Source organism: Stenotrophomonas sp. Steno-C15, from assembly GCF_056393265.1.
Window position 1 is genome coordinate 1 of the sequence record NZ_JBWJPF010000020.1, and the last position, 57,671, is coordinate 57,671.

The window sequence follows — 57,671 nt, forward strand, 5'->3', positions numbered from 1 at the left end:
CCCGGCGAGCGCAGCGATGGGCAGAGGAATGCGGTAGCGCCGGGCCATGCCCGGCGGCGCAACGATGGGCAGAGGAATGCGGTAGCGCCGGGCCACGCCCGGCGAGCGCAACGATGGGCAGAGGAATACGGTAGCGCCGGGCCATGCCCGGCGGCGCAACGATGGACAGAGGAATATGGTAGCGCCGGGCCATGCCCGGCGAGCGCAGCGGCAGCATAGGCACATGTGCCATCAGTCCTGCCCGCATCCGCCGCAGAATGCAAAGCCGTCACACACTTCACAGGGCAGGGCAGGAGTAGGCTTGGAACTTTCCCGCCGGAAGGGGTTGTCCATGCGTGTGCGTGCCGTTGCAGTAGCCATCGCCCTTTGCCTGTCCAGCAGCGTGCTGGCGGCCGATACTCCGCCGATGACCCCGGACATCAGCGGCAAGCCTTTCGTTGCCCCGGATGTGGGGCGCGACTACGACAAGCGGGTGGTGATGGTGCCGATGCGTGATGGCACCAGGCTGTATACGGTGATCGTGGTGCCCAAGGGCGCCCGTAACGCGCCGATCCTGCTGACCCGCACGCCCTACGATGCTGCCGGCCGCGCCAACCGCAGTGACTCGCCGCGCATGCGCGACCTGCTGCCACAGGGCGACGAGGTGTTCGTCGACAGCGGTTACATCCGCGTGTTCCAGGACATCCGTGGCAAGTACGGCTCCGAAGGCGATTACGTGATGACCCGGCCGCTGCGCGGGCCGTTGAACAACACCAAGGTGGATCACTCCACCGACGCCTGGGACACCATTGACTGGCTGGTGAAGCACGTGCCCGAGAGCAACGGCAAGGTCGGCATGCTGGGCTCGTCCTATGAAGGTTTCACCGTGGTGATGGCGTTGACCGATCCGCATCCGGCGTTGAAGGTGGCGGCACCACAGAGCCCGATGGTCGATGGCTGGATGGGCGACGACTGGCTCAACTACGGTGCCTTCCGCCAGGTGAACTTCAACTACTTCGCGATGCAGACCGAGAAGCGCGGCAAGGGCACGCCGCTGCCGAGCCTGGGCTATGACGACTACAGCACGTTCCTGCGCATCGGCTCGGCTGGCGACTACGCCCGTTTCACCGGCGTGGACCAGCTGACCTGGTGGAAGAAGCTGGTCGAGCACCCAGCGTATGACGCCTTCTGGCAGGGCCAGGCGCTGGATGCGGTGATGGCCAAGACGCCGTTGAAGGTGCCGACCCTGTGGTTGCAGGGCCTGTGGGATCAGGAGGACATGTGGGGTGCCAACCACGCCTACCAGGCGATGGAAGGGCGCGACAGCGGCAACGACCGCAACTATCTGGTGATGGGGCCATGGCGGCACAGCCAGGTGAACTACAGCGCCAGCGAACTGGGCGCGCTGAAGTTCGACGGCGATACCGCGCTGCAGTTCCGCCGCGATGTGCTCAAGCCGTTCTTCGACCAGTACCTGGTGGACGGCGCGCCGAAGGCGGACACACCGCCGGTGCTGATCTACAACACCGGTGAAAACCACTGGGATCGCCTGAAGGGCTGGCCGCGCAGCTGCGACCAGGGGTGCGCCGCCAGCAGCAAACCGCTTTATCTGCGTGCCGGCGGCAAGCTGGCGTTCCAGGCGCCGGCGGCGGGCGAGGGCGACTTCGAGGAGTACGTGTCCGACCCCGCCAAGCCGGTGCCGTTCGTGCCGCGCCCGATCCGCTTCGGCGACCGCGACATGTGGACCACCTGGCTGGTCAAGGACCAGCGCTTTGTCGATGGTCGCCCGGACGTGTTGACCTTCATCACCGAACCGCTGACGGCGCCGCTGCGCATCGGCGGCGCGCCGGTGGTTCACCTGCAGGCCTCGACCAGCGGCACCGACAGCGACTGGGTGGTGAAGCTGATTGATGTGTACCCGGACCAGGAAGCATCGACGCCGGAGATGGGGGGCTACGAGCTGCCCGTGTCGCTGGCGATCTTCCGTGGCCGCTACCGCGAGAGCTTCAGCGAACCCAAGCCGCTGGCGGCGAACCAGGTGCTGCCGTACCGCTTCGATCTGCCCAACGCCAACCACACCTTCCAGAAGGGGCACCGGGTGATGGTGCAGGTGCAGTCCAGCCTGTTCCCGCTGTATGACCGCAATCCGCAGACCTACGTGCCCAACATCTACCTGGCCAAGCCAGGCGATTACCAGAAGGCCACGCAGCGGGTGTGGCACAGCGCGGCGCAGGCCAGCTACATCGATCTGCCGGTGTACTGAAACGGGGCGGGCAACGCCGGGCCTGGCCCGGCGCCACCTTCCATGGGCAACGTCGGGCCATGCCTGGTCGCGGTGGACCGGGCATGCACCCGTCGTCAGGCATCCAGTGCCGGGTAGTCGATGTAGCCGTGTTCGCCACCGCCATACAACGTGGCCGGGTCGAGCTCGGCCAACGGCGCACCGCTGCGCAGTCGCGCGACCAGATCCGGGTTGGCAATGAAGGGCCGACCAAACGCGATCATGTCGGCATAGCCGCTGGCAAGGGCCTGCCCGGCACGCTCAGCGTCGTATCCGTTGTTGGCGATCCAGGCGCCACGGAAGCGTGCGCGCAGCGCAGGGTAGTCGAATGGGATGTTGTCCCGATCGCCACCGGTTGCACCTTCGATGACATGGATGAAGGCCAGCCCGTCAATCGCATCCAGGCGTTCCACCGCACGATTGAACAGCGGTTGCGGGTTGCTGTCATGGGCATCATTGACCGGGGTGACCGGTGACAGGCGCACGCCGGTGCGGCCGGCGCCGATTGCTTCGGCGACCGCGCTGACCACCTCGAACAGCAGCCGCGTACGGTTCTCGATGCTTCCACCGTAGGCATCGTCCCGATGGTTGCTGCCATCGCGCAGGAACTGGTCGATCAGGTAGCCGTTGGCTGCATGTACCTCGACGCCATCGAAGCCTGCGGCAATGGCATTGCGCGCGGCGACGCGGTAATCCTCGATGAGTTGCGGGATCTCCTCCAGCGCCAATGCGCGCGGCGCGGAGACATCCTCGAATCCATTGGCGGTGAAGGTCTTGCCGTTGGCGCGGAGGGCGCTGGGTGCCACCGGCACTTCGCCCTCCGGCAGCAGGCTGGTGTGGGAGATGCGACCCACATGCCACAGCTGCAGCACGATGCGGCCACCTTCGGCGTGTACCGCGTCGGTGATGGATTTCCACGCAGCGACCTGCTCGGCGCTGTAGATACCCGGCGTATCAAGGTAGCCCTGGCCCAGAGGGCTGATCTGGGTGGCTTCTGCAATGATCAGGCCGGCACTGGCACGTTGGCGGTAATAGGTGATCGCCAGCGGAGAAGGGACGCGGTCGGGCAGGGCGCGGTTGCGCGTCAGCGGTGCCATGGCGATGCGGTTCGCGGCAGCGATGTCACCCAGGTGAGTGGGCGTGAACAGCAGGGCGTCAGCGGGATTCATTGGAGTTTCCACAGCAGGGGAGGGTGAGGTCGAGCATACGGTCGAACGCGTTGCAGCGATGGGAAGGTTCGTTGCAGCGCCGGGAAGTGGCGCGGCCGTAACACGGCGGGGCGTACCGTGGGCCGCGGGTGGACGCGTGTCCACATCGATTCCCGATAGATGGAGAACACAGATGATCGACTATCAGCTCGGCGGCAAGACGGCGATTGTGACCGGTGGCGTTTCCGGCATCGGCCTGGCCGTGGTCGAACTGCTGGCAGCGTCCGGTGCTGCGGTGTCAGTGTGGGACCTGAAGCAGGACGCGGTGGACGCTACCGTGGAAGCGCTGGCCCGGCGTGGCAGCCGCGCCATCGGCATCGCCCTGGATGTCACGGATGAGGCTGCCGTGGAGGCGGCGGTGCAGCGCACAGTGAAGGAGCTGGGCGGCGTGCACGTCGCGGTCAACAACGCCGGCATCAGCGGCCCGGCGGCGAGCAGCGGCGACTATCCCATCGATGGCTGGAAGCGGGTGGTCGATGTGAATCTGACCAGTGTATTCCTGTGCCAGCGCGCGCAGATCCAGGCCATGCGCGCGGCCGGGAAGGGCGGGAGCATCATCAACATGGCCTCGATCCTGGGCCAGGTGGGCTATGCCGGTTCGACCGCGTACGTGGCGGCCAAGCATGGTGTGGTCGGCCTGACGCAGACCGCGGCGTGGGAGCACGCCGCCGATGGCATCCGTGTCAACGCGGTGGGGCCGGGCTTCATCGCCACGCCGCTGCTGGAGAAGATGGATCCGAAGGTGCGCGCCACGCTGGAAGACCGCCACGCCTTGAAGCGCCTGGGCAAGGCCGAGGAAGTGGCGGCGCTGGTGGCCTGGCTGGCCAGCGACGATGCCTCGTTCGCGACCGGCACCTATTACGCGATCGATGGCGGTTATCTGGCGCAGTGATGCGGTGACCGCAGGGACGGTGGTGCCGGGCATGGCCCGGCGCTACCGGGTGAACGGGCCGTGGTGCGTCCTTCACCGCGATCCGACGGCTGACGCGCAACGCTCCGGGAAACTCCCGGAGACGTCGATGGAACTCAACCAGGATGTATCGATCCTGCTGCGCGTGGCCGCCGCGATGCTGTTCGGTGGCGTGCTCGGTATCGAGCGCGAGATGGGCAAGCATGCGGCGGGCCTGCGCACGCACATGATGATTGCCGGCGCCGCAGCCCTCATCGTCGGTCTCGGCGATTCCGTGGCCGAGCATTTCCAGCAGGAGCGCTACCGCGACCTGCTGCAGGTCGACCCGGTGCGCCTGATCGAAGCGGTGGTGGCCTGCGTCGGCTTCGTTGCCGCAGGTACCATCCTGCGTGGCAGCCGCGAGGACCAGGTCAGCGGGCTGACCACGGCCAGTTCGCTGGTGATGGCCGCCGCCATCGGGATTGCGGTGGGCATCGGCAAGTACGTCATTGCCCTTGGTGTGAGCGTGCTGTGCCTGCTGGTGCTGGCGGTGATGCGACGGTTGGCGGACAGGCTCTAGCGGGGCAGCACCTTCGAGCTTCTGTCATGCGGCGCTTTATTGGTAATACCAATATGCCCGGTAACTCTATGGTCTAATAGGCTCTTCGTCGAAATGGCGGTTCAATCGGCCTCAAGTGGTCCGATGAATCTGATTATTGGTAATACCAATAATCGTGACCACGGCGTCCCATCGCATGCGGTGGGGAAACATTCCGCCCCCCGTCGAGAGCCTCCATGCAGCCCTGGCAACACCTGTACGACCCCGCCGGCAACCTGTGGTTGTCCAGCCTGATCGCGTTGCTGCCGATCGCGTTCTTCTTCGTTGCCCTGGCCGTGCTGCGCATGAAAGGCTGGCTGGCCGGCACGATCACCGTGGCCATCGCACTGGCCGTGGCCCTGCTGTTCTACCGCATGCCGCTGACCCAGGCGTTGGGAGCGGCCGGCTTCGGTTTCGTCTACGGGCTGTGGCCGATCGCCTGGATCATCATCGGCGCGGTGTTCCTGTACAAGGTCTCGGTCAAGACCGGGCAGTTCGACATCATCCGCGCTTCGATCCTGTCGGTGACCGAAGACCAGCGCCTGCAGATGTTGATGGTCGGCTTCGCCTTCGGTGCCTTCCTGGAAGGCGCGGCGGGGTTTGGCGCGCCGGTGGCGATCACCGCAGCGCTGCTGGTCGGGCTGGGCTTCAAGCCGCTGTATGCAGCGGGCCTGTGCCTGATCGTCAATACCGCGCCGGTGGCATTCGGTGCGATGGGCATTCCGATCATCGTGGCGGGACAGGTCACCGGCCTGGATGCCTTCGAGATCGGCCAGATGGCCGGTCGCCAGCTGCCGTTCCTGACCATCATCGTGCTGTTCTGGATCATGGCGATCATGGATGGCTGGCGTGGCGTCAGGGAAACCTGGCCGGCGGTGCTGGTGGCCGGCGGGTCGTTCGCCATTGCCCAGTACCTGACCTCCAACTTCATCGGGCCGGAGCTGCCGGACATCACCGCGTCGCTGGCGTCGCTGGTGTGCCTGACCCTGTTCCTGCGCCGCTGGAAGCCGGTACGGATCTTCCGCTTCGATACCGAAACCAGCGCCGAGGCGGCCGCCCAGGCGCTGGAAGCGCCGCGCTACAGCGTTGGCCAGATCGCCAAGGCCTGGTCGCCGTTCCTGATCCTTACCGCGATGGTCACGCTGTGGAGCATCAAGCCGTTCAAGTCGCTGTTCGCGGCGGGTGGCCCGCTGGAAAGCTGGGTGCTGAAGATCCCGGTGCCGGGCCTGGACCAGATGGTGCAGAAGATGCCACCGATCGTGCCTGCGCCGTTGAGCTACGAGGCGGTCTATAAATTCGACGCGTTCTCGGCCACCGGCACGTCGATCATCCTCGCCGCAGTGATTGCCATCCTCGCCCTGCGCATGCCGGCCAAGGCGGCGCTGCAGACCTTCGGCGAGACCGTGCGCGAGCTGCGCACACCGATCTATTCGATCGGCATGGTGCTGGCCTTCGCCTTCATCGCCAACTATTCGGGCCTGTCGGCCACGCTGGCGCTGGCGCTGGCCCACACCGGCAAGGCATTCACCTTCTTCTCGCCGTTCCTGGGCTGGCTGGGCGTGTTCCTGACCGGCTCGGACACGTCCTCCAACGCGCTGTTTTCGGCCTTGCAGGCCACCACTGCGCAGCAGATCGGCGTGTCCGAGGTGCTGCTGGTGGCGGCCAACACCACCGGCGGCGTCACCGGCAAGATGATCTCGCCGCAGTCGATTGCCATCGCCTGCGCCGCGGTCGGCCTGGCCGGCAAGGAATCGGACCTGTTCCGCTTCACTGTCAAGCACAGTCTGATCTTCACCGTGATGGTCGGCCTGATCACCACCGCGCAGGCGTACTGGCTGACCTGGATGATTCCCTGAGCCATGCAGCCGACGACCTATCCGCGCAGCATGGGCCGCACCTGCCAGGCGCTTCGGGCCACAATGGCGCCATGAGCACGCAACGGATTTCAGACAAGGTGGCCGCGCAGCTGCGTGGTCTGGTGCAGGAGCGGCAGCTGCAGCCGGGTGACCGGCTTCCGGCCGAGCGCGCGCTGGCGGTGCAGCTGGGTGTCTCGCGCACGGCGCTGCGCGAGGCCATCGCGCAGTTGTCCAGCCAGGGCCTGCTGAGCGCACGCGTGGGCGGCGGCACCTACGTGGCGGAGCCGGCCACGCGCGCGCGGCAGGCGCTGGATGAACCCCTGGCTCCGTACCTGCCGTTGTTCCAGGGCGACCCGGAATACCGCTTCGACGTGCTGGAGATCCGTCACGCGCTGGAAGGAGCGACGGCCTGGCATGCAGCGCTGCGTGCCACCGATGAGGATCGGGCGCGCATCGCCCAGGCCTTCCAGACCATGATGGATGCGCATGGCAAGGATGATCCTTCAGGCGAGGCGGAGGCCGATGCGGCCTTCCACCTGTCCATCGCCGAAGCGTCGCACAACCTGGTGCTGCTGCAGGTGATGCGTGGCCTGTTCGATCTGCTGCAGACCAACATCTCGCAGAGCCGCGAGAAACTCTATACCTCGGCGAGGACCTTCTCGCCGTTGTCCGACCAGCACCGCGAGATGATGGATGCGGTGCTGGCCGGTGATCCGGAGCGCGCGCGCGCCGCCGCGCATGCCCACCTCGAGTTCGTGCACACCACGCTGCGCACGCTCGACGACAACGAAGCCCGGCGCGCGCGGGCCTCGCGCCTGCCTTCCCCACACGGTTGACCCCATGATCATCTCCGCCTCCACCGATTACCGCGCCGCAGCCAAACGCCGGCTGCCGCCGTTCCTGTTCCACTACATCGATGGCGGCGCCTATGCCGAGCACACGCTGAAGCGCAACGTTTCGGATCTGTCCGACATCGCACTGCGCCAGCGCATCCTGCGCAACATGTCCGACCTGAGCCTGGAGACCGAGCTGTTCGGCGAGACGCTTGCGATGCCGGTGGCACTGGCGCCGGTCGGCCTCACCGGGATGTATGCACGCCGCGGTGAAGTGCAGGCGGCGCGGGCAGCTGACAGCCGCGGCATTCCGTTCACCCTGTCCACCGTGTCGGTGTGCCCGATCGAGGAAGTGGCCCCGGCGATCCAGCGGTCGATGTGGTTCCAGCTGTACGTGCTGCGCGATCGCGGCTTCATGCGCAACGCCCTGGAGCGCGCCCAGGCGGCGGGCGTTACGACGCTGGTGTTCACCGTGGACATGCCGGTACCGGGTGCGCGCTATCGAGACGCGCACTCCGGCATGAGCGGTCCGAATGCTCCGCTGCGCCGCATCGGCCAGGCCATCACCCATCCGCGCTGGGCCTGGGACGTGGGTCTGCTCGGACGTCCGCACGATCTCGGCAACATCTCCACCTATCGCGGCAATCCCACCGGGCTGGAGGACTATATCGGCTGGCTGGGCAGCAACTTCGATCCATCCATTTCGTGGAAGGACCTGGAGTGGATCCGCGAGTTCTGGAAGGGACCGATGGTGATCAAGGGCATCCTCGACCCGGAAGACGCACGCGACGCGGTTGCATTCGGTGCCGACGGCATCGTGGTCTCCAATCACGGGGGGCGCCAGCTCGATGGTGTGCTGTCCACCGCACGCGCGCTGCCGGCCATCGCTGACGCGGTACAGGGCGACCTGAAGATCCTCGCCGATTCCGGCATCCGCACCGGACTGGACGTGGTGCGCATGCTGGCGCTGGGCGCTGACACCGTGCTGCTGGGGCGGGCCTTCGTCTATGCGCTCGCGGCGCAGGGTGAGGCCGGCGTGGCCAACCTGCTGGACCTGATCGCCAGGGAGATGCGCGTGGCAATGACGCTGACCGGCGCACACCGCATTACCGACATCGGCCGAGATTCACTGGTGCGGCTGCCATGATTGGCCACGGGGCCATGCTGTCGCAGCTGCGTGCTGCTGTCGGCAGCCGCCATGTGCTGACCCGCGACAAGGCGACCCGCCGCTTCCGCCGGGGCTATCGCTTCGGCGACGGCGCGGTGCTGGCCGTGGTGCGTCCGGGCACGTTGCTGGAATTGTGGCGTGTGCTGCAGGCGGCGGTGCAGGGTGGGGCAGCGATCATCCTGCAGGCCGCCAATACCGGCCTGACCGGCGGCTCGACCCCGGATGGCAATGATTATGGGCGCCCGGTCGTGCTGGTCAGCACCCTGCGCTTGACCGGCATCCAGTTGTTGAACGAGGGCCGCCAGGTGGTGTGTCTGCCGGGCGCCACCCTGGACCGGCTGGAGCAGACGCTGGCGCCGCTGGGGCGCGAGCCGCATTCGGTGATCGGCTCGTCCTGCATCGGCGCCTCGGTGCTGGGCGGCATCTGCAACAACTCCGGCGGTGCGCTGGTGCGGCGTGGCCCCGCCTATACCGAGCTGGCGCTATATGCGCAGGTTGATGCGCAGGGCCGGTTGCAGCTGGTCAACCACCTGGGCATCGCGCTGGGCGATACGCCCGAGCAGATCCTGCAGCGCTTGCAGGCCGGTGACTACGATGCCGCCGATGTCAGCGACGGCGACGGCCGTTCCGCGTCCGACCCGCGCTACGCCGACGAGGTGCGCAGGGTCGATGCCGATACACCGGCGCGCTTCAATGCCGATCCCAGTCGTCACTACGAAGCGGCGGGTTCAGCCGGCAAACTGGCGGTGTTCGCGGTGCGCCTGGATACGTTTGAGAAGGAGCCCGCCGAGGTCTTCTACATCGGCAGCAACCGTACCGGGAGTTTCACCGCCATCCGCCGCCAACTGCTGACCGGCTTCGATCGGCTGCCGATCGCCGGTGAGTACATCCACCGAGACGCCTACGATATCGGCGAGCGCTATGGAAAGGACACATTCCTGCTGATCGACCGGCTCGGGACCGCACGGGTGCCCGCGGCATTCGCACTGAAGAGCAGGGTTGACGGCTGGTTCGAGCGGCTGGGCCTGCGCGGCGTGACCGACCGGGTAATGCAGGTGCTGACCGGCCTGTTGCCCTCGCACCTGCCCCAGCGCATGGGCGAGTTCCGGCAGCGTTACGAGCATCATCTGCTGCTGAAGGTCTCCGCACAGGATGCAGCGGAGACCGAGGCCTGGTTGCAGCAATTCTTCGCCGAGCACGAAGGCGGCTATTTCCACTGCACGGCCGAAGAAGGGCGCAAGGCCTTCCTGCATCGTTTTGCCGTGGCCGGTGCTGCCGTGCGCTATCGCGAGGTGCATCGCCAACAGGTGCAGGACATCGTCGCGCTCGACATCGCATTGCGTCGCGACGACGCAGACTGGTTCGAGCAGCTGCCCGCCGCCATCGAAAGTCGCCTGCTGCACAAACTTTACTACGGCCACTTCCTGTGCCACGTGTTCCACCAGGACTACATCGCACGCAAGGGCGAAGATCCGATGGCGATCGAGCACGCGATGTGGGCACTGCTCGACCGGCGCGGGGCCGAGTATCCGGCCGAGCACAACGTTGGCCACCTGTACCCGGCCAAGCCGGCGCTGGCTGGGTTCTACCGACAGTTGGACCCGAGCAACACCTTCAACCCGGGCATCGGGCAGACTTCGAAGGCCAAGGGCTGGGGTGGCTGCGACTGCGATGGGCATCCGTGACGTACCCGCTGAGAATTCGGATTTCTTGCATTCCTCAGTGATCGGGCTGGTACTAGGCTGAAATCCTGGCTGAGACGGATACAGGATCAATGCAGAGCGCAGATCAGATATGGGCTTCCATCAAAGCGTCGCTTTTCGAGAAGGGCTGTCTGAATGAAGTACAGCTACGGTCGGGAGCCTCTGAAGGCGAACTGGTTGAATTGGAAGCTCAGCTTGGAGTCCCCCTGCCAGATCTGCTGAGGCAGCTTCTGAAGATTCACGACGGGCAGGATGGGGCCGGGTTTCTGTTTGGGAGTCAGATGCTCTCGGCGACGGAGATTTTGCGGAAATGGCAAGGTTGGCGTGAAATCGAGGCCGACGGCATGAACGAGCACTGTGCCGAATTCATGGCATCGAGCCCTGGTGGGGTGGTGAAGCCAATGTACACCAACGCACGCTGGATACCGTTGACCCACGATGGTGGTGGCAATCATATGGGATTGGATTTCGACCCCGACATCGGCGGTGCTGAAGGCCAAATGATTGCCTTTGGTGCGGATGAAGACACCAAGTACCTTCTTGCTTCCACGTTCGCTGAGTTCGCTGAAAAGGCCGTGGCGTGGATCAGGCACGCCCGCTGGGATGGTGAGAATCTCGAGTCGCCAACTGATGACGGCTTCGCTCCTCCGGCCATTCTCCGGACTGCTGGCGGGGCGTAGTCGGAAGCGCCGTTATGCCGGGCAGTGCGTCGGTTGGGTTCCGGTTGACTGGAGCGACTGGCGAACGTCCCGGTTTCCCTGCGCTACCATCGAGATTCCTCATGCCGGAGCCGCCCTCGATGCCCATTGCCGTTGCTCGCACCTTTCTGTGCGTCGTTTTGTTGGCGACGCCGCTACTGGCACTGGCACATAACGCCATCCTGCCACAGCAGCGCGATGCCGCCGGCAATGTGATGGAGCCGCTGGGGCACGTGCTGATCACCCCGGAGGCAGGCCCGGCAGGACTTTATGAGTGCACCCAGGACGGCAACTGGTGTGTACGCGTGCAACCGGTGGCCGAAGAGGGGAAGCGGCCCACCGTGCTGGAAGTGCTTGAGAAGGTGCCGGGCCAGGGCAAGCCAAATAGCTACCACGTCCGCATTGACGTGCCGCAGGAAAGCGAACTGAAGCTGTGGCCGTGGATCGTACGCCTGGCACCCGGTGTCGGCGCGGATGAGGACGTGATTGACCCGCAGCAGCGTGCCCGCCAGAACGTACTGGTAGGCGCCACGGTCACCTTCAGCATGATGTACTCCGGCGGTGGTGCAGACGCATCGACGCTGCAGCTGGCACGCGTGCGCCACCTGCAGGATGGCGTCCAGGTGGACGATGATGTGCTGACCGTGCCGTGGGTGGGCAACGCGATGATCCGTGCCTGCTTCAGCGAGCAGGACATCAGGCAGCGTGCCGGTGCCTGCCACGATGAGTATGGATTCTCGGCAAAGCTGGGGCTGGATCCGGCAGTGCAGGGCATGCCGGTGCTTCGTTACCAGACGGTGGCGACCCGCTTCCCCGCAGGTGCATCGCGTTTCGAGGATTCGCTGGCGAAGGGGCCGTTGAAGACGAAGGACCTGCGCACCGAGCAGGATCCCGCGTGCAGCTATTCGCGTCTTTTCCGTTTCAGTGAGGGCCGTTTTCACCCCGACCAGCCACTGCCGGATTGTGCGGGCTATACCGAACCCTGAGCCCTGTCACGCTGGCCCATGCCCGACACGCGTTCTGTGTAGAGCCGAGCCCATGCGCGGCTGCTGTTCAGTGGCAGCCGAGCGTGGGCTCGGCTCTACAGAAGCCCGCGCGGTGGTTACTCGCAGCGGGCTGCGGTGATGATGTTGTCCTTGTCCATGTAGACGCGCAGGCGATCCGGACGGATATCCTTGGTGGTGATCGTGGTCGGGCCGATCGGGTTGACCAGGCCGGCGCCGCTCTCACGCGAAAGACGACGCATGTTCTCCTCATTGCCCGGCTGGCCGATTGCCCAGCCAAGCTGGCTGGCGTCGCAGCGGCCGGTGCCCTTCACCTCCGGCCCGGGCGTACTCACACAGGCGGCGAGCAGCATCGGCGTGGCGACTGCGGCCAGTGCAAGGCCGACGGAACGGAAACGGGTCATGAGCGGCGCTCCTGCGAGATGGTGGCGCCACCATAGCACCCTGCCCGTGGCGACGGCATGCGTTGGATCAAAGGAGGGGGCTCGGGAGCACTGGCACTGACGAAGTTGGCGCGTTCTGGCGGTGACCCTTCACGCCTGCGGAGCGCATGGAGCGCGTCTGCACGTTGCAAGTCAACCCAGCATTATCCTGGCATTCGGCCTATCGGTTTCGCGTCGCATCTGTCGCTATTCACTGCAGACCTGGATCAGGTCAATGCCGGCTGGACCGCGATAGCGCATCGTCGCCGGGTCGAACTGCAGCTGGATCTTCCCGGTACGGATGGTGTCATTCTGCCCAGTCGGGCAGTCCCGTGTCGCGTCCAGTGCTGGCCAGGCAGCATGCGGCGCGACAGGGGCCTTCAATGTCGTGAACCTGCCCTCCAACAGACGGATATAGGTTCCATCCGCACATTGGGCAAGGATAAGTTTATCGGTGACATCGACATCGCCGTAGCTGCTGCCGAAGTAGGTGAGGATCGCGTCCTCGCGCCCGTCGTTGTTGAGATCGGGCGTGTCGTTCAAGAAGGTCTTTCCCCGCTGACCGCTGTATGGGCAGTCCTCGTCATTCCCCGGTGGACATGCACTGACGCGCTTCCCCTCCACCGGTACCAGTTCGATCCTGTCATCGATGGCGGTTGCACACGCGCGTTGCAGCGAGCCGGGCGGCGGAGTGCGCGCGATGGCGACGTCCGCGGCAGCGGAGAGCGCCAGCAGCAGGAGAGCCTGATGCAGGCGCTGCCATCGTGACGACGTCACGGTGAACTTCCGCGCTTGATCGCCTCCCACACCTTGTCTACGTGCGCGCGAAGCACGGGCGCAGCCGAAGCCAGCGCAGGATCGTCCTGCCGGTCGCCGCCGAAGGGTTCATCGCCTTCCACCTCCACCAGCGATTCACCACGTACTTCGTAATACTGCTCGCCCTGGCGAAGCCCAATGCGCAGCTGCTGCGGATCGACGCCGCCGCCGCAGAAGCTGTGGCTGGCCAGCGTCAACTCGGCGCGGCCATCCTTGTCCAGGTCCGTTGCAGTCACCTGGTCCAGGAAGTAGCCGGCCTCCAGATCCAGACCTTCGCACTGAACCGGATCTTCCACGCTCCACCGCGAGGCCCAAGGGGCCGCTTGTCCGGCACGCCGGAACAGCTCCGCACGCAGCGTGATCTGATCGATTGCCTCTTCATCGCCTTGCGCCGGCACTGTCTGCTCGCTGCGTGAGAGCAGCAGCAGGCCGGGCCCGTCGATGTCATTGAACACCACTTGCTTCAGCAGCGTGCCCGAGTAGAGGTCTTTCAGTTCCGCATCTGCCAGGGCGGGCAACAGCTCCAGTCGACCAGCGGGCACGGCCTCAACCTGCCCGGGAAGTGCGTGTGCATTCGTTGCGGCATCGTCTGCTGCATCTGCAACCGGTGAGGACGGCGCACCGCAGCCGACTGCACCGAGTGCAAGCACGGCCAGCACGGCAAGTCGCAGCTGATCAGCGCGTATTGTCGCCAGCCTTTTTGGCCACGACAATGCCGAGCGCCGCGTTGAGGTCCGTGGCTGCCAGTTCATCGAGTTTGGTTTCCTTGAGTTCCTTCTGCGCGAATGGCAGATAGCTTTTCGGCACGTAGTAACGCAGCGTTGCAGGGTTGAAGCGGACAAAATTGATCTGGTCGCTCTGGTTGCCACCCAGCAACACAGGTCGACCGCGGTCCATGGCGTAGACGAACCCTACGTGCGACGTACCGACCAGGGCGACCGCGCCGAACACCGGTTCGTCGATCTGGCTGAAGCGCGTCGTGTCGGCGGCGAACGAACGCGCACGGTACGGGTGTGGAGATGATATAGCGTATCCGGCCGTGCGAAGGCACCAGTTCACGAACGATGCGCACCAAGCGTTGGAGCTTCCGGCCAGCGTAGTGAACTGCTTCCCGTAGCCGAGTTCGGAATGGAAGTTGATGGTGCGGCTGATCTCAGCCTCTTTCTTGCCCGCCCATTTGCGCGCCTGTGCATAGGCGTGCTCCACCCAAGGTGCGCGCTTCTGCGAAAACGGAATGATTGCGATTGGGTGGCCTTCGCCCTCGCGACTTCGGGTATCCCGTGCCTGTACTGACGCCGGCGGCCGCACAGCAGCAGCAGGTGTTTCCGGCGGAGGCTTCACCAGCGAGGGCCGATCAGACGTTTGCGGATTCCCGCTGTTGCCCGCTCGCCGGGAAGACCCGGCCGCTGACGGGGGCACGGCTTCGACCCCAACAGGCAGCGTGATTTTCTGGCCAGGGTTGATTCGATTGGCATTGCTGATCGACGGATTGGCGGCCATCAGCGCATCGACGCTGGTGTGATGGCGGTCTGCAATTCGGCTCAGCGTGTCGCCGGAGCGAACGCTGTAGCTGGCTTGACGTGACCTTGTTGGAGTCGCCGGGGCGCCGTCGTTGGCTGCGTCAGCCGGCGCCTTTCCGTAGATCCAAACCACATGACCGGGATAGATGCGGTTGCGGTTGCGGATATGGTTGTTGCTCACCAGATCGTCAACTGAGGTCTTGAACCTGCTGGCGATCGAGGCGAGAGTGTCGCCTGGCTGCACCACGTAGCGCAGCGGTGTGCGCTTCTCCTTGCTGGGCTGCGTTGGAGTGTGTGGTTGCGAATTCCCGCCGACCTTCATCATGTTGCGCGCAAATACCAGGGACGCTGAGGCCTGCTGAAGCGAAAACTGGCCGATTCGGCTTCCAATCTTGCCTGATTCCTCAAGGAAGAGCTCTATCACTTCTCCTGGCTGGCGGGTGATGAATGTCGGCAGCGCCCCGTGCTCATTGGTGGTGACCTTCTTCTCGCCCGTATTGCTGCTACGCACGATCACGGGCGTTGCCGGCATCGGTCGGGCGCCGTCAGACAAGGTGACCTGCGTGGCGTGCACGATCCGTTCCTTGCGTGTCTCAGGCTTTGCATTGAAGCCCTCATATTGCTCCATCGCAGCGATCATGCCGTTGAACTGCTCATCGGTCATGTCCTTGATGACCGTCTGGTCGGTGGCACCAGATCGCTTGCGCACGTATGCCAGATAGGCCGCTGTGTCGTTTTCCGATTCCGGCGCATAGGTATGCATGGCGTTGTACAACGTCATGTCGTTGTACTTGCGGCGCAGCAGTGCGCGCTTCTCGGCGCGGCCATCCTCGGCCGTAGGAAAAATGGCGAACTTGCCGCTCTTCGTATCGGCCTGGCCGATCATCTTGGCGTACTTTCCGCCTGGACGCAGGTTGCCGGGGTTGTTGAGCAGCCAAGCCAGCGAGCCGCCACTGCGGATGAGCTTGTCACCGTTGTCGGCGGTGAACTCCACAGTGCGCGTATCCTTGTTGAAAACCGCGCTGATGTAGGTAGGCATTCCGTGTCGTCCTATCGGGGCGTCAGCGTGCTCAGGGCCTGTGCGACATCAACGCCCTGGGGCAGACGGCGGGTGGAATCGAGCACCAGTACCCAGCGCTCCTCGTCGGGCTGCTGCTTGAGAAGGTAGCGTTTCAGCTCGACGGCAGCGTCGTCGTCGTATGGCGTGTCCTTGAAGGACAACTCAGCGATGTAGAGGACCACCTTGCCCGCCTCGACCCGCACACGCGCATCGCGGAGCGGGAAGTCAGCCGTGGCCGTCGCCTTTACGAGGAAATCCACCGGCGGCGCATCGTTGCGTGGGAGCAGCGGAAGCTGGTTCCACACGGCTTCGTTGGCAATCGGACGGTACTGGAAGCTGTAAACATGGAAACTGTGGGCATTGGAATGACTGACATACCCGGAATTCACGCGCAACGTACCTTGAGCGGTCTTGATGTCAGTGCTGCCGGTCGAATACTGCTGCGCATTGGCGGAGGGGCCCATGCACAATGCGAGCAGCAGCAGGAAGTGTCGGATGATCATGTTGATGACGGGGGTTCGTTGAGCAGTTCCAGGATCTGTTCGGACGTCAGGGCGCCGGTCGCATCGGCCGCGTCCAGGTTCCCGAGGAAGGGGTCGCTGCCGTCGCTGTCGGGTGTGTCGCCGTCATTCTCGGGTGGGCGGCCCGGCGCCGACACCAACATTTCCCAGGTGTCATCGCCAACCTCCAAGGTCAGCGGCCGACCCAGGCCATCGGCCATCACGCGGGGCAACCGACCGTCCTCACCGATGGTTCCGCTGGCGACCTGTTCGCCTTCGTTGTTGAAGATGCGGTAGGCCTTGTCCTTCCACCCCATTTCCTTGGCCAGTACATCGGCGCCTTCCAGCGCGAAGCGCAGGCTTTCCTTGAACGAGTACAGCCCACTGGGAAGTACCGGCATGGACGGCGCATCACTTCCCCCCCCCATGAATGGATGCTCGCCCGCCTTCACCTTGAACTCGCCCGGGCAGCTGAACGTGATGTTGCCGCCCTCCAGGGTGATCGCGCTGCTGCCGGCCTGCAGCACCACTTTGCTCTGCGCCAGCACATCGATGCGGTCATCGGTGGCGGTGATGGTCAGTGCCTGGTCGCTCAGCAGCTCCAGTTCGCCATCGTTGGCCTGCAGGCTGACCGGGCCCTGGGCGGCGATCACCCGCAGCGGGCCGCTCTGCGCGAACAGTGAGACGTGCTCACCGGACACCGTGGCGATGGTCTCGCCTGCGCTGATGTGCAGATCCTGCTGCACCGTCATCTGCAGGTTCTGCCCGGCGTAGGCCACCGCGCTGGCTGGCGTGGTCCAGGCAATGTGGTGCGGTGCTTCGGCCAGCAGCAGCGGCTTGGCCAGACGCTCCACCGGCTGGTCACCCGGGCTGCGGCCATCGCCGCCCGGCTTCATCGCGCTTTGTCCGTTGACCTCGCCTTCGTAGCGTCCCTGTGCCTGCGGATCGATCTGCTCGCGCAGCTGCTTCGTGCGCTCGAACTCGGCCAGTCCGGGCACCTGCTGCTGGGCCAGGGTCTGCTGCATCTGCTCCAGGCTGCGCTCGGCGCCCTTGAGCTGCGCCACCACGCTGGCGTTGTCCATGACCGTGGAAGCGGCCCGCTCCTGCGCGCTGGCGGACAGCAGCAGGCCTTCGGCCGCATGCACGTTGCCCCAGCCCTGCGTGGCCAGCTCGAAGCCCTCGCCGCGCAGGGCGCCGCGGGCGGTGTTCTGGTGCGCGATCAGGTAGCCCAGCTCCAGCCGGCTGTCGGCCAGCGAGCTGTGCAGGCGCGTACGCAGCTGGCCCGGCGTGTCATCGATCACCCATTGCTGGGTGCCGCTGCCGTCATGGGCCTGGGTGTGCAGGCCGCTGAGTACGCCGGGATGGCGCGCGTTCTCATCGATGCCGCCGCCGAAGGGTGGGGCGACCTCACCGTTGTAGAGCTGGCCGGTGACGCGCGGCTGGTCGATGTCACCGTGCAGGAATTCCACCAGCACTTCGCTGCCGATGCGCGGCAGGAAGGCCGTGCCCCAGTTCGGGCCGGCCACCCATTCGGCCACCGACACCCAGCTGCCGCTGGTGTGGTCGCCCGGCGCATGGCCGGTCTGGGCGCTGCCGGTGTCGGTCAGACCGCCCGGATTGGGCTGGCTGCCGCGCTGCCAGCCGAACTGGATGCGCACCTGGTGTTCGCGGTTCGGGCTGACGGCCGCATTGGCCACACCCACCACGCGTGCGGTCTGCGGGCCATGCAGGGTGGGGCGGTCCTGCGGCAGGGCGCGCAGCGGCACCCCGGCGCCGGTGGCGAGGAAGGCGTTGCGGTAGGCGCCGCGCTCCAGATCGGTACTGCCGAGCAGCTCGGCGATCCCCTGGTCCAGATTGTTGACGGCGACGTGCTGCACGGCCAGCAGCTGGAAGCGCTGGCCCTCATGCTGCGGATGCTGGGCCAGACTGAATGTGCTGCCTGCGGCCAGCTGGCGCTCGCTGCCGCTGCCGCTGTACAGCACCTGGCCAACGCGCAGTGCGTCCAGCCGCGCCTGCGCTTCGGCGTCGGCCCAGGCGGGCTGGGCGAAGCGGCCGGCACGCGGCTGCACATAGACCTCCAGCGCGGGCAGGGTGCCGGCATCGGCACTGGACTGCGCCGCCACGGCATTGACCTGTTCGCTGTGCCAGCTGGCGACGGTACTGGCGTTGGGCACCAGCTGCTGGCGTTCGGCGAAGGCAGTGATGCCATCGCTGCTCTCGGCCATGTCGGCGCGATGGAAACGCACGCGGCCCACATCGGGCAGTTCGGCGCCGGGCTCGAACACCACCAGGGTGTGGGCGGCATCGCCCTCCTGCGCCTGCTCGATGCGCCAGGCCAGGCCGGCCTCGGACAGCAGGCGGGTGACGAAGGCCCAGTCGGTTTCGCGGTACTGGGTGGTGATCGCGCGGGCCGGCAACTGGGCCTGCACGTCGAAGCGGAAGGCGGCCTGCGGGTAGTCGGCGAAGATCTGCTCGCAGATCGCGCGGGTGTCCTGGTCCTGGAAAATCACTGCGTTGCGGCGAAGGCGCAGCAGGGCGGTCCAGGGTTCGAGGGTGAGCCGGTAGCGGGCCAGCCCGCCGTCGCTTCCCAGCTGCGCCGCCTCGGTGCACAGCCCGTGCCACTGCCGCAGCGCGCCATCGGCCTGGCGCAGCTGCAGGGTCAGCGGCTGCTCCAGCCACGGTTCCAGTTCCAGGAACGCATCGGTGGCCAGGCAGTCGATCTGCAGGCGGTTGTCACCGCACACCGATTCGGTGCCTTCAAACCGCTCGACCACAAGGCCCTCGTCGGGGCCCTTGAGCTGGATCAGGCGATCCCGATGCGACAGCGAGGCGAGGGAAGCAAGCAGCGTGGAGCGCGAGATGTCCATATCGTCAGGCTCATGGGAGGGTGATCGTAATGTGGGCGGTGCGCTCAGGCATCTGCACCACGTCGTTGTAGGCGGCCAGCTGCTGACGGGTTTCGTGTCCGAGGTAGGCGCGCATGCCGAAGAACGCGACGATGCCGAAGCAGCCGACAACCACGGCCGGCAGCCACAGCGGCACGACCCGGCGCAGGCCATGGCGCACGTTGTCGGGCGGCAGCGCGTGCGGGGCGAAGCCGTGGCGCTTGCCCTTCAGGTAGACGATCTCGTCACCCAGGCGCGCGGTCAGATAGCCCAGCTTCTCGGTGCCTTCGATACGGTACTTGCCCTCGAAGCCCATCAGCAGGCAGTAGTGATAGACCTCCAGCGACGGCAGGCGCGCCGCGCCCTGGCGGCGCAGTTCTTCCAGCCGGTCGAAGAAGTGCTCGCCGGCGAGGTGCTCGCCGAACAGGCGCAACTGCAGCGGATTGCGTTCCCAGGTTTCGTGCAGCGGCGACGGCTGCGACAGGATCGCCTCATCCACCGCGGCGCAGAACGCGTATTTGGCGGCGTAGACATCTTCGGACGCCACGCCAAGCCGCATCGCGTTGCGTTCGACGCCATCGAGGAACTTCTGCACCGTCTGCACGAAGCCCTCTGCGTCGTGCGGCAACTGGCCACGCTTGAGCAGAAGCAGCAGGTAGAAGCCGTCGGACATCAGATCCTGCAGGCTCTGCGGATTGGCCGCCTGCGGCGTCGGATTGACCATCGCGCCATTGGCGGTCAGCGACGGCATCGGGCCCGGGGTCGGGGGCAGGGGGGAATTCATCATGAGGTCACCGCCACAAGTTCCATCTTCAGCTCGGCAATGCCGGCCGGCACATAGATCATCACCGACTGCGCCTTGAGCATGCGCTCATACAGCGCACCGCGCGAATCAAATTCGAAGTAATGGCTGCCCGGGCGCACCGGGATCGCTGCCGGCACCTGCGCGGCGTGGGTAAGCTTCACGCCTGGCAGTGCGGACAGCACGCACTTCTCGACGTCGTCCGGCGCGCCGACCTTGAAGCGCACCGGGACGCTCTGGATCAGCTCCTGCGCCGGCAGCGAGGCGGAGACGGACAGGTAGAACGAGGCATTCCCGTCGATCCGCTGCGAGTCCAGCCGACCGAGGTGGTAGGACGGCTTGACCTCGTTCAGCGCGATCTTGAAGTAGCGCGTGGAGATCACCGTATCCAGCAGTGCCCGCACGATCTCCAGCAGCTTGCGGAACGAAGCTTCCGGCTGGTCGTGGCGGTACACCGGCAGGTCGCCCAGCTGGTAGGCGTTGGAGAAGGTCAGCAGTGCGCCCGCCATGCGCAGCAGTTCCTGGTGCAGGCGCTCGGGATGCAGCTGCGGATGATGCAGCAGATGGGCCAGCGCGCTGAAGGAACTGTTGATCGTATGCAGCAGCCAGAACGACGCGATGTCGCCCGAGCGGAATTCGATGATGTTCTGCGACGTCTGCCGATGCAGCCCGTACAGCGCATCGACCTTGGCCTGCAGCGCATCGAGCACCGCACGCAGTTCACGATGCAGGAACGGCGAGGCCTGCAGCTGCGCGCAGGGCGGGATGAACTCATCGTCCAGCTCGAAGCCGCCGCTGGAGGTGCGGCGCACACGCGCCACCGGCACGGTGGCATAGGCATCACGGGGCTGGTCGTCGGTAAGCAGCTTCACCGCCTTGCTCAGGTAGGCCAGTTCGGCCTCCACCGCATCGGTGAACAGGTCCTGCGTATCGCGGTTTGCCTGCCGATAGCGCGCAAGCACCGTGCCTTCCGCATCGGTGCAGTTGGCGCCGTCATCGCGCAGCAGCGGAAGTGCCAGGTAGATCACCGTGGACTGCACGCCAGGCGGCAGATCCTGCAGCGACACCGCGTCCGGCAGGCTGTCGTGGGCGGGGGCATCGTAGGTTTCGCCATCGGGAAACACCGCCGACAGATCGAGCGGCCTCAACGTGCCGCCGGACAAGGCATGGGGGTCGAAACGCACGCGGCGCGCGCCCCACGCGTACGGGTGCAGCGTCTGCGAAAGATCCTGCAGCCGTGCCTCGTGATACGCGTCCTGGCGCTGGAAATGCTGGGGCCGCAGGAACAGCCCTTCACCCCAGAGAACCTTCGACATCCTGCTTACATAAGCCACATTCAATCCTTGGAAATACCTTGAAAGGTTGCCCCTTGGGGGCCGGTTCCGCCGTCCTCGCGTTCCGCTGCGGCGAAGGCCCTGCCTTGCAATGTGAAAGTGTGAATCACATCGCACATTGATTGCGGCGGGGCAAACGTTGCGCGGAAGATACTATCGCATTGCGGCAATTTGAGTGCCAGAATTCCGACGCGGTCCTATTTCGCGCCTGCACAGCGGATCGAGGCAAGACTGCCCGGATCGCCGGAAAGTCGTGTGAGCAGGGCCTTGCTGTCGCTGGTCAGGGCACAGGCGTGGACACCGATGGTCACACCGTCCTGCGGCAGGGTCTTGCCCTTGGTGTCGAACGCGAGCCGCCAGCGGTTCTCGGCGGGGGCGCGGAACAGGGCGACCACGCCCAGCACTGCACTTCCTTCACTCAGCTGCTCGGACAATTCCTGCCGGGCCCCGGGGGTCAGCACCACCTCATTGACCGACAGCAGGTCGGCACCGAGGGCGGCCTGCTCTCCGGCCTGGTCCAGGAATGCGTTGAAGGGCGCCTGTTCGAACCGTTGCAGGCTGCGCAGGTGGTAGACCTTGACCACCGCCGCGCTCGCCCGCTTGTCGTTGCCGGCATTGAGGTTGGTGCCGGCATACAGGCGCAATGGGACGGTCGGTGGCGCTTTCGGCTTTTCCTCGCGGATGCCGACGGCCTGCAGCGTCTTGTCCATCGCTTTCCCGAGCTTGCTGTCGCTGGCGCAACCGGCAAGGGAACCCGAAACAATGAAGGAGAAAATCGTGACGGATATCACGCGGCGAAATGAGGAGAGTTGCGCATTCATCTGGAGTCGGCGGGCTCGAAGGGCGGGGTGAAAGTCACGTATGCAACGGATTTCGCTCGCGGATATCACATTGGAATGTGAAGAATGTGTCTATCAAAACCGCCACATTCTTGACGAAATTCACTATACCGATGCGTATTCGCGAATGTACACTGCCGCCGACAGGGGCAGGAATCCCGTGCGGTGTATCGGCGGCGATTCGGCTTCCTTTAGGAACTAATTTCGACGAGGGATCACTATGGAAGTGAAGGCAATGGGGAAGGCTGTCTACCGGCCGATGTTCGCGCTGATGTTGCTGTCGGGCCTGGCGGCCTGCTCATCGGCACCGAAGAAGGCCGAGGTCGTGCCGTTCGAAACGACGCTGAGCAATGCCGAAGCACAGGTCACCACCGGTGGCGCGGATGCCGCCATCAGCGCATTCGAGGAAGCGGCGAAGGCCGATCCGACGCGCAAGGAGCCGTGGGTGCGCATCGCTCAGCTGCAGTTCGACCAGGGCCAGTATGCCCGCGCCATTGTGGCTGCCGAGGAAGTGCTGCAGCGCGATCCCAGCGATCTGGTCGCCGATGGCGTGATCACGGTGGCCGGTTTCCGCATTGCCAACCAGTCGCTGACCCGCCTGCAGGGGCGCGGCGCGCTGGCTTCCGATACTGCCCGCAAGGAAGCGCAGACCCTGGCTACCACCCTGCGCAACACCATGGGTGATGCCATTCTCGATCCGGCGCCCAAGCCGAAGCCGCGCAGCCGCGCCCGTGCCGGCCGTGCCGCCGCGCCCGCCGCTGCCGCACAGCCCGCTGCACAGCCGGCCAAGCCCGCTGCCCGCTCGAACAACTCCGATCCGTTCCAGAACATCGGCAACTGATCCGGACCCGGCCCCAGTCAGGAGACACACATGGCCAAGAAGGAAAGCATCCAGAAGCGGCTGCAGAAGATCCGCCCGCCGCGCGTCCAGCTCACCTACGATGTCGAGAAGGGTGACGCGATCGAGCAGAAGGAACTGCCGTTCGTGGTCGGCGTGATGGGCGATTTCAGCGGCAACCCGGAGCAGCCGCTGCCCAAGGTCAAGGATCGCAAGTTCGTCAGCGTCGACATGGACAACTTCGACGAAGTGATGGAAGGCATCGCCCCGCGTGCGGTCTATCGCGTGCCGAACAAGATCAGCGACGAAGGTGGCGAATTCGGCGTCGAGCTGAAGTTCAATTCCATCGATGACTTCCGTCCCGAGGCGGTGGTCCAGCAGATCGAGCCGTTGCGGCGCCTGCTCGAGTCGCGCACCAAGCTCGCCGACCTGCGCAACAAGCTGGCCGGCAACGAGAAGCTGGAAGACCTGCTGACCGATGTGCTCAACAACACCGAGCAGCTGAAGAAGCTCGGCGTGACCAAGGAGGACTGACCGATGTCAGCCGAAGCCAGCCCGTTGGCCACGCAGGCCGCCGTTGCCGAAGACGTCGGCCTGCTCGACCAGATCGTCGAGAAGAGCAAGGTCGCCAAGTCGAAGACCGAGCATGACCGCGCCAAGGACATCATCGCCGCGCTGGCGAAGGAAGTCCTGGACGGCACCGTGGTCGTCTCCGACAACCTCAACCTCACCCTCGATGCGCGCATCGCCGAGATCGACCGGATCATCTCCGAGCAGCTCAGCGCCGTCATGCATGCCGAACCGTTCCAGAAGCTGGAAGGCAGCTGGCGAGGCCTGCATTACCTGTGCCAGCAGACCTCCACCGGCCCGAACATGAAGATCAAGGTCTTCAATTCGCCGCAGAAGGATCTGGTGAAGGATTTCAAGTCGGCCATCGACTTCGACCAGAGCGCGCTGTTCAAGAAGGTCTACGAAGAAGAGTTCGGCACCTTCGGTGGCGCGCCGTTCGGCGCACTGATCGGCGACTACTTCCTCGGCCGCCAGCCGGAGGACATCTACTTCATCGAGCAGATGTCGCACGTGGCTGCCGCCGCGCACGCGCCGTTCATTTCGGCAGCGAGTGAAGGCATGTTCGGCCTGGAAACCTTCACCGATCTGGGCAAGCCGCGCGACCTGGCCAAGGTGTTCGACACGGTCGAGTACGCGAAGTGGAAGTCGTTCCGCGAGAGTGAGGACAGCCGCTATGTCGGTCTGACCATGCCGCGCTTCCTCGGCCGTCTGCCCTACAACCCGAAGGATGGCACCACCGTCGAAGGCTTCAACTTCGTCGAGGAGATCGAAGCGGCCGACCACAGCAAGTTCCTGTGGTGCAACACCGCCTATGCGATGGGTGCGCGCCTGACCCAGGCCTTCGAGAACTTCGGCTGGTGCGCGGCAATCCGTGGCGTGGAAGGTGGCGGCCTGGTCGAGGACCTGCCGACCCATACCTTCCGCACCGATGATGGCGAAGTCGCGCTGAAGTGCCCGACGGAAGTGGCCATCACCGACCGTCGTGAAAAGGAACTCAGTGACCTCGGCTTCATGCCGCTGGTGCACTGCAAGAACACCGACTACGCCGCGTTCTTCGGCGCACAGTCGGCACAGAAGCCGAAGAAGTACAACACCGATTCGGCCAACGCCAACGCGATCCTGTCTGCCCAGCTGCAGTACATTTTCGCGGTGTCGCGCATCGCCCATTACCTCAAGGCGATGATGCGCGAGAAGATCGGCAGCTTCGCATCGGCGGGCAACGTCGAGGAATTCCTGAACCGGTGGATCGCCCAGTACGTGCTGCTGGACGACAACGCATCGCAGGAAGCCAAGGCCCAGTTCCCGTTGCGCGAGGCATCTGTGCAGGTTTCGGAGGTGCCGGGCAAGCCTGGTGTCTACCGCGCGGTGGCCTTCATCAGGCCGCATTTCCAGCTCGATGAGCTGTCTGTTTCGTTGCGTCTGGTCGCCGAACTGCCGGCGTCCGCGAAAAAGTCGTAACGGTTTGCTGTAACTGAAGCGTCCAGGGGAGTCCGCTCCCCGGATTGCAGTGACGCTTATTTCAAGAGGGCGCAGCCCCCCTTAACCGCCGGGCCCCCGCCTGGCACATCAAATCTCACGGAAGAACGGAATTTAGGAGACCAGATATGCAGCACGCTTTCCTCTCGATTGACACCATCAAGGGCGAGTCGCACGACGACAAGCACAAGGACTGGATTGAAATCCAGTCGTTCTCGCAGGACCTGTTGCAGCCGCGTTCGGCCACCGCGTCGACCTCCGGCGGCACCACCGCTGCCCGCGTGAACCTGTCCCCGATCGAAATCACCAAGTCGATCGACCTCGCCTCCACGGCCCTGAACCAGGCCGCCTCCAACGGCACCACCTTCCCGAAGGCGCAGATCCAGTTCATGCGCGCCGACAAGGACGGCAACGCGATCAATTACTACACGGTCGAGCTGCTGAACGTGCTGGTCCACCGCGTCACCACGACGGTGGACAAGGAAGGCATGCCGCAGGAAGTTGTTCAGCTGAGCTTCGGCGCCATCAAGTGGACTTACCAGCAGCAGAAGCCGGAAGGCGGCGTTGGTGGCAAGACCGTGGCGCAGTGGAGCGCAACCAAGAACATCCCGAACTACACCGTGTGATGTTGTGTCACTGCGATGGCGCCTCGTGCGCCATCGCAGTCTGATCGTCGGGCAGGGCCAGGAACGGCCCTGTCTCTGCCGCACCGCTGCCGCCCGCACGGATGCCGAACCTGAGTGGATCGACCAATGAAGGGACTCGAACCCAGCCTGCTGGAAAAACTGTTCGACGACGCCCCCAAGCAGCCGGGCGCCGGGCCGGTATTCAAGTCCGTCTCGCTGGAGCAGTACAAGGAATCCATTGCCCGTGACCTGGAAGGGCTGCTGAATTCGCGCGCCGCGTTCCAGGAAGGCGACATGAAGGAGTTCCCCAACTGCCGGCAGTCGCTGCTGACCTACGGGCTGGCCGATTTCTCCGCGATGAGCCTGGCCAACGCCTATGATCGCGCCGCCATCTGCCGCTCCCTGGAGCAGGCTGTGGCGCGCCACGAGCGCCGGCTCCGCAACGTCAACGTGCACCTGGACGCCGGCAATCAGTTTGCCGGCGGCCTGCACTTCACCATCCATGCGCTGCTGGATCTGGAACCGGCGCGCGAGCCGGTCAGCTTCGACGCGATGCTGCAGCCCTCGACCCTGCAGTACCAGGTCACCCGCGCACGTCGCACGCAGGCCGGCTGATGCAGGACCTGCTTCCTTATTACGAACGCGAACTGGCCTATCTCCGTCGTTACGGACGCGAGTTCGCCGAGCGTTACCCGAAGATTGCCGGCCGCCTGCAACTGTCCGCGGAGGGCAGCCAGGACCCGCATGTCGAGCGGCTGATCGAAGCGTTCGCGCTGCTCAGTGCCCGCGTTTCCAAGCGCATCGAGGACGACTATCCCGAGTTCACCGACGCGCTGCTGGATGTGCTCTATCCACATTACCTACGCCCATTCCCGTCGTGCTCGATCGCCCACTTCGACATGGAAGGGGTAGCCTCCAAACTGAGCGCGCCGGTGCGCGTACCCCGCGGTACCGCCCTGCAGAGCCGCCCCGTGCGTGGCGTTCCGTGTGATTTCCGCACCGCCTACGACGTGGTCCTGGCACCGGTCGGGGTACAGCAGGTGGTCTACCGCAGTGTCGCCGATGCACCGATGGCCACGACGCTGCCGGCGGGCACCGGCGGCCAGATCTCGCTGGGCTTCCAGCTGCTGTCCGATCAGCTCGGCTTCGGCCAGCTGGGCACCGATCAGCTTCGCCTGTTCCTGGATGGCGAGCCGTCGGTGCGGGCCGCTCTGCGCGATGCGCTGATGCTCGGGGTAAAGGCGGCCTATGTCGAATCCGATGGCGATGGCCGCTGGCGACGCCTGGAAAAGGTCCCGCTGAGCCCGGTGGGCTTTGCCGAGGATGAGGCGCTGATCGACTTCCCGGCGCGCTCGCATCCGGCGTACCGGCTGCTGACCGAGCTGTTCGCCTATCCGGAGAAGTTCGGATTCGTCGATCTGCACCTGCCCACAGTGACCGCCGGCGCCAGCCGTCGTTTCACGCTTCACCTGGTGCTGCATGCGCAGGGCCAGGACCGGGGCAACACGATGGTGCTGGAGGAACTGGGTACGCACAATGTGCGCCTGGGCTGCACCCCCATCGTCAACCTTTTCAGGACCAGTGGCGAGCCGATCCGCGTCACCCATCGCACGGTCAACTATCCGGTGCTGGCCGACGCGCGTCGCGCCTTCGCCTACGAGGTGCACTCGATCGACTCGGTGCACCGCATCCGGCAGACACCGCAGGGCGAACTGATCCAGGCCTTCCGTCCGTTCTACTCGCTGCATCACGGTGAAGATCCGGAGCGGACCGGTCAGTACTGGGTGGCACGTCGTGATGAGGATGTCGCACGGCAGAGCCCCGGTTTCGAGACGGAGATCAGCTTCGTTGACCTGTCATTCAATCCGGTACTTCCGCAGACCGACACGGTCAGCCTGGAGCTGACCTGCAGCAACCGCGATCTGCCCAACCAGCTTGCCTTCGGTGTGGCCGGTGGTGACCTGAACATCGAGGGCGGCAGCCCGGCCAGGGCGATCAGCCTGCTGCGCAAGCCGACCAAACCGCTGCGTTTCCGCCATGGCCGCAATGCGCAGTGGCGCCTGATCTCGCACCTGTCGTTGAACCAGCTGTCACTGACCGCCAGCGGCCTGCCAGCGCTGAAGGAGATGCTGCGCCTGTACGACCTGTCCGGCAGCAATGTTTCCGCTCGCCAGATCGACGGCATCCTTGAGCTGCAGCAGACCCCGACCACCACCTGGATGCATGGTCGCCAGTTCGCTTCGGTGGTGCGTGGCCTGGAGATCCGCCTGACGATCAATGAAGCCCACTTCGTGGGTACCGGTGTGGCCGCCTTTGCCCAGGTGATGGACCACTTCTTCGCACTTTACGTGCATGCCAACAGCTTTACCCGTCTGGTGCTGGTTTCCGGCGACAGCGGGGAGGAGATCGTCCGATGCCCAGCGCGCAGCGGCGAATCGATCCTGGCGTAGCCCAGCAGCTGCTCACCGAGCCCCACCGCTTCCAGTTCTTCCAGGCGGTGCGGTTGCTTGAGCAGGTGTTCCAGCGGCAAGGCGTCAAGCCCGGCCAGGCCGTGCCGATGCGCGTGCGCTTCCGCAACTCGCTGTCGCTGGGCTTCCCGGCCACCGAGTTGTCCGCGGAGGGTGAGGTCTACTCGCTGAAGGGCGAGCGGCTGGAGGGGCGCGAGGCCATCGAGCAGGCGCTGCACGGCGAGGAACTGGCCGAGGTCCACCTGACTCCGCAGTTCATGGGCCTGCTGGGCACCGCTGGCGCATTGCCGCTGCATTACACCGAGACCCTGCAGCTGCGCGAGTTGTACCAGCGCGACCGCACCGCGCGCGCGTTCCTGGACATCTTCTCCACACGCGCCGTATCGCTGCACTACGCGGCGTGGAAGAAGCATCGGCTGGCGCTGCAGTACGAACTGGATCGCCGCGAGCGCTTCCTGCCGCTGGTGCTCTCGCTGCTCGGCATGGGCATGAGCGAGCTGCGCGATCGCCTGCACGAGGGCGAGGGCGAGATCTTCGATCAGGCCGTTGCCTATTACGCCGGTGCCGTGCGCCAGCGCCCCGTATCGGCCGTGCTGATGCAGCGCATCCTGTCGGACTATTTCCAGGTGCCGTTGCACCTGGAGCAGTTTGTCGGCGCGTGGTACCGGGTGCCCGCCGGTCAGGCAACGCGGCTGGGCCAGGCCAATGCGGTGCTGGGGGCGAGTGCCCTGGCTGGCGATCGCGTCTGGCAGCGAGACCTGCGCATGCGACTGCGCATCGGGCCGCTGCGGCGCGATCAGTTCGACGCCTTCCTGCCGGGTGGCAGTGCGGCCGAAGCCCTGTCCAAGTGGTTGTCGTTGTTGACCGGCGGCGTTCTCGAGTACGAAGTGCGGCTGGTGCTGCGCGCCGAGGATGTGCAGGGCAGCGCCCTCGGCAGCGGCGGCGGCGCTCGGCTGGGCTGGGACAGCTACATGTGCACCCAGGCGCAGACCACATCGCGTGAGGACACCACCTATGGCATCCACACGCTGCAATGACAACCCGCCGCAGGCGTCCGTGCCTGCGGTCCTCGAACGGTTCCAGCAAGGAGTGCGTGTTTCCGCATGAGCATCAACCTCAAGACCCTGATCAGCAAGCTGGACGACACCTGCCGCCAGGCGGCCGAGCGGGCCGCGAACCTGTGCATGGCGCGCGGCAACTATGAGGTGGACCTGGAGCATCTGTTCCTGGCCCTGCTCGAGCAGCCGCAGAGCGATTTCGTGTTGATTGCCCGTCGCAGCGGCATCCTGCCGGAATCGCTGGAGCGTGATCTCAACGATGAGATCAGTCAGTTCAAGACCGGCAACGGCCGCACGCCGGTATTTTCCCAGCACATTCCCAAGCTGTTCGAGCACGCCTGGCTGATCGCCTCGCTGGACTCGGAAACTACCCGCATCCGTAGCGGCCATCTGCTGCTGGCGCTGCTGACCGAGCCGGACCTGGCGCAGTTGGCCTACCGTGGCTCGAAGCTGTTCGTGCGTTTCAAGCGCGAAGAGCTCAAGCACGACTTCGCCAAGCTCACCGAGGGCTCGCAGGAGGCGGTGCAGACCGTCCGCTTCGCCGATGCCTCGGCGAAGGACGAGGGCGGTGAGGGCGAGGAAGCCGTATCCGGCGAGGCCAAGGGTGGGTTGTCCAAGACGCCGGCGCTGGACCAGTTCACCACCAACCTGACCCAGCGCGCCCGTGAGGGCAAGATCGATCCGGTGATCGGCCGTGATGGCGAGATCCGCCAGGTGATCGACATCCTGATGCGTCGCCGCCAGAACAACCCGATCCTCACCGGCGAAGCCGGCGTGGGCAAGACCGCCGTGGTCGAAGGGCTCGCCCGGCGCATTGCCGACAAGGATGTGCCGGAGGTGCTGCAGGGTGTCGAGCTGCACACGCTGGACATGGGGCTGCTGCAGGCCGGCGCCAGCGTCAAGGGCGAGTTCGAGAACCGCCTGAAGAACGTGATCGACGAGGTCAAGAAGAGCCCGCATCCGATCATCCTGTTCATCGATGAAGCGCATACGATGATCGGCGCCGGTGGAACCGCCGGCCAGAACGATGCGGCGAACCTGCTCAAGCCGGCGCTGGCCCGCGGTGAGCTTCGCACGATCGCGGCGACCACCTGGAGCGAGTACAAGAAGTACTTCGAGAAGGACGCGGCGCTGGCCCGCCGCTTCCAGGTGGTCAAGGTTGAAGAGCCCAGTGAAGTGCTGGCCGCAGCGATGCTGCGCGGCATGGTGGGGTTGATGGAGTCGCACTTCAACATCCGCGTGCTGGACGAAGCGGTGACCGAAGCCGTGCGTCTGTCGCACCGTTACATCAGTGGCCGCCAGCTGCCGGACAAGGCTGTTAGCGTGCTGGATACCGCCTGCGCGAAGGTCGCGCTTGGACAGAGCGCCACGCCTGCGATCATCGAAGACACCCGCAAGCACCTGGATCGCCTGCAGGCGGAAATCAGCGCGCTGCAGCGCGAAACCGCAGGGGGCAGTGCACAGCATAGCGAGCGCCTGGACGAGCTGCATGCCCAGCAGGCGGAAGCGCAGGCGGTGCTGGCCAGCAATGAGGAGCGCCTCACCCGCGAGCGCGAACTGGCAGGCCGCATTGCCGCGCTGCGCCAGCAGATGGAGCAGGGCCAGGCCCAGGCGGCCGATGGCGAAGCGCCCAGCGATGACGGTGAGGGCGACGTCGCCGTGGCCAAGCCGGCCGCCAAGCGCGGCAAGGCCAAGCCGGAACTGTCGCCGCAGCATGCTGAACTGGCGCGACTGCAGGCCGAGCTGCGCGAGCTGCAGGGCGAGACGCCGATGGTACCGCTGCAGGTCGACGGAACCGTGGTCGCGGAGATCGTGTCGGCATGGACCGGCGTGCCGCTGGGCCGCATGGTCAAGGACGAGATCCGTACCGTGCGCACGCTCGGAAACCTGCTGGTCGAGCGCGTGATCGGACAGGACCACGCGCTGGATGCGATCGCCCAGCGCGTGCGCACCGCCACGGCCAAACTGGAAGACCCGAACAAGCCGCGCGGTGTCTTCATGTTCGTCGGCCCCTCCGGTGTCGGCAAGACCGAGACCGCGCTGGCGTTGGCTGACATCCTCTATGGTGGTGAGCGCAAGCTGATCACCATCAACATGAGCGAATACCAGGAAGCGCACAGCGTGTCCGGGCTGAAAGGCTCGCCGCCGGGCTACGTCGGTTACGGCGAAGGCGGCGTGCTGACCGAAGCCGTGCGCCGCAACCCTTACAGCGTGGTGCTGCTTGACGAGGTGGAGAAAGCCCATCCCGACGTGCTGGAGATGTTCTTCCAGGTGTTCGACAAGGGCGTGATGGATGATGCGGAAGGCCGCGAAATCGACTTCCGCAATACCCTCATCATCCTGACCTCCAACATCGGCTCCTCGCAGATCATGCAGGCCTGCCTGAACAAGCCGGCCGAGGAGATTCCGGCGGCCGACGCGCTCGCCGACGCGCTGCGCCCGGTGCTGATGCGCAGCTTCAAGCCGGCCTTCCTCGGCCGCCTCAAGGTCGTACCGTACTATCCGATCAACGATGACGTGCTTGCGCGGATCATCACGCTCAAGCTCGGTCGCATCCGCGACCGCGTCATTGCCAACCACAAGGCCACCTTCAGCTGGGACGACAGTCTGGTGGAGGCCGTGCTTGCGCGTTGCACCGAAGTGGACTCAGGTGCCCGCAACGTTGACCACATCCTCAATGGAACCTTGCTGCCGGAAATCGCCGAGAGCGTGCTGGCGGCGATGGCCGAGGGGAACCGGATCAACGCCATCAAGGTCACCGCCGGCAAGAAGGGTGACTTCAAATACAAAGTGTCTTGACACTGAGCAAATGGAGAAGGCAATGGAATTCTATGGATTCGACCGCGAAGCGGCTCTCAACCACTGTGACAGCCTGGAACTCGGCCTTGGCCGTGAGCTGGACCGTGTGCGTGCCTGGAACCGGCTGCGCCCCGAACATGTGATCGAGCTGCTGGAGACCGCGGTGCCCGCTGCCCGCCAGGATGCCCGCAACGTGGCCGCGCAGATCAGCCGCGGTTCCTGGCGCATCCACATGGATGCCCCGGTCGTGGGCAAGCCGCAGCTGGTGAGCAACGTGCGCGAACTGCAGATCACGGCCGGTGGACGCGATTACCGCCTGAAGATCAGCGAAGGCGTCCGCCTGCAGCTGGAAGAAATCGTCCAGGCCGCCTGATGATCGTGTGAGCCTGTCGCCCCGCACAGGGGCGCAGGCCACGCGGAAGCGGGAACCGGAGGAAGCCGATGCGCACGCCGCATGCAGACCACCTTGAAGCACGGGAAGTCGGGGAATCACCATGGACCTGGTAAACAACCTGCGGGCAGCGCTGGCCGGCCCATCGCATGCACAGCGCTTCCTGCGGCTGCACACCTCGCTGGGGAGCGACGTGCTGGTGGCCGAAACGCTGGATGGCGTCGAACAGATCGACGGCATCGGTTTCCAGTGGACGATCACGGCGCTGTCGCTGGATGCGGGCCTGCCGCTGGGCCCGCTGATCGGGCAGGGCGCGCTGCTGCAGATGCAACAGGCCGACGGCAGCCTGCGGCCGTTGCATGGACGCATCACCGCCGCCGAGCGGCTGGGCAGCAATGGCGGCCTGGCGCGCTACCGGCTGCGCCTGCAGCCGTGGCTGGCGTTCCTGTCGCAGCGGGTGGACAGCTATGTGTTCCACGACAGGACGGTCGTGGAGATCGTCGAGGACATCTTCGCCGACTACGGTGGTCTGGCCCCGGCCTGGCGCTGGTCGCTGGCCGATGCCGGCCAGTACGCCCGGCGCAGCCTGACCACGCAGTACCAGGAAAGCGACCTGGCCTTCCTGCAGCGGATGCTGGCCGAGGAAGGCATCTATTACTGGTTCGAGCATGCCGGTGACCCTGGCAGTGCCGACTTCGGCAGCCACACCCTGGTGCTGGCCGATCACAGCCATGACACCGCCGAGCTGGGCAGTGTGCGCTTCCATCGGCGCGATGAGAGCGAGCGCAGTGACAGCGTGCAGCAGTGGTCGACCGCGCACCGCTGGCGTCCAGGCAAGGTGCAGCGTGCCACCTGGGACTACCGCACGCTGGAGCGCCGCCAGGCCAGCGCCGAAAGCGGGCAGGCCAACGACCTGGGCATCATCGACCGCGACACCTGCGGCCCCTACGGCTGGCAGGACAATGCCCGCGGCCAGCGCCGCGCGCAGCAGCACCTGGATGCGCTGCGCGTGCGCGCGCAGACCATCGACGGTGCCGGCCAGTGGCGCACGCTGGCCCCGGGTGCACGGTTCGGCCTGTCGCAGCACCCGCAGGTGAGCCAGGACGCGCAGTTCCTGTGCCTGTCGGTGCAGCACCAGGCGCGCAACAACCTCGATGCCGATGTATTCGATGCGCTGGAGCAGACCCTGGGTCCGTCCAGCGTGACCGCGCCGGCACTGCCGGGCGCGCTGTCGGGCCTGGCCAATGGACGTGCGCCCGGTGAGGTCTCCACCGCCTTCTACGACAACCGCTTCGTGGCCATCCCGGCCGAGGTGACCTACCGGCCGCAGACCGACGATGGCCATGGCGCGCATCTGCATCCGCGGCCGACCATCACCGGCACGCTCAGTGCGATCGTGGTCAGCGATGGCGACCCGCTGCTGTCCGACCGCGACCACCGCATCAAGGTGCAGTTCCCGTGGCAGCGCGGCGGCAACGCCAGCAGCGGGCTGGCCCATCCGGGTGGGGACGACAATGCCCCGGCCACCGGGGGGGCCTGGACGTGGGTGCGGGTGATGACCCCATGGGCGGGCGACAACTGGGGCGGCGTGGTGCTGCCACGGCGCGGCCAGGAAGTGCTGGTGGCCTTCCTGGAGGGCGACATCGACCGTCCGGTGGTGGTCGGTGCGGTGTACAACGGCCGTGGCCAGCAGGACGCGCAGCACAACCAGATCAACGGTGGCGGTGCCAACGCCACCGGTAATGCGGCGGCATGGTTCGAGGGCAACGATCACGCCGCGGTGTATACCGGTTTCAAGAGCCAGGCGCTGGCCGACAGCCAGGGCGGGCAGGGCGGCTACCAGCAGCTGCGCTTCGATGACACACCGGGCCAGGGTCGCGCGCAGCTGTCCACCACCCAGCACGAAACCACCCTGACCCTGGGCCATCTCAAGGGCGGCCAGGACAACGTGCGCGAGGGCGAGCGGGGCTTTGGTGTGGAGCTGTCCACGCAGGCACAGGGTGCACTGCGCGCCGGCCGTGGCCTGCTGCTGACCACCGAGCCGGGCACGCCGCAGCTGGCGGCGCCGCAGGCACTGAGCCAGTTGCAGGAAAGCCAGCAGCTGCTGCAGCAGCTGGCCGAGTCGGCAGGCAAGCAGCAGGCGCAGCTGCCTGGCGAGGCGGCCGAACTGCCGGTGGACACGACGCTGACCGAACTGCAGGAGACCCTGCGCGCCACTCACAGTGGCAGCGCGGCGGGCAGCATTGCCGGTGGCGACGGTGAAGCGCCGGGCTGGAGCGCGCCGGTCCTGCTGGGCAGTGGCGTGGCCGGCGTCCTCAGCCTGACCCCGGCCGACCAGGTGTGGGTGAGTGGCACCCACACCACGCTGGCCAGCGGCGTGGCACTGAACTGGATGACCCAGGGCTCACTGACGATGGCCGTGGCCGGCGGGCTGGTGCTGTACACCGCCGGCATGGAACCCAGCGGCGAGAGCCCGAACCAGGAGCGCGGCATCGCGCTGCATGCTGCACAGGGCAAGGTGAGTGCGCGTGCGCACAAGAACCAGGCGATCGTGGCCGCAAAGACGCAGGTGCGCATCGCCAGTACCGAAGCGGACGTGCAGCTGTCGGCACCGAGCAAGCATCTGCTGGCGACGGCGGCCGGGGCCTACCTGCGGATCGAGGGCGACAACATCGAACTGGGCGCGCCGGGCAAGGTGGAATTCAAGGCGAGCCAGCGCGAATGGCTGGGGCCGGCGAGTGTGGTGGGGGAGGCGAAGGTGCCAGATGGTTCACACAAGGCATGCGAGTATCGCGTGCGTGCAGCGGAACAGTCGGGCGCCGGCTTGGTCCCACTGGGAGCCTGAGAGATGCAACTCGATCACCGGCTATTCGAAGCTCATCAGTATGCGTTGATCAATCCACTCCAGATCGATCGACGTATCGCCAAGCTTTGGCCATGCGAACCCATCGTTCCCAAGGAGCTCCTTGGGCAGAAGCATCTTCTTCCCTATCTAATCAGACTGGAAGAAATTGAGCCTGATGCGCGTCTAGCGGCACTTGATGAAACTGTGCACTACGCACGCGATCATGACCGCATCCCATTCTCGGCGTTGCTGAAATGCAATGCCGACAGTCAGCGAGTCCGAAATCACTTGGCTCGTATGATGGTGAGAAAATTTGATGGTGAGAAGATGCTATTCAGATACTACGATCCTCGTGTCTGGAACGCGCTGAAGTGGATTCTCTTGTCGTCGCAGCTGGATGCATTGCTTGGTCCCATCAATGCCTGGACCGCAACCGTGGACAAGGGCGCGCGGTGGCAATCATACGAAAACAGTGGTTGTAACAAGGATGGGATGCATCTAACGTCCGATCAGCTGTACGCGATTTCCTCGTTGGCTTCTGTTAACAGGGTGATCGATCGGTTGCATCGAGAGGGTGGGAGCATTGAGGGTGCTGGGCTTTCGAGACGTGTCTTTGACGAGATGGAGAAGGCCGGCGAGTGCGGGCTGACAGACCCTGACGATAAGGAAGCGTATGCATTTGCTTCAGTATTTCAATCACCCGAAGTTCATAACACGCCGCGGTATCAAGAGGCTCTTCGGATCGCCTGCTTAGAGCCTGGCGCGTTCCGCAGTGCCGTCAGCGACCCCTCCGACGAAGAGGTGGATGAACCTTCATTGGAGCAGACAGAACAAGGAGCTTGGCAGCATGGATAAGAGGCCGACACAGTCGTGTGACCCCGCGAAGAAGTGTGATGTCTGCGATCAGGTCGGCTTGCCGATTCTTCCGATCAGATACGCCATCTGCCGTTCAGACGTCAAGGAAATGTGGCAAGGGCCAAGGCTGGGAGGAGGGTTTGGAAAGGATGTGGCCAGTGTCACCCTTCCGGCCAGTGAGGCTCACTACACGTTGCGACTTGCCCGCCAAGGGTATCTTTATGTATTCAACGAGATCCGTGGCGAATGGAAGGGCTATCAGATCACCAGCGACTCCTATCTCTTGGAGTTCGATCCGCATGCGGCTCCTCCACCGCAGGAAGATTTTCAACCTACATGCGCGCGAATGGCCGATTCGCAGGTGGCCCGCTTCGTTATCATCCCCGACCCCAAGCGAGCTGGAAAAGTTTGGTTTGGCTTCTCGGAGGCTCCATGGACGAAAGAGATCATGGAGCGAAATCGAAAATCCAGCGAGCGCAAGAAGCACATGCGCTGTATTGATGTCCAGATGTGGCTCAAAGGAAAGTCGCTGGATCACGTGGGAAGTGCGGCTGACGCCCCCTCCATGGTCAGCGAGTTCAAGTTTGGCAAGAGAGTAAAATCCGAGTCTGAAGTGAAGATCCCTATGCTCCCCTCGAGTCCGCCGCCGGCTGCGGACCCTGGGAGGCCTCGAACTGTGGATCGTGCAGTTGAGACGGTTCTCGAAGTCGTTGATGTGTATGCTAATCCTGGCTTTTCGTTCTCCTTTGCGCCTTTTTCAAGATGCAAACAGGATGTGCCAGGAATGGAGGCATGGCTTCAGAAGAGCTCTTTGTCTGCGCGTCCGATGATGGTGGCGCTGAATGATCCCGCAGGAATAGCGCAGGAGCTTTCCGCACTTGTTCGGCAGAAGACCCGAGAGTTCGAAGAGGAAGATGACAGGGGGTGGAAGCATGCAACCTCAGTGGCGATCCGCGGAATCCGGCAGGCAATTGAGGATCAGGCGGCCGCAGAGAAGCTGAGCTCCGTACGTGCCAGCGCGTACACCGGGCGCGCGGCGATGGAGCTGTATGCGGCGGGAATCACCAAAATGCGTGAGGAGTTGACGGCCGAAGAAGACAAGAAAGCCAGAGACTCCGCATGGGATCGCTACCGTGATGATTACAGCCAGCAAGCGCTTGATCAGTTTGACAAAAGCCTCGTGCCGGAAATGGAGCGATACACATCTTCGCACCTGACGCCGATTGCCCAGAGTTTCGTGCGCTGGTACAAGAGCGAGGACTTCAGGACTTGGCTGGCGTGTAATCACAATGATGAGCTGTCATACAGTTCAATGAGATTGACGGAGATTGTCGATAATTCGCTTGAAGGGGTTGTTGGATTTGGGTGCGTACAGGCTGCGCTTCTGGAGGATCTCGCTGGTCGTTTTCAGGACATCAAGAATTGCACTGTTCGAGCGCTGACGCTCAATGATAGGATCGCGGCGGAGGTTATTGAGAAGCAATCCAAGACATTCTTGAGCAACTCGGATAACCCCGGTGCTTGGTCCAATATATTCAAGGCATATGCTCACGTTCTCGACCGAGGTGGTAGCAAGCCCCAGGAGCTGCAACAGGGGTTAGGCTTGGTTGCAGGTCTTGTCTTCAAGATGTCTGGGATGTTTGTAACAGCCCTAACCAAGGCAGGATCAACAGTCGCAAAGGCAGGCATCAATATCGCCATTTCTGCCGCGACAAGGAATAATCTGGTTGGCTTGCTTGGGGTCCTTTCAGGAAAGCGGATCCAACGGGTTAGCATCCGTGCCTCGGAGCGCGAGATGGCGCACTTTCTGGTGGAGGCACTGAGCGAGGGGCAAGCTGGAGTCAACAAGAGGGAACTGAGAGCGCGTGTTGATCAGCATCTTCGACAGGAGCTCAGCGAGCGTAGTGGCGCAAGGGTGGCTACAGGAGATCGCAACTCGCGTGGGAGAAAAGTATTTGAGTGGGCTGTGTTCTGGGACAAGGAGGCGATGGCAGCCGTTCGGGATGGGCAGCCGGGCTCTTTGGGAAATATGCTGATGAGTGAGGAGCAAATACGGGTACTGGTAAGGAACCGTGCTGCCCAGTACAGCGCTCCCCATGTAAACCTTGACGTGCGTCTTGGAGTTGTTGGATTGGTTCTGGATGCATGGAACGTCGCGGATTCCTACGGCAAGCTGGATGTGGAGAAGGAGGGGCCGGCCGGTCGTAGGCAGTTGAGTCTTGCCTCCGCGCTAGTCGGATTTGCGGGCACCAGCGTTGAACTAACAGGGATGGCCTTGGCTAAGACGATGTGGGGCAGAACAGCCTTGGCGTCTGAGATCAGATTTGGTGCAATTGAAGTCGCAAGTAGAGCGGGACTTGTCGGTTTTCTCGGCAGATTGCTGGGCACAGTTGGTGGGCTAATGGGGGCTGTCGTTGATGGGTGGAAAATGTATGAATCAATCAAGACGGGAGATATTCCCATGGCGGTCTTCTATGGAACAACTGCTGTAGCGGGAGCAGTAGTGGCCTACCTCATGTTTGTTGGTGCCATGACAGCGGGGGTCGGTTTTATTGTACTTCTCGTGCTGGGGTTGATAAGTATGCTGGGCGAGTGGCTTATCAATCTCATTCGTGACGATAAGGTGGAGAGGTGGCTTGATATGACGCCTTTTGGAGTTCATGAGCATGGTAGATTCGAGTCGCCTGAAAAGCAGGTTGAGGCATATAACGCTATGCTTCCTGCAGGAGCGTGAGTAGTGAGTCAGTTTGCAGGTTGGCTTGCCCAGAGGTATCGCAACAATCGTCCCCTTACTGAGTACGAAAAGGCTGCTGATGTGCGCCGTTTCGACTCATCCACGTTTGTGCCAATCGATAAGGGAATCATCGCCATTGATGATGATTGCATTGAGTATGTTGATCGTCACTTCCTATATCGCGGTTGGGCATTGATGGGGGCGAGTGTCTTCATTGCGCTGGGATTGCTATTTGTCGTGGCGATCCTGCACGCAACTTCCTCTCTGGTTGACCGAACTGGGCCGCTCGAATCAGGTGATACTTATGCGATCGGAGGCTTGATCGCTCTTGGTGTTGCATTTCTGGCGTTCATTTTCTGCAAGCTGCTCTTGCGGGATGTTCTACGCTATCAGTACTACCCAGTTCGGTTTGATCGAGTCGCACAACAGGTACATGTGTTTACGGGTAAGCGTGAGAGGGTGGTCTCGGTTCCATGGCGGGATGTTAGATTTGTTATTGGTAGGGACAAGCCTGTGGGCCCTGATGAGGGATGTACTTACGATCTTCGGGGGCTTGTAATGGATGGGGAGCAGGTCGTCTATACGTTTGCTGTTGGATCTGACAGCGGTCCCAACCCAGCGATCACGCTCGCACATTGGGAGATGATCCGGCGCTTCATGGAGGAAGGGCGTTCAGCACTTCCGTTTCCGCCATTGCAGCTCTACACCTCGGTAGTACCAAGCTTCCGCAACGCGTTCATCATTCATGTCTCTTCTGCGGGCGCCGGGTTGATGTGGATCGCGCTACCGCTCACCTTGCCCTGGGCCCTGTTCCGCTTCCTGGCAATGAAGTCGTGCCGTAGGCCGGTCTGGCCGGCAGCTGTGACCCGGCGCGGAAAGTCCGAGCCTTCGGGCAGTCCCCCGCTACGTGCACCGGCTGTGTACGGACGCGTGGATAAATCCGGAGGTCGTGCCGATGAAATGGAGCGCTTCTGGAAGGACTCGATCACGGCAGCCAAGGCCCGTAACGATGAGATTCGTCAGCAGCTGCAGGCAACCTCGTTGAATGCGTGAAGTGGGCGTTGGATGCATGGCGTGGCATTCTCGCTCAGACGAGTGAGCGAGGATCACGGATGTACAGCGGCTGGATGCGCAGTTTCCCGACGGATCGCTTTCTCTCGGCGCAGGAGAGCGCCTCGCGTTTCGATCCTCGGGTCGCCGAGGAGGTTGCACCTGACGAACGTGCGTCGTTGGTTCATTTCAACTCGACCTACATCGATCTGATCGACCGAAGGTTCCGCCTGCGCGGAATGGTCTCGACCACCATGGTCCTGCTGGGGACGCTGGCCCTGTTCCTGTTCGGTTTCTTCCTGCTTTTCACGCTGGTGATCCCGAACCTGGAAGGCGACTTCTGGGACTGGGTGATGTACGCCATGGTCGGCGTGTGCGTGGTCGGTGCCCCGGTGCTGTTCTGGCACACGACGCTGCGCTACGAGTTCTTCACCTATGTCTGGTATCCGACACGGTTCAACCGGCGCAACCGGACGGTCTACTTCTTCACGGGTGGGGAAGAGGGCGCTGTATCCGTCCCATGGGATGAGGCCGTGTTCTACATCGGGCAGGGGACCAGCCAGGCGTTCCTGCGCGACCTGCGCTGCAGCATCCTCGAGGATCGGGTGATCAAGCGCACCTTCGCGGTGGGCCACTACTTCGATGACGAACAGAAGATCCGCGGCATCTGGGAGTTCATTCGCCGCTACATGGAGCAGGGGCCGGCAGAGGTGGTCGATACCATCGAGGGTCGCCAGATGAATCTGTCGGTGACGCCGTCATGGCGCAACTGCTACCTGTTCGTGGTGGCCAGTCTCGGTCCCAGCCTGCTGGGCGCACGCTTCATCCTGATGCCCTTGCTGCTGCCCCTGGTGTTGTGCCGATGGCTGGTCCTTCGATCCTGCCGCGCGCCCGTGTGGCCACAGTGGGTGGAAGACGAGTGCGCAATCGATGCCAACGATCCTCTTCGGCTCGTGGAACCCGAGGTGATGGCGCAGTTCGAGCCGGATCGGCGTCCGCTCTGAGCGGGCCTCTGCGGCAGCTCCCTGCCTGCGTCAGCAGGCAGGGCTCGGGATCACATCGCCGGGCAGGCCGGATCCTTGCCGCTCACCGCCGCACAGATCCTGCGCCGGCAGTCCACGCCTTTCAGTGACGTAGGGCTGGGGCAGCTGCGCAGCTGCGCCTGGATGTTGGATTCGGTCGAGGCGGACTTCTTGCTGGCCACGCGCTCGAATGCGGCGCGCTCATCTTCGGCGCGTTTGCGCTGGTCTGCTTCGATCTGGGCGATCAGATCATCCATGCTCTGAGGCTGGGCCTTGGCTTTTGCCTTGGCCTTGTCCTCTTCCTTGATGATGCCGAGCAGGGTGCCGAGCAGATTTTCATCGCCCTTGCCTGCGGTACCGGCGGCGCGACTGCTGCGTTCACCCGGCTGGGCGCCCCGTGCCCGCGTCGTTGCAGCGGTGCCGGTGGTTGCGGCAGCGCCCGCAGCAGCGGTTGCCGCGTCAGCGGCAGGCGCGGGTGGGCTCCCGGTGGTGGCCGGCAGCGCCGGCTCAGTCGGGGAAGCGGGCGCATCGACGATCATCGCGGCACCTTCACCCGGTGCCACCGACGGGGCGTCCGGGTGCCCGGTCACATGGCCGGTGTCGGGTGTCAGTGAATACTCGGACGGGTCGCTGTAGTCATTACTACCGGACAGACCCCAGGCGGTCAGCCCGGCGATGACGACCACGGCACTGGCCAATGCCAGCCACAGGACCGTACGGCGTTTGCCGCTGGACGGCGCGCGTGCGGCACGTGGCGACGCGGTTGCCTGCCGGCCCTCCATGTCTGCCAGAATACGGCCCGAATTCGGGGCCTGGCCCTTTGCCTGCGCTCCCCCTGAGAGCAGACTTGGCCGATTGATTCCGCCATTATTCAAGTGCATCCAGCCCTTGGTTTGAGTCGGCAACTGCCGAAGCGAATTTGCGCATTCTTAGTGAAAGCGGTTGGGGCGTCAACCAGATCGCGTGTCAGGGAGGACCGGTGTTGCCAATCGTGGTTGCTGCCATTGCCGTCGTACTGTTGGTGGCTGGTGTGTGCTGGGTACTGTTGTTCCCCGAGACGGTCGAATCGCTGCGTCAGGCGATCGCGAAGCGTCTGGGCGGATTCCGTCGTCGGGCGGGGCAGGTTGGTGACCGGGTCGGTCACGGCGCCACCCGCGTGCGCAGTGGGGTTCGTGAAGAGGTCGGAGCCGTGCACGGCGCGCTGCGGCGTCATTGGCTCATTCTGGTTGTCGCCGCAGCGTTGCTGTTGATCCCTCCAATTGTGATATTCGTCACGCGGCAGACCGTGGTGCTGGAGGATTTCAGGGGCGATGATCTGGCGGAATCGAGTTCGATGGTCGCCCAGCTGCTACGTGGGGAGCGGCTGACGCCGCCGCCGCCGCCGCCGCCGGAGGTGTTCACCACTGCCGAAGTGCGTCGTCTGCGGCCCGAAATCGTCACGGCTGATCGCAAATGGGATCAGATCGATCCCGATCTGCAGCAGCGCGTGCTGGCCATCTATGAGGTGATGCGACGCCAGTACGGTTACGAAATGGTGCTGATCGAAGGCTATCGCAGTCCGCAGCGGCAGGCCGAACTGATGGCCGGTGGCAAGGCGACCCGGGCCGGTGCCTGGCAGAGCTGCCACCAGTATGGGCTGGGCGTGGACAGCGCACCCATCCGCGATGGCAAGCTGCAATGGGACATGGAAGATCCGTGGACCCGGCGTGGGTACTTCCTGTACGGCGAGCTGGCTGAACAGGCGGGCCTGGACTGGGGCGGAAACTGGCGGAGCATCAAGGACTATGTTCACGTGGAAATGACGGACCGCTGCCGCGCCGCCCGGGTGGCAAAGCGCGAGGAACTGTCCCGTCAAGGGTGATAACCGCACGGCGGTACTGGTATGGTTACGCCGATGGCCTGCGTCGTCGGGGGAACCGGGGGGCGATGGAACGCCGGGTCACACATGGATCAAGGAGCATGATGGATGGCACGACCGTTTATCGTCGTCGGTGACCCGCTCAGCCACGGAGGGACCGTGGTGGCGGGCACCGGACAGACCGACATCAATGGCAGGCCGGTGGCGCGCGTCGGTGATCGTGCGTTGTGCGCCGTGCATGGCGCGACCACGATTGTCAGTGGCGACGCGACAGTGCTCATCGACGGTCAGCCGGTGGCGCGCGACGGCGACCGCACCGCGTGTGGAGCGACGCTGGTCGCTTCGCAGGCCATGACCGGTCTGCGTTGACCTGCACGGTCGACAGGAGCAGCGCATGGAGCAGGGCAACTGATGGCAGGATGGCTGGGCAAAGCAGCTTCGGTGGTGATGATCTTCGTCGCCACCTGGGGCGCGACGATTCTCTACTGGCGCAACAGCGGCACGGTACCGACCGGCATGCAGATGCTGGCCTACCTGGGCCTGCTGCCCGTCGGCCTGAGCGGTGCCGGCTTCATGCTGCGTGGCGCCGCGCGCCGTGGCGTCGATGCGGCGCTGGACAAGGCTGCGGCCAACGATGGGGAGCCGACCAAGGGCAAAGGCGAAGCGGTCGCGGCGAAGGTGATGGTGCCGCCATCGGTGGCGTTGATTGCCGGTGGCCTCAGGCTGGGTGTGGATCTGGATGCCCAGTCATGGCTGGCTGCTGCCGCTGCGCCGCCGCGTCCGACGCTCGATGGCCGCTTCCGCGACAACTACAACCTGCCGGTGCGCATGAGCGCGGCGCAGGACCTCGATGAGTTCCTGGTGCTGCAGGCCCGTCAGGACGGCATCGACACCGCAGCCCACGAACGGCGTGCGCTTGCCCTGCTGCAGCCGGTGCTGGAGGAACTGCTGGAGGCAGCATCCGCGGCGCTGCCGGAAATCATGGCTTCCGAGGAAGTGGTGGTGGCCGGTCTGCGGCGTCGCGACGAACAGCGCGTGGAGAACGTACTGAGCGTCGAGCTGCTGGTGCCGGGCAGCTGGTCCGATGCGCTGCGCCCCTGGGTGCAGACATGGCTGCTGGAGCAGGCGCGGATGGCAGGCATCGATGCGCGCCGCTTCGATGTCCGGGTCACCTCGCTGGACGGCGCACGCGAGGTGTGGCCGCACCTGCAACGGGTGATCGACGCACTGGATCAGGGCGAGCCACGCTGGCACCTGCTGGTGTCCGCGTCTTCTTCGATCGATGCCGCCATCGTTTCCTCATGGCAGTCCTCCGGTGTGCTGGCAACCGCACAGAATCCGGATGGCCGCATACCGGGTGAGGGTGCTGCCGGCGTCCTGCTGGCGAGCCGGGGCGTTGCCCATGAAGGCGACGCGCGGCTGTGGCGCCCGCAACTGGTACGCGCCGAGCAGATCGAGGCAACCCGGCCGGCCGAACAGCGCCGTCAGCTGGCGACGCTCGCTGCGCAGTGGCAGCAGACGCTGGGCCTGGAGGGCGCACAGGCCCAGTTCGTGCTGCATGATGCCGATCACCGGGGCGATCTGATGGTCGATGCCGCCGCCATCACGGCGTCGCTGGCTCCCGACCTGGACTTCAGTCCGCAGAGCCTGGCGCTGGCGATCAGCGCAGGCGAACTGGGCCCGGTGCTGCCGTTGGCGCAGCTGGCACTGGCCCGCGCACAGCTTGACCGCCAGGCTGAGCCGGTGCTGTTGCTCGGCGTGGCCGACAACCAGCAGCGACTGTTCGGCCTGGTCGACCCTCTTCCTTCCCCGACGCAGGCGGCCGATGCGCCGTCGGCCCCCTGACTTCCTGGATCCCTGCATGAGTTTGAGCAATTTCAGCTACTACCTGCGCGACTACCGTCTCTGGATGGTGCTCGGCCTGGTCGGTGCCGCTGCGCTGGCCCACTACGGTGAGGCCGAAGCACGGCAGATCGGCATCTGGGTGGCCATCGTGCTGGCCGGCCTGCTGGTGCTGGCGCTGCTGGTCTGGATCGTGAAGCGGATCCTGGCCCGTCGCGCGGCCAAGCGCGTGGAGGCGATGGTCAAGGATGAGGCGGACAAGGCGGTAGCCACCGCTCAACCCGCCCAGCGTGCCGATACCGAGGCGCTGCGCACGCGCATGATGGACGCGGTCAAGCAGATCAAGTCCTCGCGGATGGGCGTGCTGAAGGGCAACGCCGCGCTGTACGAGCTGCCGTGGTACGTGATCATCGGCAATCCGGCTGCGGGCAAGAGTACGGCCATCCTCAATTCCGGCCTGCAGTTCCCGTTCGAGGACAACCGCGGCAACGTGGTGCAGGGCATCGGTGGTACCCGCAACTGCGACTGGTACTTCACCACCAACGGTATCGTGCTCGACACCGCTGGCCGCTACTCGGTCAGCGTCGAGGACCGCATGGAGTGGCTGACCTTCCTCGGCCTGCTGAAGAAGAACCGCCCGCGCGCACCGATCAACGGCGTGATCATCGCCGCCAGCCTGGCCGAGCTGTCCGGCAGCAAGCCGGAGTTCGCGATCGAGCTGGCCAAGAACCTGCGCCAGCGCGTGCAGGAAATCACCGAGCGGCTGGAAGTGTTCGCGCCGGTGTACGTGCTGTTCACCAAGGCCGACCTCATCGCCGGTTTCAGCGAGTTCTTCCGCAACCTCGATCCCGGCGAGCGCGAGCATGTGTGGGGTGCGACGCTGCCGTTCGACGTGCATCAGCAGGGCGACGCGCTGGCGGCATTCGACAGCCATTTCGACGAGCTGGCCGAAGGCATCAAGGAAATGAGCCTGACCCACATGGCGATGCAGCGTGGCCGTGAAGTCTCGCCTGGGCTGCTGTCGTTGCCGCTGGAGTTCGTCGGCATCAAGCCGGCGCTGCGCACCTTCATCGCTACGTTGTTCGAGGACAACCCCTACCAGTTCAAGCCGGTGTTCCGTGGCTTCTACTTCTCCAGCGCACTGCAGGAAGGGCGTTCGGTGCATCACGCGTCCGAACGCGTCGGCCGCCAGTTCAACCTGGAGCGCGGGTCCAATGTCGATGAGGCGCCGACCGGCCATACCGCGTTCTTCCTCAAGGACCTGTTCCGCAAGGTGATCTTCGCCGACAAGGAACTGGTCCGGCAGTATTCCAGCCCGCACCAGAACCGGCTGCGCTATGGCGTGTTCCTGGGCGCGGTGGGTGTGCTGGCACTGGCGCTGGGCCTGTGGACCTGGTCGTACACCACCAATGCCCAGCTGGTGGCCAATGCCACCAAGGACCTGGATCAGGCCGTGCGCGTGCAGAAGGACCGCATGGACCTGAAGTCGCGCATCGACGCCTTGCTTCTGCTGCAGGATCGCATGGAGCAGCTGGACCGTTATGGCAAGGAGGGCGGCATCACCACCCATCTGGGCCTGTACCAGGGCACCGCGATCCGCGAGAAGCTGCTGCGTGAGTACAACCACGGCATGCAGCAGGTGATGCTGGCGCCGACCGTCTCCAATCTGGAGAACTATCTCGGCCAGGTGGTCGCCGAGCGCGACAAGCTTGGCCAGGGCGGCAGCGCTGCTGCCGAGAGCGAGGTGCTGTATCAGAACGCATCGCCAACCAGTACCAACGATGCGTACAACGCACTGAAGACCTACCTGATGCTGGGTAACCCGAAGTACGTCGAAGGTGCTCACCTGTCGCAGCAGCTGACCCTGTTCTGGCGCACCTGGCTGGAGGCCAACCGCGGCCAGATGAGCCGTGAGGAGATGGTGCGCGCGGCCGAGAAGCTGATGACCTTCTACGTGGCGCAGGCGGGCCAGCCCAGCTGGCCGCAGATACAGAACAAGGTCACGCTGGTGTCCGACACGCGCCAGGCACTGGGGCAGGTGATGAAGGGGCAGCCGGCGATGGAGCGCGTGTACGCGCAGATCAAGGCACGTGCCGGCGCCCGCTTCGGAACCACCACCGTCGACAGCCTGGTGGGTGTGGAGCGCAACGGGCGCCTGATCAACGGCAGCTATGCGATTTCCGGTGCGTTCTCGCGCAAGGCGTGGGAAGAGTACGTAAAGGATGCGATCAAGGAAGCAGCCAATACCCAGCTGAGCACCACCGACTGGGTGCTGGGTACCACCGAGCAGAGCGATCTGTCGCTGGCCGGCAGCCCCGAGCATGTCTCGCGCGAGCTGGTGACCCTGTACAAGAACGACTACGCGCGCGAGTGGAGCAAGTTCGTGCAGGGCCTGAGCGTGGCCGAGTTCAGTACGTTCGACGAGGCGGTGGCCCGCATCAACAAGCTGGGTGATCCCGGCAACTCGCCGCTCCGTGTTCTGCTGGAGCGCATCAACGAGGAGACGGTATGGGACAACCCGCCGGCGCAGGCGCGTTCGAGCAAGGCGCGCAAGGGCTTCGTGGCCTGGTTCCAGCGCACCATCCTGCGCAAGGACCCGGCAGCGACGGCCGCCGCGCAGCCGGTGGGTCCGATCGGCAAGGCGTTCGAAGGCATCGCGCGGCTCACCAGTGAGCGCGGCGATCAGCCGGCAGTGATCACGGCCTACTTCGAGACACTGGGCAAACTGCGTGCGCGCCTGAATGCCATCAAGAGCCAGGGCGAAATCGGCGTGGGCACCCGCAAGCTGATGCAGGACACCTTCAGCAATGAAGGCTCCGAACTGAGCGCGGGCCTGGCGCTGGTCGACGAGCAGGTACTGACCGGGCTGGACGAGAAGCAGCGTGAAGCCCTGCGCCCGCTGCTGCTGCGCCCGTTGACCCAGACCTTCAGCGCCCTGATCCCGCCGACCGAAGATGAGGTCAACAAGACCTGGAAGGCGCAGGTCTATGACCCGTTCAAGGCACGCATCGGGCAGCAGTACCCGTTCAACCTCAACTCGGATGTGGATGCCGCACCGAGCGACATCGCCGGCATCTTCGGTGCCAGTGGCAGCATTGCCGCCTTCAACAAGGACGCGCTCGGCACGCTGGTGATCCAGCGCGGTCCGCTGCTGGAGACCCGCCGCTGGGCAGGGCAGGGTGTGAACCTGTCGGCTGAGCTGGTTGCCAACTATGGCAACTGGGTGAGCGGCTCTGCCGCCGGCGCGGCGCAGGACACCACGATCTTCGAGATCCTGCCGTCGCCGGCTGCCGGCGCGCTGGAGTACAGCATCGAGATCGATGGCCAGGTGCTTCGTTATCGCAATACCCCGCCGCAGTGGACCACCATGCAGTACCCGAACGCGGGTCAGGTGCCGGGCGTGAAGATCACGGCGGTGACCGGCGATGGTCGTACCGTGGAGGTATTCAGTGCACCGGGCGCGAACGGCTTCAACCGCCTGATGGCCGAAGGCGAATACGAGCGGCTGGATGATTCCAGCCGTATCACCTGGAACGGCAATGGTGTGGCCGTGACGGTGGAAATGCGCATCGTCCGCCGGGCCGGCAGCGGCAGCGAGGGCGGCGGTGACTGGCAGCGTGGCCTGCAGCTTCCCGAGCGGGTGGCCGGTGGTACCCCTGCCGCGCCCGCGCCGGCGGCCACCGCGCCTGCTGCGGCGCAGACCACGGGAGGTGCGCAATGAGCCGCGTCGTCAGCGCCGGAGTTTCCTACTTCGGCAAGGTGCCGTCGCGCGGTGATTTCGTCCGTGCGGCCGACAATCACCAACTGCTGGGCTGGCTGGACCGGTGGGCGGGCGAGAGCCTGGAACTGCTGAGCCAGAGCCCGGACTGGAAGCAGCGCTACGACGAGGCACCGGAGATCCACTACGCGTTCCTGGGTTCTCGCAGCAAGATGGTGCTGTGCGGGCACTTCCTGGCCAGCCGCGATTCCTCCGAACGCCGCTTCCCGCTGCTGTCCGCGCTGCGCCTGGATGCGCCGGAACCGTTGCCGTTCATCGGCCGCAGCCCGCTGGCGATGTCCAACGCCTGGTCCGGACTGGCCCGCCTGGCACGCCAGGCCTACCAGGAAAGCGACGCGGCGCAGGCGCTGGCGCAGCTGGCGGACGCACGTTTCAGCATCAGCACCGATCCCGGTGACTACAACGGCAGCTTCCAGGACTTCCTGGAGAGCACCTCCGTGGCAGACCTCGAGTCGCGCCTGCGCGATTCCGGTCACGGCGAGGTGGCGCTGCGACAGGTGCTGCCGGCACTGGGCCTGCTGCTGCAGCCGGTGCTCAGCGGGGGCGATGTCAACATCGACAAGGCGCTGGTGTTTCCGCTGGTCCGTGACCCGGCCTATCGCCCACTGGTGGCGGCATTCTGGCTGGATCTGCTGTCCAGCTTCGTCTCCCGCGGCGATTTCGAACTGGCGGTGCTGATCCGCAACGACGCTGCGCCGAGCATGATCGTCGGTTTCAACGGCGCCGACCGCCAGGTGCTGCGTGCGGTGCTGGACCCGGCGGAAGCCGGCGACTTCCTGATCCGGATCCAGCATTCGGAATGGGTGGACGACTATCTGCGCGGCGATTACAACCTCAACCGCTTCGGCAGCTTCCTCGACCGTGACGATCTGGCCCTGGCCACCGCACGCAAGCTGTTCGGCGAGACTTTCCTGGGAACCTGATGATGCGCTTGTGCAACCCTCTCTCCCTTGCGTTGCCGCTGCTGCTCGCAGCCGTGCCGCTGGCCGCGCAGAACGCGCCTGCTGCGGCACAGGCTGCCACCGAACGACCGGTGGTGATCGAAGGCGTGGTGCCTGACCAGGCGACCAAGGCCAAGCTGCTGAACAATCTGCGTGCCGTGTATGGCGCCGAGCGCGTGGTCGACCGCATCCAGGTCGAGACGATCGCGACCCCACCGAACTGGGGCGATTACGTGGCGGGCATGATCAATCCCGGCTTGAAGCGGGTGTCGCCCGGCAAGCTGGAAGTGAACGGACAGGCAGTGCGGATCACCGGTGAGGTCGGCAACGAAGCGCTGCGGCAGCAGGTGGCCAGCGACCTGAGTCTGGCCAGCAATACCAGTTACACCGTGACCAACGCGCTGAAGGTCGGCTCGCAGCAGAACGTGCTGGACCAGACGCTGGCCAACCGCATCATCGAGTTCCAGAGTGGCAGTGCGCGTCTGACCCCGTTCGGCATGAGCATCCTCGACGAGATGGTCGCCAAGATGGCGCAGATGCCGGACAGCCGTTTCCTGATCATCGGCCATACCGACAATGTCGGGCAGCGCGAATCGAACCTGGCGCTCAGCCACGCGCGTGCGCTGTCGGTGAAGAACTACATGGTGTCCAAGGGCATTCCGGGCAGCCACATGGATGTCGTCGGCAAGGGACCGGACGAGCCGGTGGCGGACAACACCAGCAACGATGGCCGCGCACGCAATCGGCGCATCGAGTTCAAGATCCAGTAAACATGACGGGGATCGGGCCAGACCCGATCCCCGCACGAGCGTGATCCGCAGGCAGATCAGTCTTCTGGATTGACGTCCAGCATCTCTTCCATCTGTTCCAGCGTGCCGTGGTCCTTGATGACGCGCTTGAGCCAGACATGCAGCGGCATCTCGCCCCAGCGTGCGGCCTTCTCGGCGAGATAGGCCACGGGGCTGTGCGGTTCGGTCCGACGGAAGAACTCAGCGACCTGGCGCAGCTGCTGCAGCGCTTCCTTGCGCGAGCCGGGTGCACCCGCAGGGCCACGCGGTGCTGTCACCGGGACCGCTTCGGACGCGGGCGCCTCATGGCCGAACGATGCATCTTCAAAATCGTCGGAGGAGGCTTCGGTTTCACCATCGAGCAACACCCCGGCTTCGCGTGCGAAACGCAGCACGGTGCGCTGCAGGTGTTCAAGCTGCTCACGCACCGCGCTGAAGCTTGGGCCATCCAGCCCCAGGCGGTTGTCGACCGCGGCCTGCAGTTCGGCCAGGGCCTGGCTGCAGTCGGGCAGGTCGTCGGCCAGCTGCCGGTAGAACCCGTGCTGGGTATCGCGGCGGGCGGCAGTGAGAATGTCCAGGCCAGGGCGGCCGTCATCCTCTTCGCCGCTGTTGGCACGGGCATGGGCATGCTCGAAGTCGGCGAGGCTGAAACGCCCCTGCGGCGCGACGGCAATCGGCACGGAGCGCAGCCATTGCAGCGAGTTGGTCAGCAACCAGCTCAGGTTGCCGATGCGCTCTTCAAAATCGCCGTCAGGTGCCTGCGGATGCACGTCATCCCAGTAGCGGTCGCACAGGCCGGCGGTGAGCCGGTAGCCAGCGGCGAGGCCCTGGAATCCTTCCAGCTGGGTGGCGGCTTCGCTGAGCCAGCCTGCCAGCCGCAGGTCCTTGGTCCGGGTCTGCAGCAGGTCGGTGGCATCGCGCAGCACGCTGCTCCAGTCAGCGTACTTGATGTCGGTCTGCCACGCCCCCTGGTCCAGGGTCGGGTCGTCGGCACGACGGTTTTCGATGATCCGATCGAATTCAGCCGAGAACGACAGGTCTTCACCGGTCGGGGCGTGTTCCGAAATCGGGGCCAGCAGGGCTTCCTGATCCAGCATGGCGGGTCTCGTTGGGGACTGTGGGCGATTCTAGCCCGCCGATGTGAACGCGGTCGCGGGATTGGTCCGTCCAGGCATGCCTGAATACGGAATGCCGTCAGTTATGTGACGAACAACGCACTTCTGCGGAGGTCGAGGCGTCGTGATTTTGACGAACACCGCAATCTGGTAGATTTGATGGCTGGAATCCGACGCCGCCGGGTAGGTGCAGGCGTCTTCACACTGGAATTGGCATGGATCAGCTGAACTACGTGATGACCCAGGTTGCCGGGCTCGGAGACGCGCAACGCCTGTATCGACTGCGGTCCGATGCACTGGAAGGGTGCACGGTGGAGCGGTGGCGCGGCGGTGATGCGCTCGGCCAGCATGCCTGGACCGATGTCGATGTACTCGCCACGCGCGCTGATATCGCGCTGGACGCCCTGCCGGGCACGCGTGCGACACTGGTCGCGCAGACGGCCGATGGTGGTCAATGGCAGCGCAGCGGCCTGATCGCGGACGCTTCCTGCCTGGGCAGCGACGGTGGCCTGGTGCGCTACCGGCTGCAGCTGGTGTCATGGACGTGGTGGCTGCAGCATGCTCGGCACAGCCGCGTGTTCCAGGAACAGAGCGTGCGTGCGATCGTCGATGCCGTACTGGCAGGCCACGCTGCCATCGCGCGCTGGCGCTGGGCCGAGGGCGTCGACGCCTTCCTTGGCCAGCGCGTGCGCAGTTACTGCGTGCAGTACCGCGAGAGTGACCTGGATTTCCTGCAGCGCGTGCTCGCCGAAGAAGGCCTGGGCTGGCGTCTGTACGCCGATGAGGAAGCGCCCTGCGGCAATGGCATGGAGATCTTCGCCGACAGCGTCGCGCTGCCGGAAGATGCCACCAGCGCGGCTGCAGGCGTGCGGTTCCATCGCAGTGACGCCACCGAATCCAGTGACAGCGTGCAGGCCATCGGCCTGCGTCGGCGCCTGGCCAGTACTTCGATCAGCCTGCAGAGCGATGATTACCGCCAGGTACGCGCACTGGTGGCACAGTCGCCGATGGAGGGCGGAGGTGGCCAATCGTCGCGCGAAGACTACGATGCGGTAGGTGCCTACGCCTTCAGCGACAGTACCGCCGGTGCGCGCCAGGCCCGCCTGCAGGCGCAGGCGCGCGAATCCCACAGCCGTGGCTGGCAGGGGTCGGGTACGGTTCGCGGCTTCCAGTCCGGACAATGGCTGCGGCTGCAGCAGGCCCCCGGTGCGACACCGCCTGAGCTGCTGCTGGTGGCCGTCGAACATGCCGGCATCAACAATCTCCCTACCGATCTGCGACGAAGCCTCGATGACGCGCTGGGCGTGGCGCCGATCGATCCGGCCGACGCTGCGCTCTGGCAGCAGGCCGAAGCAACCGGGTATGGCAACCGTTTCGGCGCGGTGGATCGCACCCTGCCGTGGCGCCCGCTGCTGCAGGACGGTAGTGGCGCACGGCTGAATCCGCGCCCGACCGTGCCGGGTTACCAGACCGCTGTCGTGGTTGCCGGCGACGGAGGCGCCAGCAAGGACCTGCACGCAGACAGCCGTGGCCGCGTGCGCGTGCGTTTCCACTTCCAGGAAGGCGAGGGCGGCGGAGCCAACGACAGCGCATGGTTGCGCGTGGCACAGCGCTATGCCGGACCCGGCGTGGGCAGCCAGTTCCTGCCGCGCATCGGTCAGGAAGTGCTGGTGGGCTTCCTCGACGGCGATATCGATCGGCCACTGGTGCTGGGCACCCTGTACAACGGACGTGGCGAGGCGGGCGTGGCACCGACGCCAGCCGGCGGAAGCGGCCAGAGCGACGTATCGCTGTATGGCCAGGCTGCAGACATGCGCGGCAGCGCGCAGGCCAACCTCAGTGGCGGCCAGGCGCCGGCCTGGCATGCTGCCGGCATGGGGGACCAGGCGCATCGGCAGGGCGGTGCGCTGTGGGGTATCCGCTCGCGCGAGTGGGAAGGCGGGCAGGGCGCCAACCATCTGCTGTTCGATGACTCGAACCAGCAACTGCGCGCGCAGCTGGCCAGCAGCCAGCAGGTGTCACAACTGACCCTGGGGCACCTGCGTCACCAGGCAGACAATTATGTCGGCAGCCTGCGTGGCACCGGTTTTGAACTGCGCAGCGACGCGTGGGGCGCGGTGCGCGCCACGGCCGGTGCCTGGTTCACGGCGTACGGGCATCGGTCAACGGCACCTGCGGGCGAGGCAGTGCAGCCCGCTGCCTTGCTCACGCAGTTGCAGGCATTGGGCGAACGCTTCACCCAGGCCGCGCGTACGCACCTGACCAGCCCGTTGGCGATGCAGGAGGGCGCGCGCGCGCCAAAGCGCTCGGAGCTGGTTCCCGATCAGTCGCCGGTTCCCGCGCTGCTGGCGAGCGTACGCACCACCACGGGCGGTGATGGATTCGATATCGGCAAGAGTGGTGCGACCGAGCGCAAGTCGGATGCTGGGCAGGATCGCGTGCCGCATTCGGGTGATCCACTGCTTGGACTGGCCGCACCGCAGGGACTGGTGCAGGTGGCAGGCCAGGGAGTGCACTGGGGGAGCGGTGAAGGCCTGCTGTTGGCCAGTGGCGGTCATAGCGACACGGTTTCCATGGGGCAGACCCGTCTGCATGCGGGGCAGGCGATCGGCGTGCTTGCGTCCGTGGTTGAGGGCGCAGCGGCCGCACCCACCGCGCTTGACGTCGTGGCCGGCACTGAAATGCTCGATATCCAGTCCCAGGCGGATGGGGTGCGCGTGCAGTCGCGTGGCGCTCTGCGCGGGGCCAGCGCGCAGGCGCCGGTGGAACTCGCAGCGGCCAATACGATCCACGTGGCGACGTCCGGGGGGGCCAGCCTGACCATTGCCGGTGGCAACATCACCATCGCCTGTCCGGGCACGATCAAGGTGCATGCGGGCAGCAAGTCATTCGTCGGCCCGGCGCAGCAGGGCTATCCGCTTCCCCAGTTCCCGCGCAGCAGCTGTAAGAGCTGCATTCTCGACGCCATGCGCCAGGGCACGCCGGGAGTGCTGGTGTGAATCGTTACGCCGTGATCGACAGCGCGCAGCGGTCGCACTTCCATGAGCGGCTGGAGCGTCTTGGCGCGCGCTACCGCTCGCTGTTCGAAGGCACGGCCGAGGCCGGCCTGCTGGATATTGCTCCCTTGCTGGTGGCTTGGACGGACAGGGACCTGCACGCGCAGCTGGATGCGGAGATCCGGCAGATGGGAGCGCAAAGGCCGGGCGTGACCCTGCTGTGGAGTGCACTGGAACTGGACGATCTCGCAAAGCGGTTGCGTGCTTTCCATCTGGTGAAGGTGCCCGAGAAGGGCGGTCGTGAGATGCTGTTGCGCTGGTACGACACCCGTATCCTGCCTGCACTGCTGGATCTGTTGTTGCCTGCGCAGCGTGCCGCCCTGCTGGAGGGCGTGCAGCGCCTGCAGTACTTCGATCGCTACGGCGATCTGCAGGAATGGCCGCTGGCCGGGATGCTGGCCGGAATGGATGATGCCGGCCTGCCTGCGCTTCCGCCATTGCGCCTGGACGAAGACCAGTACACGCGCCTGCTGGACGCGTGCGAGCCGGATGTGGCCATTGCCCAGCTTCGCAGGGTCATCCCCGATGAGATCAAGCGGGTGCCGTATCGATCGCTGTACCCGTTCGTCGTCGACCTTATGCAGGATACGATCGCCCACGGTGTGAACCAGGTGGACGATCACGTGCAGTACCTGCTGCTGGCGTTGTACACCTCCGGCGCGTGCCGCGGCCATCCTGCCGTGCAGGCGCGTTTCGCGCAGCCTGCCGGGAGCTGTGAGGTGCCGTTCGCGGACTGGGCATCAGCGCTGCCGGAAGATATCTGGACGACGGGCGTCCCGCTGTGGGACCACACCGCCTCGCCTTTGCAGGCCGAGCCTGCACCCTCGTGGACGTGAAGGAAGAATCATGCGTTTGATGCGGACCCATCTGCTGGCGGCCCTGGCGTTGCTGCTCCTGTTGCCGGCATTGGCGGCCTGCAGGGGACGGACGGCCTCCACGCCGGTGGCGGTGCTCGGGTACAACCATACGGATGCCTACATTGCGCAGTTCCTCGTGAATGGCGGCAGTGGCGGGTCGGCCGATTCCCACTCGGAAGGCGGAACTGTCTGCTGCGTCGTGCTGCCTGATCGATGGACGCCGGACATGAAGGTGGAGATCGAATGGACCACGGATCTCGAAACGTTCCAGAAGAAGACCGTTGCGATTCCGAAGTACAACCAGCTCGGAAACCTGGCCGTCCATTTCCTGCGCAATGGCGAGATCAAGGTCTTCGTCACCAATCTTGTGCTCGGTCATCCCGACTATCCATTGACCGGCCCCGAGGCGCCCTTGCGCGAGGGCGAGAATCCAGTCTGGGAGCACCTTCGGCGCCCGCTTGAAAAGTGATCACGGGGCCCGGTCGCTCACCGGGCATCCGATCCGAATGCTTGGCGTGGGTGACAAGGACAACGATCCCGGCGGGGACCAGCAGCGAATCCAGGAGACAAGGACATGAGTGGACGCACGGCAACCGGCGCGCAACCAATGCCGGCAGATGGACGCAGAGCGCTGAGCGGCGCCGAAGCGCAGCAGCGGGCGCGGGCCATGGCGTGCATGCGCGAGAAGGGCTCCGAATGCCAGGGCCAGGTGCACGTAGGCATCTACTTCGACGGCACCGGCAACAACCGCGAGTGGGAAGGGACCTTTGTAACCGGCAAGACGCGCTCCCCCAAGACCCAGCTGGCCCGCAACGGTCACAGCAATGTGGCGCGCCTGTACGACGCCGCCCTGAAGGAGCGTGGTAACGGCTTCTTCAGCATCTACGTTCCCGGCGTCGGCACGCCATTTGCCGACGTCGGCGATACCAACCAGGATGGTGACACGCTGGGAGGCGGCGCCGCGCGTTATGGTGCGGACCGCATCCACTGGGCCATCCTGCAGGTCATCAATTCGGTACATCAGTACCTGAACGGTGGTGACCTGATCCAGCCCAACGAAGCCAAAGTACTGGTCGCCTCAATGAGCGAGACGCGACTGCTGGAAGGCATGACGCGACGCGCGATGCTCACGGCAATCGCGCAGCGGTTGGAGCGCGTGGTCAAGGGGCACCAGCGCCGCGTCAAGTCGGTGCACGTTTCCGTCTTCGGCTTCTCGCGTGGCGCGGCACAGGCGCGGGCGTTCGTGCACCGGCTGTATGAGACGGCAGAAGCCTGGGGCAGCGGTTGCGGCTACAACATTGCCGGCATTCCGCTCTACCTGAACTTCATGGGCATCTTCGATACCGTTGCGTCGGTCGGCGTTGCTGCGATGAGCCGCGTCTCGAAGGGCAAGTGGGACTGGGCCGCCGGTGACATGATGAGCATTCACCCCGAAGCGCGCCAGAGCGTGCATTTCGCCGCCCTGCACGAGCAGCGGATCAATTTCCCGCTGGACCTGGCGACCAGCGGGAAGGAGGTGCTTTACCCGGGCATGCACTCGGATGTCGGTGGCGGCTACTCGCCCGGCGGCCAGGGCAAGGACTTCGTTTCCGGTGCCGCGAACGGTACCGCCAAGCTTGCGCAGATTCCGTTGATCGACATGCATCATGAGGCCGTCAAGGCAGGCGTGATAATGAAAACGATCGAGGAACTGGGGGCGCAGCCAGTGCTCGCCATGCATTTCGGCTGCCACCCACAGCTGATCCGCGATTACAACGCCTGGCTGACCGGTCACGGTGTCCCCGGAGGCGCGCACACGCAGCAGATTGCAGGGCATTGCCGGCAGTACGTTGCCTGGAAGGGCAAACGGCTGCCGAATGGTCCACAGAGCGTGCTGCAACAGCCGTTCTTCAAGCAGTCCGATGCCGAGGATCAGGTGGATCTGGCCAATGCGCAGCGCGATTTCGCAAATCTGGTTGGAAAGCTGCGCAGGGGCAAGGAGGAGATGGCGGCCTACCGCAGGCAGCTGGACGAAAGCCAGAAGCGCATGGAGGCGGGTCGCAAGATCGGGCGACCGGTATTTGAACCTACGCCGCGGGCCTCCCAGGCGGCTTACGACTACGCAAAAATCCCGGCCGAGACCAGCACTCTGCTTAACCTTGTGCTGGACGGTGCGCCGGTACCCGATGTGAGTACGGTGCTGTTTGACAACTACATGCATGACTCGCTGGCCGGCTTCTACATCGGGAAGTGGACGGAGCTGAATATTCCTGCCGTCAATACCTACGGCTACCTCCGCTATCGCGAGGTCTTCAGTGTGGCCGGCAGGA

At 64.8% G+C, this 57,671-nt stretch carries 45 protein-coding genes (1 of these 45 running past the window's edge); 33 read left to right on the plus strand and 12 right to left on the minus strand.

The window, feature by feature from the left end:
* The first annotated feature begins 331 nt into the window (after window positions 1–331).
* Window positions 332–2,242: a CocE/NonD family hydrolase gene (locus AC06FB_RS14440; RefSeq protein WP_478053809.1), complete on the plus strand. Its 1,911-nt coding sequence runs from the start codon at window positions 332–334 to the stop codon at window positions 2,240–2,242.
* 95 nt (window positions 2,243–2,337) lie between these two features.
* Here AC06FB_RS14440 and AC06FB_RS14445 read toward each other — a convergent pair whose 3' ends face one another.
* Window positions 2,338–3,429 (minus strand): alkene reductase, encoded by a 1,092-nt coding sequence (locus AC06FB_RS14445; protein WP_478053810.1) that lies wholly within the window; start codon window positions 3,427–3,429, stop codon window positions 2,338–2,340.
* Window positions 3,430–3,601: 172 nt separating this feature from the next.
* Here AC06FB_RS14445 and AC06FB_RS14450 point away from each other — a divergent pair, with 172 nt between their 5' ends.
* The 8 genes from AC06FB_RS14450 to AC06FB_RS14485 all read left to right on the plus strand — a co-directional run bounded on the left by AC06FB_RS14450 (window position 3,602) and on the right by AC06FB_RS14485 (window position 12,199).
* Entirely contained in the window at window positions 3,602–4,360 is a 759-nt protein-coding gene (locus AC06FB_RS14450) for an SDR family NAD(P)-dependent oxidoreductase (RefSeq protein ID WP_193396815.1), read from the plus strand.
* A 127-nt stretch (window positions 4,361–4,487) separates the two neighbouring features.
* Window positions 4,488–4,937 carry an MgtC/SapB family protein gene (locus AC06FB_RS14455; RefSeq protein ID WP_053517640.1) on the plus strand — a complete coding sequence of 150 codons (450 nt, stop codon included), beginning with the start codon at window positions 4,488–4,490 and terminating at the stop codon, window positions 4,935–4,937.
* A 215-nt stretch (window positions 4,938–5,152) separates the two neighbouring features.
* A complete protein-coding gene (gene lldP / locus AC06FB_RS14460; RefSeq protein ID WP_346475975.1) occupies window positions 5,153–6,811 on the plus strand; it encodes an L-lactate permease in 1,659 nt (552 codons plus the stop codon).
* A 71-nt stretch (window positions 6,812–6,882) separates the two neighbouring features.
* Entirely contained in the window at window positions 6,883–7,647 is a 765-nt protein-coding gene (gene lldR, locus AC06FB_RS14465; protein ID WP_053517636.1) for a transcriptional regulator LldR, read from the plus strand.
* 4 nt (window positions 7,648–7,651) lie between these two features.
* Window positions 7,652–8,791 (plus strand): FMN-dependent L-lactate dehydrogenase LldD, encoded by a 1,140-nt coding sequence (gene lldD / locus AC06FB_RS14470; RefSeq protein ID WP_478053811.1) that lies wholly within the window; start codon window positions 7,652–7,654, stop codon window positions 8,789–8,791.
* Entirely contained in the window at window positions 8,788–10,497 is a 1,710-nt protein-coding gene (gene dld, locus AC06FB_RS14475) for a D-lactate dehydrogenase (RefSeq protein WP_478053812.1), read from the plus strand. The genes lldD and dld overlap by 4 nt, the downstream gene beginning before the upstream one ends.
* An 89-nt stretch (window positions 10,498–10,586) precedes the next feature.
* On the plus strand, window positions 10,587–11,195 hold the full coding sequence (locus AC06FB_RS14480; RefSeq protein WP_193396811.1) for an SMI1/KNR4 family protein: 609 nt from the start codon (window positions 10,587–10,589) through the stop codon (window positions 11,193–11,195).
* Between the two features lie 119 nt (window positions 11,196–11,314).
* Complete coding sequence (locus tag AC06FB_RS14485) at window positions 11,315–12,199, plus strand: hypothetical protein (protein ID WP_478053813.1); 885 nt, start codon at window positions 11,315–11,317, stop codon at window positions 12,197–12,199.
* A gap of 116 nt (window positions 12,200–12,315) precedes the next feature.
* Here the strand turns inward: AC06FB_RS14485 and AC06FB_RS14490 are convergent, their stop codons facing one another.
* The 9 genes from AC06FB_RS14490 to tssJ all read right to left on the minus strand — a co-directional run bounded on the left by AC06FB_RS14490 (window position 12,316) and on the right by tssJ (window position 22,377).
* Window positions 12,316–12,621: an I78 family peptidase inhibitor gene (locus AC06FB_RS14490; RefSeq protein WP_053517630.1), complete on the minus strand. Its 306-nt coding sequence runs from the start codon at window positions 12,619–12,621 to the stop codon at window positions 12,316–12,318.
* Window positions 12,622–12,846: 225 nt separating this feature from the next.
* Complete coding sequence (locus AC06FB_RS14495; protein ID WP_478053814.1) at window positions 12,847–13,416, minus strand: hypothetical protein; 570 nt, start codon at window positions 13,414–13,416, stop codon at window positions 12,847–12,849.
* The gene (locus AC06FB_RS14500) at window positions 13,413–13,997 is read right to left on the minus strand and encodes a M949_RS01915 family surface polysaccharide biosynthesis protein (RefSeq protein ID WP_164151856.1); all 585 of its coding nucleotides are present in this window, start codon (window positions 13,995–13,997) and stop codon (window positions 13,413–13,415) included. Before AC06FB_RS14500 ends, AC06FB_RS14495 begins: the two co-directional genes overlap by 4 nt.
* 133 nt (window positions 13,998–14,130) lie before the next feature.
* Window positions 14,131–16,014: a TIGR02594 family protein gene (locus tag AC06FB_RS14505; protein WP_478053815.1), complete on the minus strand. Its 1,884-nt coding sequence runs from the start codon at window positions 16,012–16,014 to the stop codon at window positions 14,131–14,133.
* A gap of 11 nt (window positions 16,015–16,025) precedes the next feature.
* Complete coding sequence (locus AC06FB_RS14510) at window positions 16,026–16,538, minus strand: hypothetical protein (RefSeq protein WP_053517625.1); 513 nt, start codon at window positions 16,536–16,538, stop codon at window positions 16,026–16,028.
* Window positions 16,535–19,402, minus strand: coding sequence for a type VI secretion system Vgr family protein (locus tag AC06FB_RS14515; protein WP_478053816.1), 2,868 nt, complete (start codon window positions 19,400–19,402; stop codon window positions 16,535–16,537). The genes AC06FB_RS14510 and AC06FB_RS14515 overlap by 4 nt, the downstream gene beginning before the upstream one ends.
* Before the next feature lie 10 nt (window positions 19,403–19,412).
* The gene (gene icmH, locus AC06FB_RS14520; RefSeq protein WP_065175286.1) at window positions 19,413–20,204 is read right to left on the minus strand and encodes a type IVB secretion system protein IcmH/DotU; all 792 of its coding nucleotides are present in this window, start codon (window positions 20,202–20,204) and stop codon (window positions 19,413–19,415) included.
* A complete protein-coding gene (gene tssK, locus AC06FB_RS14525) occupies window positions 20,204–21,538 on the minus strand; it encodes a type VI secretion system baseplate subunit TssK (RefSeq protein ID WP_053517623.1) in 1,335 nt (444 codons plus the stop codon). Before tssK ends, icmH begins: the two co-directional genes overlap by 1 nt.
* A 215-nt stretch (window positions 21,539–21,753) precedes the next feature.
* Window positions 21,754–22,377: a type VI secretion system lipoprotein TssJ gene (tssJ, locus tag AC06FB_RS14530; protein WP_053517622.1), complete on the minus strand. Its 624-nt coding sequence runs from the start codon at window positions 22,375–22,377 to the stop codon at window positions 21,754–21,756.
* Between the two features lie 238 nt (window positions 22,378–22,615).
* Between tssJ and AC06FB_RS14535 the strand changes: the two genes are divergently transcribed.
* The 14 genes from AC06FB_RS14535 (at window position 22,616) to AC06FB_RS14600 (ending at window position 41,109) form a co-directional block, all read left to right on the plus strand.
* Window positions 22,616–23,236, plus strand: coding sequence for a tetratricopeptide repeat protein (locus AC06FB_RS14535; RefSeq protein WP_180877009.1), 621 nt, complete (start codon window positions 22,616–22,618; stop codon window positions 23,234–23,236).
* A 30-nt stretch (window positions 23,237–23,266) separates the two neighbouring features.
* Window positions 23,267–23,767, plus strand: a complete 501-nt coding sequence (gene tssB, locus AC06FB_RS14540; RefSeq protein WP_053517620.1) for a type VI secretion system contractile sheath small subunit — start codon at window positions 23,267–23,269, stop codon at window positions 23,765–23,767.
* Window positions 23,768–23,770: 3 nt separating this feature from the next.
* A complete protein-coding gene (gene tssC / locus AC06FB_RS14545; RefSeq protein ID WP_478053817.1) occupies window positions 23,771–25,261 on the plus strand; it encodes a type VI secretion system contractile sheath large subunit in 1,491 nt (496 codons plus the stop codon).
* A gap of 146 nt (window positions 25,262–25,407) precedes the next feature.
* A complete protein-coding gene (locus tag AC06FB_RS14550) occupies window positions 25,408–25,905 on the plus strand; it encodes an Hcp family type VI secretion system effector (RefSeq protein ID WP_006465355.1) in 498 nt (165 codons plus the stop codon).
* A 126-nt stretch (window positions 25,906–26,031) separates the two neighbouring features.
* Complete coding sequence (tssE, locus tag AC06FB_RS14555) at window positions 26,032–26,520, plus strand: type VI secretion system baseplate subunit TssE (protein WP_180877011.1); 489 nt, start codon at window positions 26,032–26,034, stop codon at window positions 26,518–26,520.
* A complete protein-coding gene (tssF, locus tag AC06FB_RS14560; RefSeq protein WP_053520395.1) occupies window positions 26,520–28,355 on the plus strand; it encodes a type VI secretion system baseplate subunit TssF in 1,836 nt (611 codons plus the stop codon). Before tssE ends, tssF begins: the two co-directional genes overlap by 1 nt.
* A complete protein-coding gene (tssG, locus tag AC06FB_RS14565; protein WP_053520394.1) occupies window positions 28,319–29,410 on the plus strand; it encodes a type VI secretion system baseplate subunit TssG in 1,092 nt (363 codons plus the stop codon). The genes tssF and tssG overlap by 37 nt, the downstream gene beginning before the upstream one ends.
* A gap of 66 nt (window positions 29,411–29,476) precedes the next feature.
* Window positions 29,477–32,230 (plus strand): type VI secretion system ATPase TssH, encoded by a 2,754-nt coding sequence (tssH, locus tag AC06FB_RS14570; protein WP_065182756.1) that lies wholly within the window; start codon window positions 29,477–29,479, stop codon window positions 32,228–32,230.
* A 22-nt stretch (window positions 32,231–32,252) separates the two neighbouring features.
* The gene (locus AC06FB_RS14575) at window positions 32,253–32,603 is read left to right on the plus strand and encodes a hypothetical protein (RefSeq protein WP_053520392.1); all 351 of its coding nucleotides are present in this window, start codon (window positions 32,253–32,255) and stop codon (window positions 32,601–32,603) included.
* Window positions 32,604–32,724: 121 nt separating this feature from the next.
* The gene (locus AC06FB_RS14580) at window positions 32,725–35,466 is read left to right on the plus strand and encodes a type VI secretion system Vgr family protein (protein ID WP_478053818.1); all 2,742 of its coding nucleotides are present in this window, start codon (window positions 32,725–32,727) and stop codon (window positions 35,464–35,466) included.
* Between the two features lie 3 nt (window positions 35,467–35,469).
* Window positions 35,470–36,321, plus strand: coding sequence for a DUF4123 domain-containing protein (locus AC06FB_RS14585; RefSeq protein WP_081284442.1), 852 nt, complete (start codon window positions 35,470–35,472; stop codon window positions 36,319–36,321).
* Window positions 36,272–39,055, plus strand: a complete 2,784-nt coding sequence (locus AC06FB_RS14590) for a T6SS effector BTH_I2691 family protein (protein ID WP_478053819.1) — start codon at window positions 36,272–36,274, stop codon at window positions 39,053–39,055. The genes AC06FB_RS14585 and AC06FB_RS14590 overlap by 50 nt, the downstream gene beginning before the upstream one ends.
* 3 nt (window positions 39,056–39,058) lie before the next feature.
* Window positions 39,059–40,108: a DUF6708 domain-containing protein gene (locus AC06FB_RS14595; protein WP_155761061.1), complete on the plus strand. Its 1,050-nt coding sequence runs from the start codon at window positions 39,059–39,061 to the stop codon at window positions 40,106–40,108.
* A gap of 59 nt (window positions 40,109–40,167) precedes the next feature.
* On the plus strand, window positions 40,168–41,109 hold the full coding sequence (locus tag AC06FB_RS14600; protein ID WP_262218317.1) for a DUF6708 domain-containing protein: 942 nt from the start codon (window positions 40,168–40,170) through the stop codon (window positions 41,107–41,109).
* A 50-nt stretch (window positions 41,110–41,159) separates the two neighbouring features.
* On the opposite strand, the gene AC06FB_RS14605 is transcribed toward AC06FB_RS14600, so the two are convergent.
* Window positions 41,160–41,909, minus strand: a complete 750-nt coding sequence (locus tag AC06FB_RS14605; RefSeq protein WP_262218316.1) for a hypothetical protein — start codon at window positions 41,907–41,909, stop codon at window positions 41,160–41,162.
* A 209-nt stretch (window positions 41,910–42,118) separates the two neighbouring features.
* On the opposite strand from AC06FB_RS14605, the gene AC06FB_RS14610 reads away from it, so the two are divergent.
* The 6 genes from AC06FB_RS14610 to AC06FB_RS14635 all read left to right on the plus strand — a co-directional run bounded on the left by AC06FB_RS14610 (window position 42,119) and on the right by AC06FB_RS14635 (window position 50,316).
* Window positions 42,119–42,988 (plus strand): M15 family metallopeptidase, encoded by an 870-nt coding sequence (locus AC06FB_RS14610; RefSeq protein ID WP_478053820.1) that lies wholly within the window; start codon window positions 42,119–42,121, stop codon window positions 42,986–42,988.
* Window positions 42,989–43,093: 105 nt separating this feature from the next.
* Window positions 43,094–43,354, plus strand: coding sequence for a PAAR domain-containing protein (locus AC06FB_RS14615; RefSeq protein ID WP_053518398.1), 261 nt, complete (start codon window positions 43,094–43,096; stop codon window positions 43,352–43,354).
* Window positions 43,355–43,396: 42 nt separating this feature from the next.
* On the plus strand, window positions 43,397–44,830 hold the full coding sequence (locus AC06FB_RS14620) for a hypothetical protein (RefSeq protein WP_111185955.1): 1,434 nt from the start codon (window positions 43,397–43,399) through the stop codon (window positions 44,828–44,830).
* A 16-nt stretch (window positions 44,831–44,846) separates the two neighbouring features.
* On the plus strand, window positions 44,847–48,548 hold the full coding sequence (gene tssM / locus AC06FB_RS14625; RefSeq protein ID WP_193395928.1) for a type VI secretion system membrane subunit TssM: 3,702 nt from the start codon (window positions 44,847–44,849) through the stop codon (window positions 48,546–48,548).
* The gene (tagF, locus tag AC06FB_RS14630) at window positions 48,545–49,528 is read left to right on the plus strand and encodes a type VI secretion system-associated protein TagF (protein WP_053518394.1); all 984 of its coding nucleotides are present in this window, start codon (window positions 48,545–48,547) and stop codon (window positions 49,526–49,528) included. The genes tssM and tagF overlap by 4 nt, the downstream gene beginning before the upstream one ends.
* Window positions 49,529–49,530: 2 nt before the next feature.
* Complete coding sequence (locus tag AC06FB_RS14635; RefSeq protein WP_111185953.1) at window positions 49,531–50,316, plus strand: OmpA family protein; 786 nt, start codon at window positions 49,531–49,533, stop codon at window positions 50,314–50,316.
* A 56-nt stretch (window positions 50,317–50,372) separates the two neighbouring features.
* On the opposite strand, the gene tssA is transcribed toward AC06FB_RS14635, so the two are convergent.
* Complete coding sequence (gene tssA / locus AC06FB_RS14640; RefSeq protein ID WP_065175277.1) at window positions 50,373–51,431, minus strand: type VI secretion system protein TssA; 1,059 nt, start codon at window positions 51,429–51,431, stop codon at window positions 50,373–50,375.
* Window positions 51,432–51,664: 233 nt separating this feature from the next.
* Here tssA and AC06FB_RS14645 point away from each other — a divergent pair, with 233 nt between their 5' ends.
* The 4 genes from AC06FB_RS14645 to AC06FB_RS14660 all read left to right on the plus strand — a co-directional run.
* Complete coding sequence (locus AC06FB_RS14645) at window positions 51,665–54,448, plus strand: type VI secretion system Vgr family protein (RefSeq protein ID WP_478053821.1); 2,784 nt, start codon at window positions 51,665–51,667, stop codon at window positions 54,446–54,448.
* Window positions 54,445–55,341 (plus strand): DUF4123 domain-containing protein, encoded by an 897-nt coding sequence (locus tag AC06FB_RS14650; protein ID WP_476341246.1) that lies wholly within the window; start codon window positions 54,445–54,447, stop codon window positions 55,339–55,341. The genes AC06FB_RS14645 and AC06FB_RS14650 overlap by 4 nt, the downstream gene beginning before the upstream one ends.
* A gap of 10 nt (window positions 55,342–55,351) precedes the next feature.
* Window positions 55,352–55,831 (plus strand): DUF3304 domain-containing protein, encoded by a 480-nt coding sequence (locus AC06FB_RS14655; RefSeq protein WP_231107796.1) that lies wholly within the window; start codon window positions 55,352–55,354, stop codon window positions 55,829–55,831.
* A 105-nt stretch (window positions 55,832–55,936) separates the two neighbouring features.
* A protein-coding gene (locus tag AC06FB_RS14660; RefSeq protein WP_229765839.1) for a T6SS phospholipase effector Tle1-like catalytic domain-containing protein crosses the window boundary here: on the plus strand, window positions 55,937–57,671 show its 5' portion. Its footprint extends 98 nt past the window's final position; the window shows 1,735 of its 1,833 coding nt (coding positions 1–1,735); it begins with the start codon at window positions 55,937–55,939; its stop codon lies beyond the right edge, outside the window.

Coding starts and splice junctions, on each gene's coding strand:
- AC06FB_RS14440 (WP_478053809.1), top strand. CDS start 332: ATGCGTGTGCGTGCCGTTGCAGTAGCCATCGCCCTTTGCCTGTCCAGC.
- AC06FB_RS14445 (WP_478053810.1), bottom strand. CDS start 3,429: ATGAATCCCGCTGACGCCCTGCTGTTCACGCCCACTCACCTGGGTGAC.
- AC06FB_RS14450 (WP_193396815.1), top strand. CDS start 3,602: ATGATCGACTATCAGCTCGGCGGCAAGACGGCGATTGTGACCGGTGGC.
- AC06FB_RS14455 (WP_053517640.1), top strand. CDS start 4,488: ATGGAACTCAACCAGGATGTATCGATCCTGCTGCGCGTGGCCGCCGCG.
- lldP (WP_346475975.1), top strand. CDS start 5,153: ATGCAGCCCTGGCAACACCTGTACGACCCCGCCGGCAACCTGTGGTTG.
- lldR (WP_053517636.1), top strand. CDS start 6,883: ATGAGCACGCAACGGATTTCAGACAAGGTGGCCGCGCAGCTGCGTGGT.
- lldD (WP_478053811.1), top strand. CDS start 7,652: ATGATCATCTCCGCCTCCACCGATTACCGCGCCGCAGCCAAACGCCGG.
- dld (WP_478053812.1), top strand. CDS start 8,788: ATGATTGGCCACGGGGCCATGCTGTCGCAGCTGCGTGCTGCTGTCGGC.
- AC06FB_RS14480 (WP_193396811.1), top strand. CDS start 10,587: ATGCAGAGCGCAGATCAGATATGGGCTTCCATCAAAGCGTCGCTTTTC.
- AC06FB_RS14485 (WP_478053813.1), top strand. CDS start 11,315: ATGCCCATTGCCGTTGCTCGCACCTTTCTGTGCGTCGTTTTGTTGGCG.
- AC06FB_RS14490 (WP_053517630.1), bottom strand. CDS start 12,621: ATGACCCGTTTCCGTTCCGTCGGCCTTGCACTGGCCGCAGTCGCCACG.
- AC06FB_RS14505 (WP_478053815.1), bottom strand. CDS start 16,014: ATGCCTACCTACATCAGCGCGGTTTTCAACAAGGATACGCGCACTGTG.
- AC06FB_RS14510 (WP_053517625.1), bottom strand. CDS start 16,538: ATGATCATCCGACACTTCCTGCTGCTGCTCGCATTGTGCATGGGCCCC.
- AC06FB_RS14515 (WP_478053816.1), bottom strand. CDS start 19,402: ATGGACATCTCGCGCTCCACGCTGCTTGCTTCCCTCGCCTCGCTGTCG.
- icmH (WP_065175286.1), bottom strand. CDS start 20,204: ATGAATTCCCCCCTGCCCCCGACCCCGGGCCCGATGCCGTCGCTGACC.
- tssK (WP_053517623.1), bottom strand. CDS start 21,538: ATGTCGAAGGTTCTCTGGGGTGAAGGGCTGTTCCTGCGGCCCCAGCAT.
- tssJ (WP_053517622.1), bottom strand. CDS start 22,377: ATGAATGCGCAACTCTCCTCATTTCGCCGCGTGATATCCGTCACGATT.
- AC06FB_RS14535 (WP_180877009.1), top strand. CDS start 22,616: ATGGAAGTGAAGGCAATGGGGAAGGCTGTCTACCGGCCGATGTTCGCG.
- tssB (WP_053517620.1), top strand. CDS start 23,267: ATGGCCAAGAAGGAAAGCATCCAGAAGCGGCTGCAGAAGATCCGCCCG.
- tssC (WP_478053817.1), top strand. CDS start 23,771: ATGTCAGCCGAAGCCAGCCCGTTGGCCACGCAGGCCGCCGTTGCCGAA.
- AC06FB_RS14550 (WP_006465355.1), top strand. CDS start 25,408: ATGCAGCACGCTTTCCTCTCGATTGACACCATCAAGGGCGAGTCGCAC.
- tssE (WP_180877011.1), top strand. CDS start 26,032: ATGAAGGGACTCGAACCCAGCCTGCTGGAAAAACTGTTCGACGACGCC.
- tssF (WP_053520395.1), top strand. CDS start 26,520: ATGCAGGACCTGCTTCCTTATTACGAACGCGAACTGGCCTATCTCCGT.
- tssG (WP_053520394.1), top strand. CDS start 28,319: ATGCCCAGCGCGCAGCGGCGAATCGATCCTGGCGTAGCCCAGCAGCTG.
- tssH (WP_065182756.1), top strand. CDS start 29,477: ATGAGCATCAACCTCAAGACCCTGATCAGCAAGCTGGACGACACCTGC.
- AC06FB_RS14575 (WP_053520392.1), top strand. CDS start 32,253: ATGGAATTCTATGGATTCGACCGCGAAGCGGCTCTCAACCACTGTGAC.
- AC06FB_RS14580 (WP_478053818.1), top strand. CDS start 32,725: ATGGACCTGGTAAACAACCTGCGGGCAGCGCTGGCCGGCCCATCGCAT.
- AC06FB_RS14585 (WP_081284442.1), top strand. CDS start 35,470: ATGCAACTCGATCACCGGCTATTCGAAGCTCATCAGTATGCGTTGATC.
- AC06FB_RS14590 (WP_478053819.1), top strand. CDS start 36,272: ATGAACCTTCATTGGAGCAGACAGAACAAGGAGCTTGGCAGCATGGAT.
- AC06FB_RS14600 (WP_262218317.1), top strand. CDS start 40,168: ATGTACAGCGGCTGGATGCGCAGTTTCCCGACGGATCGCTTTCTCTCG.
- AC06FB_RS14605 (WP_262218316.1), bottom strand. CDS start 41,909: ATGGAGGGCCGGCAGGCAACCGCGTCGCCACGTGCCGCACGCGCGCCG.
- AC06FB_RS14615 (WP_053518398.1), top strand. CDS start 43,094: ATGGCACGACCGTTTATCGTCGTCGGTGACCCGCTCAGCCACGGAGGG.
- AC06FB_RS14620 (WP_111185955.1), top strand. CDS start 43,397: ATGGCAGGATGGCTGGGCAAAGCAGCTTCGGTGGTGATGATCTTCGTC.
- tssM (WP_193395928.1), top strand. CDS start 44,847: ATGAGTTTGAGCAATTTCAGCTACTACCTGCGCGACTACCGTCTCTGG.
- tagF (WP_053518394.1), top strand. CDS start 48,545: ATGAGCCGCGTCGTCAGCGCCGGAGTTTCCTACTTCGGCAAGGTGCCG.
- AC06FB_RS14635 (WP_111185953.1), top strand. CDS start 49,531: ATGCGCTTGTGCAACCCTCTCTCCCTTGCGTTGCCGCTGCTGCTCGCA.
- tssA (WP_065175277.1), bottom strand. CDS start 51,431: ATGCTGGATCAGGAAGCCCTGCTGGCCCCGATTTCGGAACACGCCCCG.
- AC06FB_RS14645 (WP_478053821.1), top strand. CDS start 51,665: ATGGATCAGCTGAACTACGTGATGACCCAGGTTGCCGGGCTCGGAGAC.
- AC06FB_RS14655 (WP_231107796.1), top strand. CDS start 55,352: ATGCGTTTGATGCGGACCCATCTGCTGGCGGCCCTGGCGTTGCTGCTC.